At 42.2% G+C, this 57,671-nt stretch carries 57 protein-coding genes and 2 pseudogenes; 36 read left to right on the top strand and 23 right to left on the bottom strand.

What is annotated here, in order from left to right:
- The first annotated feature begins 118 nt into the window (after positions 1-118).
- The 4 genes from V7K97_RS10175 to V7K97_RS10160 all read left to right on the top strand — a co-directional run bounded on the left by V7K97_RS10175 (position 119) and on the right by V7K97_RS10160 (position 2,702).
- Positions 119-751 (top strand): hypothetical protein, encoded by a 633-nt coding sequence (locus V7K97_RS10175; RefSeq protein ID WP_334800788.1) that lies wholly within the window; start codon positions 119-121, stop codon positions 749-751.
- A gap of 241 nt (positions 752-992) precedes the next feature.
- Positions 993-1,472: a hypothetical protein gene (locus V7K97_RS10170; protein WP_334800787.1), complete on the top strand. Its 480-nt coding sequence runs from the start codon at positions 993-995 to the stop codon at positions 1,470-1,472.
- A 17-nt stretch (positions 1,473-1,489) separates the two neighbouring features.
- Complete coding sequence (locus V7K97_RS10165) at positions 1,490-2,365, top strand: tetratricopeptide repeat protein (protein ID WP_334800786.1); 876 nt, start codon at positions 1,490-1,492, stop codon at positions 2,363-2,365.
- Positions 2,346-2,702: a CHAT domain-containing protein gene (locus tag V7K97_RS10160; RefSeq protein WP_334800784.1), complete on the top strand. Its 357-nt coding sequence runs from the start codon at positions 2,346-2,348 to the stop codon at positions 2,700-2,702. Before V7K97_RS10165 ends, V7K97_RS10160 begins: the two co-directional genes overlap by 20 nt.
- A 704-nt stretch (positions 2,703-3,406) precedes the next feature.
- Here V7K97_RS10160 and V7K97_RS10155 read toward each other — a convergent pair.
- The gene (locus V7K97_RS10155; protein ID WP_334800783.1) at positions 3,407-4,003 is read right to left on the bottom strand and encodes a glyoxalase-like domain protein; all 597 of its coding nucleotides are present in this window, start codon (positions 4,001-4,003) and stop codon (positions 3,407-3,409) included.
- A 196-nt stretch (positions 4,004-4,199) separates the two neighbouring features.
- Here V7K97_RS10155 and V7K97_RS10150 point away from each other — a divergent pair, with 196 nt between their 5' ends.
- Both V7K97_RS10150 and V7K97_RS10145 read left to right on the top strand, forming a co-directional pair.
- The gene (locus V7K97_RS10150; protein WP_334800782.1) at positions 4,200-4,829 is read left to right on the top strand and encodes a sigma-70 family RNA polymerase sigma factor; all 630 of its coding nucleotides are present in this window, start codon (positions 4,200-4,202) and stop codon (positions 4,827-4,829) included.
- A gap of 98 nt (positions 4,830-4,927) precedes the next feature.
- The gene (locus V7K97_RS10145) at positions 4,928-6,055 is read left to right on the top strand and encodes a tetratricopeptide repeat protein (RefSeq protein ID WP_334800781.1); all 1,128 of its coding nucleotides are present in this window, start codon (positions 4,928-4,930) and stop codon (positions 6,053-6,055) included.
- Positions 6,056-6,094: 39 nt separating this feature from the next.
- Here V7K97_RS10145 and V7K97_RS10140 read toward each other — a convergent pair whose 3' ends face one another.
- A complete protein-coding gene (locus V7K97_RS10140) occupies positions 6,095-6,790 on the bottom strand; it encodes a hypothetical protein (protein WP_334800780.1) in 696 nt (231 codons plus the stop codon).
- A 345-nt stretch (positions 6,791-7,135) separates the two neighbouring features.
- On the opposite strand from V7K97_RS10140, the gene V7K97_RS10135 reads away from it, so the two are divergent.
- The 5 genes from V7K97_RS10135 (at position 7,136) to V7K97_RS10115 (ending at position 11,440) form a co-directional block, all read left to right on the top strand.
- Positions 7,136-8,704 (top strand): acyl-CoA synthetase, encoded by a 1,569-nt coding sequence (locus V7K97_RS10135; RefSeq protein ID WP_334800779.1) that lies wholly within the window; start codon positions 7,136-7,138, stop codon positions 8,702-8,704.
- Positions 8,704-9,177 carry a type II toxin-antitoxin system VapC family toxin gene (locus tag V7K97_RS10130; protein ID WP_334800778.1) on the top strand — a complete coding sequence of 158 codons (474 nt, stop codon included), beginning with the start codon at positions 8,704-8,706 and terminating at the stop codon, positions 9,175-9,177. The genes V7K97_RS10135 and V7K97_RS10130 overlap by 1 nt, the downstream gene beginning before the upstream one ends.
- Before the next feature lie 2 nt (positions 9,178-9,179).
- Positions 9,180-9,371, top strand: a complete 192-nt coding sequence (locus V7K97_RS10125) for a hypothetical protein (protein ID WP_334800776.1) — start codon at positions 9,180-9,182, stop codon at positions 9,369-9,371.
- A gap of 62 nt (positions 9,372-9,433) precedes the next feature.
- Complete coding sequence (locus V7K97_RS10120) at positions 9,434-10,267, top strand: hypothetical protein (RefSeq protein WP_334800775.1); 834 nt, start codon at positions 9,434-9,436, stop codon at positions 10,265-10,267.
- A 279-nt stretch (positions 10,268-10,546) separates the two neighbouring features.
- Positions 10,547-11,440, top strand: a complete 894-nt coding sequence (locus V7K97_RS10115; protein ID WP_334800774.1) for a hypothetical protein — start codon at positions 10,547-10,549, stop codon at positions 11,438-11,440.
- 299 nt (positions 11,441-11,739) lie between these two features.
- On the opposite strand, the gene V7K97_RS10110 is transcribed toward V7K97_RS10115, so the two are convergent.
- The 4 genes from V7K97_RS10110 to V7K97_RS10095 form a co-directional block, all read right to left on the bottom strand.
- Positions 11,740-12,426: a phosphate ABC transporter permease gene (locus V7K97_RS10110; protein WP_334800773.1), complete on the bottom strand. Its 687-nt coding sequence runs from the start codon at positions 12,424-12,426 to the stop codon at positions 11,740-11,742.
- Between the two features lie 18 nt (positions 12,427-12,444).
- Positions 12,445-13,281: a 4-hydroxy-tetrahydrodipicolinate reductase gene (dapB, locus tag V7K97_RS10105; protein WP_334800772.1), complete on the bottom strand. Its 837-nt coding sequence runs from the start codon at positions 13,279-13,281 to the stop codon at positions 12,445-12,447.
- A 197-nt stretch (positions 13,282-13,478) separates the two neighbouring features.
- Positions 13,479-14,249 (bottom strand): 3-methyl-2-oxobutanoate hydroxymethyltransferase, encoded by a 771-nt coding sequence (gene panB / locus V7K97_RS10100; RefSeq protein ID WP_334800770.1) that lies wholly within the window; start codon positions 14,247-14,249, stop codon positions 13,479-13,481.
- A gap of 92 nt (positions 14,250-14,341) precedes the next feature.
- A complete protein-coding gene (locus tag V7K97_RS10095) occupies positions 14,342-15,448 on the bottom strand; it encodes a ligand-binding sensor domain-containing protein (RefSeq protein WP_334800769.1) in 1,107 nt (368 codons plus the stop codon).
- A gap of 763 nt (positions 15,449-16,211) precedes the next feature.
- Here V7K97_RS10095 and V7K97_RS10090 point away from each other — a divergent pair.
- The 6 genes from V7K97_RS10090 to V7K97_RS10065 all read left to right on the top strand — a co-directional run bounded on the left by V7K97_RS10090 (position 16,212) and on the right by V7K97_RS10065 (position 20,816).
- Entirely contained in the window at positions 16,212-17,642 is a 1,431-nt protein-coding gene (locus tag V7K97_RS10090; protein ID WP_334800767.1) for a form I ribulose bisphosphate carboxylase large subunit, read from the top strand.
- Positions 17,643-17,737: 95 nt separating this feature from the next.
- On the top strand, positions 17,738-18,145 hold the full coding sequence (gene rcbX, locus V7K97_RS10085) for a RuBisCO chaperone RbcX (protein ID WP_334800765.1): 408 nt from the start codon (positions 17,738-17,740) through the stop codon (positions 18,143-18,145).
- 46 nt (positions 18,146-18,191) lie between these two features.
- Positions 18,192-18,521: a ribulose bisphosphate carboxylase small subunit gene (locus tag V7K97_RS10080; RefSeq protein ID WP_292714139.1), complete on the top strand. Its 330-nt coding sequence runs from the start codon at positions 18,192-18,194 to the stop codon at positions 18,519-18,521.
- 202 nt (positions 18,522-18,723) lie between these two features.
- A complete protein-coding gene (gene psbP, locus V7K97_RS10075) occupies positions 18,724-19,269 on the top strand; it encodes a photosystem II reaction center PsbP (protein ID WP_334800764.1) in 546 nt (181 codons plus the stop codon).
- 74 nt (positions 19,270-19,343) lie between these two features.
- Positions 19,344-19,937 (top strand): Maf family protein, encoded by a 594-nt coding sequence (locus tag V7K97_RS10070; protein ID WP_334800763.1) that lies wholly within the window; start codon positions 19,344-19,346, stop codon positions 19,935-19,937.
- A gap of 141 nt (positions 19,938-20,078) precedes the next feature.
- Entirely contained in the window at positions 20,079-20,816 is a 738-nt protein-coding gene (locus V7K97_RS10065) for a phycocyanobilin:ferredoxin oxidoreductase (protein ID WP_334800762.1), read from the top strand.
- A gap of 79 nt (positions 20,817-20,895) precedes the next feature.
- On the opposite strand, the pseudogene V7K97_RS10060 reads toward V7K97_RS10065, so the two are convergent.
- Positions 20,896-21,333 (bottom strand): annotated as a pseudogene (locus tag V7K97_RS10060) (hypothetical protein); the annotation flags it as partial.
- A 197-nt stretch (positions 21,334-21,530) separates the two neighbouring features.
- On the opposite strand from V7K97_RS10060, the gene aspS reads away from it, so the two are divergent.
- Positions 21,531-23,318, top strand: a complete 1,788-nt coding sequence (aspS, locus tag V7K97_RS10055) for an aspartate--tRNA ligase (RefSeq protein ID WP_334800761.1) — start codon at positions 21,531-21,533, stop codon at positions 23,316-23,318.
- A gap of 215 nt (positions 23,319-23,533) precedes the next feature.
- Here the strand turns inward: aspS and gor are convergent, their stop codons facing one another.
- Together gor and V7K97_RS10045 are read right to left on the bottom strand one after the other, a co-directional pair.
- Positions 23,534-24,910, bottom strand: coding sequence for a glutathione-disulfide reductase (gor, locus tag V7K97_RS10050; protein WP_334800759.1), 1,377 nt, complete (start codon positions 24,908-24,910; stop codon positions 23,534-23,536).
- A 276-nt stretch (positions 24,911-25,186) separates the two neighbouring features.
- Positions 25,187-26,320, bottom strand: a complete 1,134-nt coding sequence (locus V7K97_RS10045; RefSeq protein ID WP_334800758.1) for a FecR family protein — start codon at positions 26,318-26,320, stop codon at positions 25,187-25,189.
- Positions 26,321-26,869: 549 nt separating this feature from the next.
- Here V7K97_RS10045 and V7K97_RS10040 point away from each other — a divergent pair.
- The gene (locus tag V7K97_RS10040) at positions 26,870-28,369 is read left to right on the top strand and encodes a hypothetical protein (RefSeq protein WP_334800756.1); all 1,500 of its coding nucleotides are present in this window, start codon (positions 26,870-26,872) and stop codon (positions 28,367-28,369) included.
- 62 nt (positions 28,370-28,431) lie between these two features.
- Here the strand turns inward: V7K97_RS10040 and V7K97_RS10035 are convergent, their stop codons facing one another.
- Positions 28,432-29,250: a sulfurtransferase gene (locus V7K97_RS10035; protein WP_334800755.1), complete on the bottom strand. Its 819-nt coding sequence runs from the start codon at positions 29,248-29,250 to the stop codon at positions 28,432-28,434.
- 181 nt (positions 29,251-29,431) lie between these two features.
- Here V7K97_RS10035 and V7K97_RS10030 point away from each other — a divergent pair, with 181 nt between their 5' ends.
- The 4 genes from V7K97_RS10030 to V7K97_RS10015 all read left to right on the top strand — a co-directional run bounded on the left by V7K97_RS10030 (position 29,432) and on the right by V7K97_RS10015 (position 36,136).
- A complete protein-coding gene (locus V7K97_RS10030; protein ID WP_334800754.1) occupies positions 29,432-30,355 on the top strand; it encodes a tRNA (5-methylaminomethyl-2-thiouridine)(34)-methyltransferase MnmD in 924 nt (307 codons plus the stop codon).
- Positions 30,356-31,154: 799 nt separating this feature from the next.
- Positions 31,155-32,384: a response regulator gene (locus V7K97_RS10025; protein ID WP_334800811.1), complete on the top strand. Its 1,230-nt coding sequence runs from the start codon at positions 31,155-31,157 to the stop codon at positions 32,382-32,384.
- Between the two features lie 203 nt (positions 32,385-32,587).
- Positions 32,588-33,937 carry a bifunctional UDP-N-acetylglucosamine diphosphorylase/glucosamine-1-phosphate N-acetyltransferase GlmU gene (glmU, locus tag V7K97_RS10020; RefSeq protein ID WP_334800753.1) on the top strand — a complete coding sequence of 450 codons (1,350 nt, stop codon included), beginning with the start codon at positions 32,588-32,590 and terminating at the stop codon, positions 33,935-33,937.
- 801 nt (positions 33,938-34,738) lie between these two features.
- Positions 34,739-36,136, top strand: coding sequence for a peptidoglycan DD-metalloendopeptidase family protein (locus tag V7K97_RS10015; RefSeq protein ID WP_334800751.1), 1,398 nt, complete (start codon positions 34,739-34,741; stop codon positions 36,134-36,136).
- A 311-nt stretch (positions 36,137-36,447) separates the two neighbouring features.
- On the opposite strand, the gene V7K97_RS10010 is transcribed toward V7K97_RS10015, so the two are convergent.
- Both V7K97_RS10010 and V7K97_RS10005 read right to left on the bottom strand, forming a co-directional pair.
- Positions 36,448-37,401, bottom strand: coding sequence for an isoaspartyl peptidase/L-asparaginase (locus V7K97_RS10010; protein ID WP_334800750.1), 954 nt, complete (start codon positions 37,399-37,401; stop codon positions 36,448-36,450).
- Positions 37,401-37,595, bottom strand: coding sequence for a DUF2256 domain-containing protein (locus V7K97_RS10005; RefSeq protein WP_334800749.1), 195 nt, complete (start codon positions 37,593-37,595; stop codon positions 37,401-37,403). Before V7K97_RS10005 ends, V7K97_RS10010 begins: the two co-directional genes overlap by 1 nt.
- A 350-nt stretch (positions 37,596-37,945) precedes the next feature.
- On the opposite strand from V7K97_RS10005, the gene V7K97_RS10000 reads away from it, so the two are divergent.
- From V7K97_RS10000 to V7K97_RS09990, 3 genes are all read left to right on the top strand, one after another.
- Positions 37,946-38,152: a hypothetical protein gene (locus V7K97_RS10000; protein ID WP_334800748.1), complete on the top strand. Its 207-nt coding sequence runs from the start codon at positions 37,946-37,948 to the stop codon at positions 38,150-38,152.
- Positions 38,153-38,249: 97 nt separating this feature from the next.
- The gene (locus tag V7K97_RS09995; RefSeq protein WP_334800747.1) at positions 38,250-38,516 is read left to right on the top strand and encodes a hypothetical protein; all 267 of its coding nucleotides are present in this window, start codon (positions 38,250-38,252) and stop codon (positions 38,514-38,516) included.
- A gap of 138 nt (positions 38,517-38,654) precedes the next feature.
- Positions 38,655-38,840: a hypothetical protein gene (locus V7K97_RS09990; RefSeq protein ID WP_334800746.1), complete on the top strand. Its 186-nt coding sequence runs from the start codon at positions 38,655-38,657 to the stop codon at positions 38,838-38,840.
- Positions 38,841-39,721: 881 nt separating this feature from the next.
- Here the strand turns inward: V7K97_RS09990 and V7K97_RS09985 are convergent.
- Both V7K97_RS09985 and V7K97_RS09980 read right to left on the bottom strand, forming a co-directional pair.
- A complete protein-coding gene (locus tag V7K97_RS09985) occupies positions 39,722-40,579 on the bottom strand; it encodes a PEP-CTERM sorting domain-containing protein (protein WP_334800745.1) in 858 nt (285 codons plus the stop codon).
- Positions 40,580-41,276: 697 nt separating this feature from the next.
- Positions 41,277-44,201, bottom strand: a complete 2,925-nt coding sequence (locus tag V7K97_RS09980; protein ID WP_334800744.1) for a GAF domain-containing protein — start codon at positions 44,199-44,201, stop codon at positions 41,277-41,279.
- 441 nt (positions 44,202-44,642) lie between these two features.
- On the opposite strand from V7K97_RS09980, the gene V7K97_RS09975 reads away from it, so the two are divergent.
- A complete protein-coding gene (locus V7K97_RS09975) occupies positions 44,643-45,785 on the top strand; it encodes a quinone-dependent dihydroorotate dehydrogenase (RefSeq protein ID WP_334800743.1) in 1,143 nt (380 codons plus the stop codon).
- A gap of 19 nt (positions 45,786-45,804) precedes the next feature.
- Here the strand turns inward: V7K97_RS09975 and V7K97_RS09970 are convergent, their stop codons facing one another.
- The 6 genes from V7K97_RS09970 to purN form a co-directional block, all read right to left on the bottom strand.
- Positions 45,805-46,530, bottom strand: coding sequence for a hypothetical protein (locus tag V7K97_RS09970; protein WP_334800742.1), 726 nt, complete (start codon positions 46,528-46,530; stop codon positions 45,805-45,807).
- A 284-nt stretch (positions 46,531-46,814) separates the two neighbouring features.
- Positions 46,815-47,825, bottom strand: a complete 1,011-nt coding sequence (locus V7K97_RS09965; RefSeq protein ID WP_334800741.1) for a DnaJ C-terminal domain-containing protein — start codon at positions 47,823-47,825, stop codon at positions 46,815-46,817.
- 120 nt (positions 47,826-47,945) lie between these two features.
- Positions 47,946-48,500, bottom strand: a complete 555-nt coding sequence (locus V7K97_RS09960) for an AAA family ATPase (RefSeq protein ID WP_442936922.1) — start codon at positions 48,498-48,500, stop codon at positions 47,946-47,948.
- 31 nt (positions 48,501-48,531) lie between these two features.
- On the bottom strand, positions 48,532-49,821 hold the full coding sequence (locus V7K97_RS09955; protein ID WP_334800739.1) for a glucose-1-phosphate adenylyltransferase: 1,290 nt from the start codon (positions 49,819-49,821) through the stop codon (positions 48,532-48,534).
- Between the two features lie 166 nt (positions 49,822-49,987).
- Complete coding sequence (locus V7K97_RS09950; protein ID WP_334800738.1) at positions 49,988-50,287, bottom strand: hypothetical protein; 300 nt, start codon at positions 50,285-50,287, stop codon at positions 49,988-49,990.
- Between the two features lie 236 nt (positions 50,288-50,523).
- Positions 50,524-51,165 carry a phosphoribosylglycinamide formyltransferase gene (purN, locus tag V7K97_RS09945; protein ID WP_334800736.1) on the bottom strand — a complete coding sequence of 214 codons (642 nt, stop codon included), beginning with the start codon at positions 51,163-51,165 and terminating at the stop codon, positions 50,524-50,526.
- 582 nt (positions 51,166-51,747) lie between these two features.
- Between purN and V7K97_RS09940 the strand changes: the two genes are divergently transcribed.
- From V7K97_RS09940 to V7K97_RS09910, 7 genes are all read left to right on the top strand, one after another.
- Entirely contained in the window at positions 51,748-51,879 is a 132-nt protein-coding gene (locus tag V7K97_RS09940) for a hypothetical protein (RefSeq protein ID WP_334800735.1), read from the top strand.
- Positions 51,845-53,143, top strand: coding sequence for a caspase family protein (locus V7K97_RS09935; protein WP_334800734.1), 1,299 nt, complete (start codon positions 51,845-51,847; stop codon positions 53,141-53,143). The genes V7K97_RS09940 and V7K97_RS09935 overlap by 35 nt, the downstream gene beginning before the upstream one ends.
- Complete coding sequence (locus V7K97_RS09930; RefSeq protein WP_334800733.1) at positions 53,140-53,343, top strand: hypothetical protein; 204 nt, start codon at positions 53,140-53,142, stop codon at positions 53,341-53,343. Before V7K97_RS09935 ends, V7K97_RS09930 begins: the two co-directional genes overlap by 4 nt.
- 18 nt (positions 53,344-53,361) lie before the next feature.
- Positions 53,362-53,580 carry a PIN domain-containing protein gene (locus tag V7K97_RS09925; RefSeq protein WP_334800732.1) on the top strand — a complete coding sequence of 73 codons (219 nt, stop codon included), beginning with the start codon at positions 53,362-53,364 and terminating at the stop codon, positions 53,578-53,580.
- Complete coding sequence (locus V7K97_RS09920) at positions 53,570-53,779, top strand: hypothetical protein (protein ID WP_334800731.1); 210 nt, start codon at positions 53,570-53,572, stop codon at positions 53,777-53,779. The genes V7K97_RS09925 and V7K97_RS09920 overlap by 11 nt, the downstream gene beginning before the upstream one ends.
- 75 nt (positions 53,780-53,854) lie before the next feature.
- Complete coding sequence (locus V7K97_RS09915) at positions 53,855-54,091, top strand: hypothetical protein (protein ID WP_181931504.1); 237 nt, start codon at positions 53,855-53,857, stop codon at positions 54,089-54,091.
- A 4-nt stretch (positions 54,092-54,095) separates the two neighbouring features.
- On the top strand, positions 54,096-54,581 hold the full coding sequence (locus tag V7K97_RS09910; RefSeq protein WP_334800730.1) for a DUF3368 domain-containing protein: 486 nt from the start codon (positions 54,096-54,098) through the stop codon (positions 54,579-54,581).
- Between the two features lie 143 nt (positions 54,582-54,724).
- On the opposite strand, the gene V7K97_RS09905 is transcribed toward V7K97_RS09910, so the two are convergent.
- Entirely contained in the window at positions 54,725-55,054 is a 330-nt protein-coding gene (locus tag V7K97_RS09905) for a helix-turn-helix domain-containing protein (RefSeq protein WP_334800729.1), read from the bottom strand.
- 117 nt (positions 55,055-55,171) lie between these two features.
- Complete coding sequence (locus V7K97_RS09900; RefSeq protein WP_334800728.1) at positions 55,172-55,435, bottom strand: type II toxin-antitoxin system RelE/ParE family toxin; 264 nt, start codon at positions 55,433-55,435, stop codon at positions 55,172-55,174.
- Between the two features lie 208 nt (positions 55,436-55,643).
- Between V7K97_RS09900 and V7K97_RS09895 the strand changes: the two genes are divergently transcribed.
- A complete protein-coding gene (locus V7K97_RS09895) occupies positions 55,644-56,525 on the top strand; it encodes a carbohydrate ABC transporter permease (protein ID WP_334800727.1) in 882 nt (293 codons plus the stop codon).
- 15 nt (positions 56,526-56,540) lie between these two features.
- On the opposite strand, the gene V7K97_RS09890 is transcribed toward V7K97_RS09895, so the two are convergent.
- On the bottom strand, positions 56,541-57,107 hold the full coding sequence (locus V7K97_RS09890) for a thermonuclease family protein (RefSeq protein ID WP_334800726.1): 567 nt from the start codon (positions 57,105-57,107) through the stop codon (positions 56,541-56,543).
- A 114-nt stretch (positions 57,108-57,221) separates the two neighbouring features.
- Between V7K97_RS09890 and V7K97_RS09885 the strand changes: the two are divergent.
- A pseudogene (locus V7K97_RS09885) lies at positions 57,222-57,581 on the top strand (ferritin-like domain-containing protein); the annotation flags it as partial.
- Between the last annotated feature and the right edge of the window lie 90 nt (positions 57,582-57,671).

Here is a 57,671-nt window from a genome sequence, read left to right as displayed (position 1 = left end):
GTCTACCTTGGTACTACATATCTAATCTAAAGATAGAGAGTTTTCCACTTATTATTTAGACTGATAAAATAATTTTAAAATTTTAGCGATATACTACAGATTTGAGGTTTATCATTATTTGCAAGCCAAAGAAATTAAAACACAATTAAGATTACTCATAGATGAAGCATCTATTATAGATCCTGTTTTAGCGAAAAGGTTAGAAGAGATTAATCGCTGGGTGAAAGATGTCAAACCGGGTTCGCTGACTGCGAAAAGATTTGTCATCCTGTTTTTGCAACAAATGCTCCAAGATGCTGAAGTTTGGCTGAGACTTAAATCATTACCATCTGAAGAAGAGCAGCAATCAACGTTAAGAGTACTGAATCCAACTTTAAAATATTGGTATGGCTACTTGTTTCCTAAATGGTTGAGTGAAAACGACCCTAAATTTTATATTTGGAGACGAAAACTGATGGCAGGGGAGTTCAATCAGGAGGATGCCAAATTAATTGGCTCTATTGCTAATAATATTAAAAGTTCTGGCGGTACGACTGTATTACGCTATGTTGCAGACCTGTCTATGGCAACTGATATAATTGTTAGCAGTAGGCAAGAGAGTCCACTATGTATTCAACTCACTAGCGTCTCAGAAGAATTTTCTCAAGAAAAGTTTGATGATTGGGAAAATACACTAATTTTTTGGGCAATAGATAGAGGATTATTTTTAAGTTACAATCCCCGTGCAACTGATTTTGTAAATCAGATATAGCGGTTCCCATTCAGATGCAGTACAACGTTACATCACGAGGTGTAGGGGCACGGCAATGCCGTGCCCCTACGGGTGTACATCACGTAAACGATAACTGCTATAGTCAACATATTATTATCTAACAGCGATAATCTCAGTATAGGTAGTTATTTAAAACTTAATTTATAATTGTCGTTCAATTGCATTTACTGGATTTGTATAGCCACGTTATTACTGTTATTACTTAACAAAGTGAGTCCTTATGGTTCAGGAAAAACAATCTGACCGTCAACAGAGATTAGACAATCTTTTACAAGCTGTAGAAGCTGCTCAAAAAGTGCAGGATGACATCATAAAGTATGGGCTTGAAGCTGCTAATTTATATTGTGATGATGTTGATGGAGATTGGCTAAAAACATGGGGAGAAGACGAAGATGGGCAGCAAAGTTTTGTAGAATTAGTGACTAATTTACTGCAAAGTGATGACTTGGTAGCGGTGAGGCTAAGAAAGCAGCTAAAAGATAAATCGCTACAAAAAATTGCTGTTGAGTTGGAAAGATGTTTGAGTTTATCTGAAGAAGATGATCGGATTTTTGCTGTCAAAAATATGTTAGTGGGTGGCGTGGCGGTTGCAGAAAGTAATCGCGGAAGTAGTAATGATGAAGTTGATGAAATTGGGTTGTTGGATTTAGCTGAAGAATTGCTAGAGAAGTTGGCAGAAATATTTGATAACCATAAATAGAAAATAGCTGAATTAAGATGGCAAAAGGATTCGGTACTCAAAAACAAAAAAAAGGAATACAAAACCACAAATACTATCTCGATTTCTTGCTTGAGGTATTGCAGGTGACCCACGACAGCAACGGCAACTCCCAGGCAATCTCTTCATTACTGCAAACTAACCTGAACAAACTGGATGATAAGCTGATTCAAGTCTGGCGAAGTTGGGCATTAGATACACTGTTTAGAGTAGATGCAGAAAAAGCACATGCAATGGCAGTAGATATTGTCAACTTCAGCAATTTAATTCAGGATTTTTCCTTGGGGTTTCCAGCTATTAATTTGGAAATTGCGATCATCGGCTACCAAATGGTTGAAAGTGTTTTCAGCCACAAAATATATCAAGAAGAATGGGCTACCGCTCAAAACAGTCTGGGCAATGCATACTGTAAAAGGCTACGTGGAGAACGATCCAAAAATTTGGAGACAGCGATTATTTGCTATCAAAATGCCTTGCAAGTGTATAACCGTGAAAAATTTCCTGAAAGGTGGGCAGATACACAAAGTAATTTAGGAAATGCCTATCTTGACAGAATTCGTGGTGATCGATTCGATAATTTGGAAATTGCTATTATTTGCTATCAAAATACCTTGCAAGTTTACAACCATGAAAAATTTCATGAAAGGTGGGCAGATACACAAAATAATTTAGGAAATGCCTATCTTGACAAAATTTGTGGTGACCAATCGGAGAATTTGAAAATATCGATTGTATGCTATCAAAATGCTTTGCAAATATATAATCAGAAGACATTTCCTAAAAAATGGGCTGGAATTAAAATCAATCTGGGCAATGCCTACTGCAAGACAATTGGTATTGATAGATTGGATAATATTGAACAGGTCAGTCAATGATTTAGCCACAGCATTATTTTCCATTTTTTACTATCAGCAGCGACAAGAAGGTAAAAACCGTCCTGAAGCTTTACAGAAAGCGCAAACTCAGCTACGAGAATTTCCAAAAATAGACCTAAATAAAATATTCCAGGAAGTAGAACGAAGAGAAAAAGAACTTATAGTAAATAGAAAAAAATATCCTTCAGATTCTATCGAATATGAGCAATGGAAGCTTGAATATAATATGTATACCAAATTGAACAGACAAATTATAGAAATCGAAAACTCTACTCAGCAATTTCCCTTTTCAGATCCTCGTTACTGGGCTGCTTTTATTTGCCACGGTTTACGGTGAGAAAACAATATTGGAACGATTAAGTAAGTCGGCGTAAATAATTAAAGTAGGGCTTAGGCAGTGTACAAATGCATCGTGAGATGAATTAACGATGCATAGGTTGTTTCAGGCTTTTCTTAACTATCCTGCGATCGTAAATAGACCATGCTGTAGGGAACATTGCTGTGCCCTTACCAAATATCTGGTTTTCAACCTTATTCATATTTTGAATTTCTTGTCAATGCGTAAGTTGTATAAAGTAGCCCTTTCAAGGTGACTACTAAAATCTGTTTTTTCTCTCTGTGTTGCGCCAGTTGCTTCAAGTCGGGGAACCCGCCCAACGCACTGGCTTCTCTGTGCCTCTGCGGTTAAAAAGTAATTTATTTAACCACAGAGGCGCAGAGAACACAGAGTAAAGAGATTAAAGAGGAATTTTTTGACCAAAATTTTTACCCACCTTGAAAGGGCTAGTTGTATAAAGTTTTGTAGTGAGCGATTCATCGTTCATAGCAGAGTTTGTTTATTAGGACTAAAGTCCTCACTACAAACTTTGATTTATTTACACCTAGTACGACACGGCGTAAATAAAGCAACCATTTTAAATAGCCAGAAAGCCTACAAAATAAGCATTCTTTCTTTTTACTTTTGCCTTTTTACTTTTGCCTTCTTGTACTAGGTTGGCAAGTTACGCCCCACCAAACGTAAAATAATCTGATAACTAAGGATTAATTCGCTACCTCAGCCACCTCAATCACCCGCCCTTCATAGTCCTTGACTAAAAAATTCAGGGGTTTCTGGTTACGAATCTTCAATTTCAAACCACGCGTTTCGACTCGCATTAAAATCATTTCTAGGCAATCGTGGTCAAAACAAATGTGGCGTTGCTGATTTTTGATACCTAAACTCGCGCCAGTTATCACGTGTAGCTGGGTGTTTTTCTTCAATTGATACCACAGCCCATCGTTGCCATTATTCATCATTTTGCTAGACAAGCTCGGCCCAGTAGACATATATAGTGGATCAATGCCAGTTGCGCCTAGAGTTTGTTCGTAGTTGTAGTAGTAGTGCAATGGCACCTCGGCTGCTGGCAAATCTAGCAGCCCTTCATACAACTGTCGAGCAATCTCCAAATCTGACACCATTACAGTGTGTACTTTTGGGGCACTGGTGAGAAACATCCACATGGCACCAGCGTAAGCCGCTAGCAGCATCACCATAATGCCTTGGGTGGAGAATAGGCTATCCAAGGGCAAAGAAGGCAGAAAGGAGCCTAAAGTAAGGGGACTGAGCAGGAACGAGATCACACTAACTGCTATAACCATGAACAAATAAGGATTCTATAAGGGAGTTGATTTTATGACTGTCGATTAAGACTAGAATTAAGTCCTTGTTTCTAGTTTATCAATACTCAAGTAGTCTGAGTCTGGACTACAAACTGGTCAACACCAAGATATTATGCGATTAACTACGGGAGTTCAATTCCCAAAACTATTTTAACAACTATCAACTCAAAGGCTTGTGCAAATTCCTCATTTTCCCGAAGCTAATCACCCACTGGTGAAGTCGCTGTTTCATCACAGTGACCATGAACTACTGACTCTGTTTCAGCGCTATCCAGATGCTGGAAAGTATTTTACAGTGATTTTCTGCCGCTATAGTCCCATAGTGTATACCTTAATTCGGCATTCAGCGCGATCGCCTGTGCAGGCAGATTATCTGTTTGCCCTCACCTGGCGACATATCTATTACGAACTCGGTGGACTAAATTTAACTGACTCGGAATCAGGTGAGTCAACCTTAACCATGCAAAATTGGTTAATTAATATCACAGCTTTTTGTATTAACGACATTAAACTACCACCTACAGAAGCAATTCATTATTCCCTTCAAGCGACTTCGCCGCCGCTATGGTGCTATGTAGAAAAGGCTTTAGACCAACTACCACCAGTTTTACGATTAATCGTGTTAATGGCTCAAACTTTCCACTGGAGCGAAACTAGAATTGCTGCCTATCTGCAAGCTGAAGGAGAAGCGATCGCTCCTAGCGAGGTAGCCAATTTTCTCCAGGAAGGCTATCGTATACTAGAGGACAAATTACCCACAGATATCCGCGACATATACTTTGGGGAAGATTTAGCTCAATTCTAACTTAAGTATAAACGCGTATATTGACTGTCTTCCATTTAAAAACTTAAAACTTCTTCTTAGACCTTTTACTTAAACCCGCAACTTTACGGGTAATTTTTATGAAACAAAGGCTTGTATGTCCCAGGCAAAAGGTAGGCTTAATTTGTGTAGGTAAGTCGGCGCGTTGCTCTGGTTTCCAGAGTTGTAGCAACTGGCGTGCAATTTCTCGTCCGCAGATACTTTTACACAGCTTTTTACTGTTTAATTTTTTGCTGAGTCCCATAGCTGCGGGTGCGGTTGATATTACGCAACAACTCCATCGACCTTTAAATAGTTCCGTTGGGCGAGAATCAAGAGATGAAGCAGATAGTTTGCTGAGTATCGGTGAACAACAGTACACTTCAGGATCTGCCGACAAAACAATTGCGTCTTGCTTGCGGGCACTAGAACTATATCACTCAATTGGTGACCTGAAAGCACAAGGTCTGACTTATAATTTGCTTGCTGAGGCTTATATCCAGCTTGGTAGCTCAAAAGAGGCGGAAGATGCTTTAAGACGGGGATTAGCGATCGCTCGTGATACTAAAGACTTGCAAGCTCAGATTTTTGTGCTGAATAATATCGGTACGTTTTTTCTGCTACGAGGCGAATCTGCTGCTGCTGGTAAAACTGTTGAAGATGCACTCGCAATTGCTCACGGTGTCAAAAATATTGAAGGTGAAGGACTTTCTTTGAGTAATTTGGGTTTGGTAAGTGCCAGATTGGGAGATTACAACAAGGCGATTAAATTGTACGAAAATGCCTTAACTTTCCGCCGTCAGACTGGCGATGCCATCGGTGAAGCAAATACCTTGAATAATTTAGGTGATGCTTATTTAGCATCTGGAAATTATCAAGATACCATTGCTACTTATGGTGAAGCAATGCAGACAGCTAAAAATAACCGCGATCGCACCAATGAATTACGGGCAATTGATGGTTTAGTTACGGCTCACACGGCTGTCGGACGCTATGAACGCGCCTTTGACTTATTAGAGCAACGTTTAGCACTTGCTAAAGAGTTGCAAAATTTGCGAGAAGAATTGAAATCTTTTGAGTCTTACGCTCAAGTATACAAGCAACAAGGTAATTACGTAACTGCCCGCAATTTTTACGAACGGGCGATTATACTGGCGCGGACCTTGGAAGACAGCAAGCAAGAAGTGCAATTACAGGATCAGCTAACTAAAATGCTTCAGAAGAAGTAGGGGCAATTCATGAATTGCCCCTACTTTAGTGCTATTTGATTAATTCAAAAACACTGAACCATTTCGTTCAATTCTCATAGCACTTCTACCCTGTGCTGCATTGGTGGCTTCATTAAATGTAACTTCTAAGCTTCCCGGCTCTGAAGAAGCTTGTGGAGTCACTATCAACTGTCCGCCATCTTCTCGTTCAAATGTTACCGTTATCGGTGTCCTTAGACCTTGCAGTGTTACATCTGATTTACCTTGTAGCGATCGCGGTGCCGTATCGCCAATCACTTGGAAAGTTACCTTAGCCGCAGTGTCATTCACCAACCTGACATTAACCTTACCATCAGTGAGTGCGATCGTCGCGTTGGGGGCTTGCCGTGGTTGCAGCAGTGATGGTTGGTCAGTGGAAACCGCTTCTCCAGGGGCTGGGCGTGGTGGTCTAGCACTTGATTCGGGACTTTCACCGCCGACACCCAATCCTGTTTGCTCTTGTGATGGGGTAGCAGCCACGGGAAGAAGCCCTTGAGCAGCTAGTCTTTGTGTTAGCGCGTTGGGAGGACATCCTTGTGGTACCACAACCTGATTATTATGTGGTTCTTCGTAGAAAATTCTCGGACAAGGGTTGATTTTGGGAATAGATTCTTGTGCTAATACTTGAGGAATTGCTGGCAGACTAATCAGTAATCCCCCGCAAATAGCGCCAAGTAACTCAGCAGACTTGCGAAAATTTTGAAACTTCATATTCATTATTGACTCCTCGGAAAACATCAAATTATCTTCTTTTAAGAATTTAAAAGCAGCAATTTTAATTAAGCTGTAATTTATGTATTTAATATTAACTATTCATTCTTTACTTTTGTATCTAGCCAGAGACTTGAAAATTAGACATAACTATTTCATTCCTAAGGCTGAATAAACTAAATCATTAGTGATAAATTACAGAATTCACTAAAAAAACTGGGTTCTGTTATATTTATACAGAATTATATTGAGCGATCGCAATGCAGCTGCAAAAGTACCAGATTCAGCAACACCACATTGCTATATGCTTTCACTAAGTAGAGTGAATCAACCCGAAGTTGGTAAAGAAACGTGAATCTCCCATTGATTATTCGTGCTGAAGAATACAACGATAAAACAGCGATTATCGTTCCAAGTGGCTGCGCCAACGCTACAACAGATACAGTATTTACTTATGGAGATTTGCTGCACACTTCCAGTCAAATAGCAACAGGTCTTCTTGAGAATACAGAAGATTTACACGAGCAGCGAGTTGCCTTTCTCATCCCGCCTGGGTTTGAGTATGTAGCCACTCAATGGGGAATTTGGCGGGCTGGTGGTATAGCTGTACCTCTATGTATTTCCTACCCGCGACCCGAATTGGAGTATGTAATTACCAATTCTGGAGCATCGATTATTGTTGCTCATCCTAATTTTGAGGGTATACTGCGTAGTTTACCGCCGCAGGCATCGCTCGCCCAAGAACAAAATTTGCGATTTATCCTCACCTCAGAAACGCTTCCACATAATCTTCGTCGCCTCCCAGAGGTAGATATCACTAGACGCGCCTTAATTCTTTACACGAGCGGTACAACAGGTAAACCAAAGGGTGTAGTTACAACTCACCAAAATATTCAAGCGCAAGTGACTAGTTTGATCGCGGCTTGGGAATGGACATCTAGCGAACGCATTTTACATATCCTGCCCCTACATCATATTCATGGGATTGTCAATGTATTGACTTGTGCTTTATGGGCTGGAGCGGAGTGTTATATATTGAGCAAATTTGATGCCGAAACCGTTTGGAGGCGAATTTGTGAAGGTGACTTAACCCTATTTATGGCAGTACCGACGATTTATGTAAAGCTGATTGCTGCTTGGGAAAAGGCCTCTAGCGAACGCCAAAAAACTATGTCAGAAGGCTGTACTAAGATGCGCCTGATGGTTTCTGGCTCGGCAGCGTTACCAGTTCAAGTTTTAGATAAGTGGCAGACTATCAGCGGCCATTTTCTGCTTGAGCGCTATGGCATGACGGAAATTGGTATGGCGCTATCGAACCCTTTACACGGTGAACGGCAATCGGGTTATGTAGGGAAGCCTCTACCTCATGTTGAAGTGAGATTAGTGGATGGAAACGGAGAGTTAGTCCCAGCAGGAACACCAGGAGAGATCCAAGTTAAAGGCCCCGGAGTGTTTCTAGAATATTGGCAAAACCCCCAAGCAACGGCCAAAGCCTTCCAAGATGGCTGGTTTTGTACTGGAGATACCGCCGTCGTTGAGAACGGCAACTACCGGATTCTGGGACGGATGAGTGTAGATATCATCAAAACTGGAGGGTATAAAGTTTCTGCTCTGGAAATTGAAGAAGTACTGCGATCGCATCCAGATATTCAGGAATGTGCAGTGGTTGGGGTTGTAGATATAGAATGGGGTGAACGGGTTTGTGCCGCGTTAGTATTGCAAGGGTCACAAGCTTTAACATTAGAATCTTTCAGGAGTTGGGCAAAAGAGCGATTGGCTGTCTATAAAGTGCCAACCCAAATTTTGACGGTTGAAGAATTACCGCGCAATGCTATGGGGAAAGTGACTAAGCCAACGGTGGTTGAGCTATTTGCTATTCTGAAACATAATCAAGCAGACCAAGATGTGCGTCCAATGTGATGAGCGAAACTGTTTACATCGAAACCAGTATTGTTGGCTACTTGACTGCTAGACCCAGCAACAACTTGATCCTGATGGCTAATTTAGAAGCTACGCGGGAATGGTGGGACAGACGTCGCAATCAGTTTATGCTCTACATTTCTCAAGTGGTTTTGGATGAAGTAGCACAAGGCGATACAGAGATAGCAACGAAGCGACTTGAAATAGTGCGTGATTTTCCTTTGCTTGAAGTCAGTGAAGCCGTTCAAAATTTAGCAGCACAATTTCTCGCAAAAAGTAGCCTTCCACCGAAAGCCGCTGATGATGCGCTTCATATTGCGGCGGCTACAGTTTACGGATTGGACTATCTATTAACGTGGAACTGTAAGCATATTGCTAATGCTCAAATCCAGAAGAAGCTAGCCCAAATCAGTCTTGATGCTGGATACGAGTTACCAACCCTTTGTACACCCTACGAACTAATGGGAGAGTAGATATGTGGAAAGATGAAATTCTTGAAGAAATTTATAGAATTCGAGAAGAACATGCAAAGGCTTTCAACTACGACTTACAAGCAATTTGTGATGACTTGCGACAAAAGCAAGCCCTAAGTAGTCGGCAGATCATTTCACAGCCACTCAAACAACCCAGTAAACAGCATAGCAAGTCACTGCACCCGACTAGCTAAAAGTTAATAAGCGATGTGCAACTTTCTCTCAAACCTAACCCCCAACCCCTTCCCTACTAGCGTTGGGGAGTAAGATTCAAAGCCTCTCTCCTAAAAGGAGAGAGGTTTGGAGAGAGGTCAAAATATTAAGTCGCACATCGCGTTTTAATAAAAAGTGCAAAAATGAGCCTTTCAATGTTGACCCTCGCGCCGTTGCCATAGCTTTCAAAACCCTCGCTGAAAAACATCCAGAAGCCGAGTTAGAAATCGTGGCAATGGAGAAACGCGGCGATGATAAAATCTTGCTCAGAGCCAAAACCGCAGTAGGGAGCAATAAATCTCAACTGAGTGCCGAATATTTTGATGATTATAATCAAGTCAAAGCTTTATCGCAGAGTCAGCAATTATTGCTGGTAGAAAAAGATAGTTATATTAGTGATTTAAAAAATATGATCACAACTGCACTTGGGCATCCCAAATCTTATACACAAGGAAATACCATCATGTCTGATATCAGTGGCATCAGTATTCAAGGCAGCAGTAATGTTAGCGGTATCGCTGGCGGTGGTTCGGTTGCCAACCTGGGAACTATTAGCGGTAATGTGAGTATTGCCCTCAATGAGTTACCTGATTCACCGGATGCCGAGAAACCAGGAATTAAAGAATTGTTGACGCAGTTGCACGAGGCAATTTCACAGTCTTCAGATTTGCCGGAAACAGACAAAGCTGATGCATTGTTACAGGTAGAAGCTTTAGCAGAAGCAGGTAAAAATCCTCAAGAATCGACTAAGCAAAAGACGGCAAAAAATGCAATCATCATGTTGAAAGGGATATTTACAGGCTTACCTGCGATCGCAACGCTTGTTGAAGCGGGTAATAAATTATTGCCTGCAATTTCTAAATTGTTCGGTCTATAGGAATCATATTTGATTTCTGAAAAAATCTCGGTAGTCTTGTAGTAACCTGTCATGGCTTTAATGCTGCAAAAAAATTGTCGGTTGGGGAGCCGCTGCGTTGCGCGGGTTTCCCGCGTTGTAGCAAGTGGCGTTGGAGGCTTTGCCAAAGCCAACATCCTGATAATCAGTTGGGTTGCGCTCCGCTCCACCCAACAAAAGTCTAATGTACTGAGTCACCTTGAAAGGGCTAGTCCTAATTCAGTAGATAAACTATGTCTAAGGTCTTAATTTAAAATCTTCATGAGTGAATTCAGTGATAGTTATCACCTGTTAGCCTCAAACATAAAAGATGTTAAGTTTTTAATTCAGCAGTCAAACCGTTATGGAATGGTTATTTCCAGTTCAGGGAAATACATTCCCTTTATTGTAGAGGGACTAGAAGAAGCGGGTGGGCCGATTGATCAGCTTATTCAGCACAATACTCAACTTCTGATTCACTATGCCTTTGCTGCAGAACACGGTTGTTGGGTCAAGTTTTTTGACAAAGATATAGAATTAGCTTGCCTGAGCTATCAACCAGAAGATAATCAGTTGTTCAAAAAACTTGCAGCACCTTTAGATAATTTGCTCAGTCGAGCAATCATCAATGAATCTACTGCGTCTAGTTTGCAAAACCTAGCAACGGATTTAGTTGTTGAAGAAATCGGGTCTAAAATTGCGGGAGTCTTAGGTTTACAGCACGTTTCCTGGTTAAGCTGTACTGATTTAACCTACCAAAGCAAAAAAGACCTTCAGAAAAGATTTCCAGATAGTGAGTTCGTCAATGTTTCTAAACGAGGTCAGATTGAAATTCCTGCACAGTGTATCCCAAATGAATGGTGTTCAGAACCAGACCAGCCATCATTTATGTACCTTCCTGTACCAAGTGTGCTATTGACTGTGGAACAAGAAGCTATGGTCAATCGGCATTTTCAATATTGGACTCAATTTGGTGACTATGATAATGAGACCCAACAAGGGTTTTGGATGTACGAACTCTACCGGATGTATCTGCCATCACGATATCGATATCTCTGTAACCGACTGATGAACTTGTTGTATACACAGCCTACCAAACTTTTGGAGACCCTTCGGGCAATTATTCAGCTGGTAGGCACAGACGTAAACTGGGAAGAATATCTTCGTGGTTTCTAACAGGACTTACGCAAACAATAGCCGAAAAGAATGATTTTGTTCTTAGGCGCAATTCATGAATTACCCCTACCGCGTGTAGTTTTGCGTAAGTCCTATCTAACATTTTGTCAAAAAGAGAAGTAGTGTAACTTTTGCGGAAACAAGTCCAAGATCAGCGCGTGCTTGACTATTAGGCAAAACGTAGAACCTGCACCCAGACGTACAAGATAGTAAAAATTAGTTCCACAGTTGTTCTTAAGAAAGCGGAGGAACTTCGGCAATACTTTGAAGAACACAATCACCAATCCCCAATGCCCATTTCAATCCTCTACTCTCCGACGCCGACGACGCGGTTTTTGTTGTTGATCTTCACCCAAGCGACGACCGACTTCATTAAAGAAATCCCGCCGCAGATAAGGATAATCGCTAACCCACAAGTTGCGACTGGGAAAGTATATATCGCTGAATTCTTCAATACTGCTCAAATCTGGGCGATTTGACATCACTACCATTTCGGCAATTTGGCCGCGACTAATAATTTTGTGGGCAGCACGTAATGGTGCTACAAATTCAATAGTAAATCCTGTATCATCACCCACCTCTAAGTTTATCTGTTTTTCTCGGTTTTCTACAATCACCAATTCGCCTTTGTTGTTGACTGTTTCGGTTTTACCCATTAACTGATCTGTAATCCACCAATCTAGGACTCGACCACGGAAAAAGCCGCCGTACTTATAACGGCGGCATTGCAAATTCCGCATACTTGCTTGAAACACCGGATACCACAGCCAAAAAAAAGCGCTAACTATCCCTAGCACAAATACTATTGAAGCAAACTCAAGCTTGAAAAGGAATGTTACAAGCAAAATAGCGACTACGGCAACTACAGAAATTAACAGCCGTTGCAAAAAATTTGAGAACTTCCCCCAGTAGTACTTGTACTGCAAACCAGTGGCAATTAGGGGGACAACTTGTTCAAATTTCTGGCGAGTCAGTGGTACTAACATGAGTGCCCAATTGTATGTTTAAAGTATCTTTTCTAATCCATATACTAACGACTTTAGCGCTAAGACTTTGCGAATCGCTAGTAGCACTCCTGGCATGTAACAAGCGCGATCGCTCGTATCATGTCGTAAAGTATAAATCTGTCCGGCTGCGCCAAAAATCACTTCCTGATGGGCAATTAATCCCGGCAAGCGGACGCTATGAATTCTAATCCCTTCATCTGCTATACTACCTCTAGCTCCTGGCAATTTCTCCGTTTCTTCTACAAGAGCAGGATTAAAAGTTTTACCCAATTCTCCTAATAACTGCGCTGTTTGAATAGCAGTACCACTGGGAGCATCGGCTTTTTGGTTGTGATGTAGTTCAATAATTTCCACATGGTCAAAATATTTTGAGGCGGCGATCGCAGCTTGTTGCAATAGCACCATCCCAATGGAAAAATTAGGAATAATTAGACAACCAGTGCTAGCTTTGTCAGCAAAGTCTGCCAAGTCTTGAATTTGTTCTGGACTTAACCCAGTGGTACCAACTACAGGACGAATACCATAGGCGATCGCACTACGAATATTGTCATAAACTGAATCTGGATGGGTAAAGTCTACAATCACCCCTGGAGGAGATTTTCTGTCGCCAGCCACATACCCCAACATCGGTTCTAATTGATTGGTAATCGGCACTTCCAGGGGTTCGCTTAAACCGGCCAACTCTCCAGCGTCTTTATCTTGATGTTCAGGACTGTGGTCAATTGCACCCACTAAGTTTAAGTCAGGCGCTTGTGCCACTGCTTTGATCACCTCACGGCCCATTTTACCAGCAGCACCGTTGACAATAACCGGGATAGGAGCTTGATTCGTCATAAGTCGAGAAATACTTTTTGAGTCAACAACGAAATTGTAAAGACTTTGGTCGGCGTGGGGCTGCTGTCGGAAATAGCTCAAATCTCTGGCTTAATTCCAACTACCCGGATTTTTGTCACTAATCGCTCAGTTTTTCCACTCCCCAAAAGATCGGCTCTCATTTTCATCCTATTATCTTAGCCAGTAACCTGTTTCAATTAAGGAAACTTCCGCTCTCGCACTTCTGCGGCATAATCTTGTACAGCTTTGGTAATCGTCTCGCGTAAATTTGTATAAACTTTGGCGAATGGTGGGTGCTTCTCTACAAGTCCGAGGACATCTGAAGTAACTAAAACTTGTCCATCGCAGTGAATTCCTGCACCGATGCCAATTGTGGGAATACTTAATTTTTGGGAAATCTGCATTGCCAAATCTGCGGGTATATGCTCTAACACCAGAGAAAATACACCGGCTTGTTCAAGAGCGATCGCTTCTTGTAAAATTCTCTCACTGGCTTCTTGGGTCTTACCTTGTTGGCGCAAACCCAATTGATGTACCGATTGCGGTGTCAAACCCACATGACCCATAACCGGAATTCCGGCTTCTACTAAACGAGCCACAGTTTGGGCGATCGCTGGATAGCCACCTTCCAATTTTACCGCTTGAGCGCCCGTTTCCTTCAGCACCCGCCCAGCAGAGTGCATCGCTTGTTGGAGACTTTCTTGATACGTCAAAAATGGTAAATCTACAACTACTAATGCCCGTTTCACCCCACGGCGCACGGATTTGGCGTGATAGATAATATCATCCAAAGTGATTGGCAGTGTTGTTTCATACCCTAGAACTACTGCCATAGAGTCACCCACAAGGATTAAGTCTACACCAGCTGCATCGAGGAGTTGAGCGATCGCATAATCCCAGGCGGTCAACGCCACAATTGAACGTCCTTGTTGTTTCCATTGAATTAATTGCTGGGTAGTGATTGCCATTTTTCTCGGTGGTGAGTAGGGAGTAGGGAGTAGGGATTAGGGATTAGGGATTAGGGAATTTCACCACTCCCTACTCACCACTCCCCATTCCCTCATTTAACAGCGTGACTAAAAGCAAGATGGGGTTTTGCACTGTTGGTTTTGGGCATTAACCAAGCTAAACCTTCACTAGTGCCAATCCATAATTTATTGCTGATGTCAGGTGCAAGGGTAAGAACCCGACTAGAAGGAAGTCCAGCAACTTCTGCGTCTAACACAGCTCCTGTATTTGGATTTAATCGTAACAAACCATTACTAGTACCAACCCAGACACTACCATCTTTAGCAAAACGTATCGCTGTTACGTCACGCCCACGCAGGTGAGTTACAGACCGTAACACTGCACCAGTTTTTGGGTTAATAACTAGTAAATTATTTGGCATTCCCGCCCAAATTAACCCTTCTGGACTAATAGCCAAAGCTTGTACAGTCGTCCCTGGTAAATCGGTTATCCGCTTCATAATCGCAGCACTAGCAGTATTTACCCGCACCAATCCATCAAGAGTGCCAACCCACAATTGACCTTCAGCATCTAAAGTCAGGGTGTTAGCGCTGACACCAGGCAGATTTTTTAATGTTGTCATAATCAAGCCTTGGTCAGGACTAATGAGAGCTAAACCGCTATCGGTTCCAGTCCACAAATAACCCCGTTTGTCAAGTAACAGCGACAACACCCGTTTAGAAGGCAAAAATAAATTCTGTGCGGTGATTTCGCTAGTGCGGGGGTCAACTCGAATTAGTCCCTCATAAGTTCCCACCCACAAGCGTCCTACTTTGTCTTGGGCTAAAGCACCAATGGCAACATTCGGTAAACTAACACGAGAAATAATCTTGCCAGTTTTAGGATCAATCCGCGATAGTCCGCGCCAAGAACCTACCCAAAGATTGCCTGTAACATCTTCTAGTAAGTTACCGACACGATAATCAGTTTCCGGCGAATGTTCTTGCACTCCCCGTTCATCCGGCAAAGGTTCTACTCGCGGTGGCGGTGCAGAAGGTGGGTAACTGGGCGTTAAATCAGATGAATTGATGTCAGGAGTTTTTTGTGCCCATCCCATACTTGGCACAGCTATCAACCCCAGCAAAATAGAAGTAATCAATAAACTAGTACGCTTGCAAAACAATACCACGGTAACATTTCCTTTGGAGACAGTACCCATAGCCTTTACCTAAGCTAGCTTTGGGTTAATTCCAGTGTTCCCCTAGCTGGGATTTTTTAAACATTGGGTATTGAGATTTCCCTCATCTTCCTGATCTCCCTACTCCCCAGATACCACTGATGACACTTTGTAAAGCTTTTGTAACAAAATGTTTAAATCTTTATGTAATAACAAAATTAAATAGATAAGTTAAAAACTTTCAAAGAATAACTTATCGAATTCTTGATATATTGTGAAATAAGTTACAAATCGCGTGGTGTGCAATTCTTTTATCGTTCACTCACCACTCTCCTAAATCTCTGTCAAGTAAATTCTTTTCTGGTATCTTTTCCATGAACGGGGAAGATATGAGAAGTGTAAACGCGGGAATGTGTGCCAACCAGCCCAATCCCCTGAATATCCTAATTTATGGGGGAATTATCCATCTAAATGCTAGCCGCCAAGTGCGGAAGTTTTAGTGAAATTGAGAAGGTTTAGTCGGGTGCGAAGAAGAGATAAAAAAGAATTTTGATTTTTAGCAAGAGGGAATAGTAGAAGCGCTAGGTCGTGTACCCCTAGAAGGGGAAAACACTGGTGAGGAGGGCTACCACCGCTACCAAAGTGTCCACCGCAAAAAAACTGCTAACCTCTGCCAAAGGCAACTCCTAACAAAAGTTTTTCCTAATCTTCCCCTCGCTCAAGGGGGCAAGAGCGGGGTGAGGGAAAGTTGCACAAAACGTGGTTTGATAATTAAGAAAGAGTGATTTCAGGGAAGGATAAAATTATGTCTTACGCTCAAACGAAGACTCAGAGCAAATCTGGGTATAAAGCCGGGGTTCAAGATTACAGATTAACTTATTACACACCCGATTACACACCAAAAGATACCGATCTTCTAGCTGCGTTCCGTATGACACCTCAGCCTGGTGTTCCTCCCGAAGAAGCAGGTGCGGCTGTCGCGGCTGAATCTTCCACAGGTACCTGGACAACTGTGTGGACAGATTTGCTCACCGACCTCGATCGCTACAAAGGTCGTTGCTATGACATCGAACCAGTTCCCGGCGAAGACAACCAGTACATTTGCTACGTTGCTTATCCTTTGGACTTGTTTGAAGAAGGCTCTGTAACCAACGTTTTAACCTCAATTGTTGGTAACGTGTTTGGTTTCAAAGCTCTGCGGGCATTGCGTCTAGAAGATATTCGCTTTCCAGTAGCTTACATCAAGACTTTCCAAGGACCTCCTCACGGTATCCAAGTTGAGCGCGACAAGTTAAACAAATACGGTCGTCCTTTGTTGGGTTGTACCATTAAGCCCAAATTGGGTCTTTCTGCTAAGAACTATGGACGTGCTGTATACGAGTGCTTACGAGGTGGTTTGGACTTCACCAAAGACGACGAAAACATCAACTCCGCACCATTCCAAAGATGGCGCGATCGCTTCTTGTTCGTTTCTGAAGCTATTGCCAAAGCTCAAGCTGAAACCGGTGAAATCAAAGGTCACTACCTCAACGTCACCGCCCCCACCTGTGAAGAAATGCTGAAACGGGCTGAGTACGCTAAAGAACTCAAACAGCCCATCATCATGCACGACTACCTCACCGCAGGTTTCACCGCCAATACTACCTTGGCTCGTTGGTGCCGCGACAACGGTATCTTGCTGCACATCCACCGGGCGATGCACGCTGTAATCGACCGTCAAAAGAACCACGGTATCCACTTCCGTGTATTGGCTAAAGCCCTACGTTTGTCTGGTGGCGATCACATCCACACTGGCACCGTAGTTGGTAAGTTGGAAGGTGAGCGTGGCATCACAATGGGCTTCGTTGACCTGTTGCGTGAAAACTACATTGAGCAAGACAAGTCTCGTGGTATTTACTTTACCCAAGACTGGGCTTCTCTACCTGGAGTATTTGCTGTTGCTTCCGGTGGTATCCACGTATGGCACATGCCCGCGCTGGTAGAAATCTTTGGTGATGACTCCGTACTACAATTCGGTGGTGGTACACTGGGACATCCTTGGGGTAACGCTCCTGGTGCAACCGCTAACCGCGTCGCCTTGGAAGCCGTTGTTCAAGCTCGTAACGAAGGCCGTAACTTGGCTCGTGAAGGTAACGATATCATCCGCGAAGCTGCCAAGTGGTCTCCTGAACTGGCTGTTGCTTGCGAACTGTGGAAAGAAATCAAGTTCGAGTTTGAAGCAATGGATACCGTCTGATCTTGAAGTTAAAAGTTAAAAGGTAAAAGGTAAAAGAAAATATCCATTCCTTGTTTTTACTTTTTACTTTTTACTTTTTTAGGCTGGGGTCAAGCATGAATCTTAAGCAAATTGCGAAGGACACAGCCAAAACTCTCCAAAGCTATCTGACTTATCAGGCTCTAAGGACAGTATTGGCACAGCTAGGCGAAACGAATCCTCCATTAGAACTTTGGTTGCATAACTTTTCGTCTGGCAAAATTCAGAATGGTGAGTCATACATTGATCAACTGTTGCGAGAAAAACCGGATTTGGCATTGCGAATCATGACTGTCAGAGAACACATTGCCGAAGAAATTGCCGAATTTTTACCGGAAATGGTTCGCACTGGCATTCAGCAAGCCAACATGGAACAGCGTCGCCAGCATTTAGAACGCATCACACGAATAGACACATCTAACCCCAGCCTGCAACCAGAACAGCAAGCAACTTCAGATCCGAATTTGGATAACTTATCCAATTAGTTCGGTCAACCTAGTAGTAAAAAATCGCAACCCATTCTCAAAAACTATGCAAACTTTACCAAAAGAACGTCGTTACGAAACCCTTTCTTATCTTCCCCCCCTTTCTGACGCTCAAATTGCCAAGCAGATTCAGTACATTTTGAATCAAGGTTATATTCCAGCGATCGAGTTTAACGAAACTTCTGTGCCAACAGAATTATATTGGACAATGTGGAAGCTGCCTTTGTTCGGTGCTAAATCCACTCAAGAAGTATTGAGCGAAGTTCAAGCTTGCCGTTCTCAATTCAACACCAGCTATATCCGGGTTGTGGGTTTTGACAACATCAAGCAGTGCCAAATTCTCAGTTTTCTTGTTCACAAACCCAACAAATACTAAAAGCTCCCTAGCTTTTAGTAATTAGTTTATCCCCATAGGAGAGGTAGAATTATCTGCCTCTCCTATTTACTAGATTTTTTTTGAAACGCAGAGGTTTACGCAAAGGGCACGGAGTTATCCGAAGCGTCCCGCTTGGTGGGACAATAAAGACGAGAAATGATGCAAGCCTAGTGTTGTCTCCAGCCCAAAGGAATCTGTATAAATGTGGAAACGAATTGTATTAATTTTGTTATTGGCGTTGAGCTTCAGTCTGAGTAATTCCGATGTAGCGGCTGCGGCTGGACTCAAAAGCTTTGTAGACACTAGTGACGGCTATCAGTTTTTATATCCTAACGGCTGGCTGCAAGTGAAAGTTGCCAATGGGCCAGATGTGGTTTTCCATGATTTGATTGAAGTTTCTGAAAATGTTTCGGTTGTCATTAGCCCAGTTCCAGAAGGCAAAACTTTGTCAGAATTGGGAACCCCAACAGAAGTAGGATATAAATTGGGAAAAGCGGCTCTCGCGCCTCCTGACTCTGGTCGTTCGGCGGAATTAGTCAATGCCGTACAGCGAGAAGTAGACGGTAAAATATATTACCTTTTAGAGTATGAGGTTAATCTCCCCAATCAACAGCAACGACACAACATCGCCAGTGTTGCTGTAAGTCGTGGTAAACTTTTTACCCTCAACGCGTCAATTCCTGAAAAACGCTGGCAAAGAGTTAAACGAATGATTGATGAGGTTGTTAATTCTTTTTCTGTATATTAATTGGGGAATGGGGAGTGGGGATAGAGAATATATTTAATCACCAATGCCCAATTAATAAGTTTTTCTAAAATCTCATGAAAATTCCACCTTTTGTACTTGCCTCAGCTTCCCCAGCCCGACGACGCTTGCTGCAAACTGTTGGTATTGAACCGATAGTTAGACCTAGTGACTTTGATGAGTCGCAAATTGAACTAAGTGATCCAGCAGAATTGGTCAAAACTCTTGCCGACTACAAGGCAAAAACTGTAGCCCCGCAGTTTGAATCGGCTTTGATTATGGGTTGTGATTCAGTTTTGTCGATGAATGGTGAAATTTATGGCAAACCAGCAGACACTTCTGAAGCGATCGCTCGGTGGCAGATAATGCAAGGTAACTTTGGCGACTTATACACAGGTCACACCTTAATTGACTTACAGGAAAACCGTACTTTAGTCAAGTCACAAGTTACAAGAGTTTACTTTGCTCAAATGAGCGACAAGGCCATTGAAGCTTATGTTGCCACAGGTGAACCCCTCAAGTGTGCGGGTGCCTTTGCCATTGAGGGTTTTGGTAGTTTATTCGTTGAAAAAATCGCAGGTTGTCACAGCAATGTAATTGGACTAAGTTTACCCCTGCTGCGGCAGATGCTAGGAGAATTGGGATACGATGTCACTGATTTCTGGCAATAGTCCTTTGCTCAAAGTTAATGACTAATGACCAATGACCAATGACTAATGACTAATGTCAAGTGTTTGCTTATATTGCAAACCACAACAGGTATGGCACGACTGGTTGTAGACTGACTACTAGATCGCATTCCCAACTAGCTTATGTCATTTACTTCTATGCCCTCGCTGCGTGAGCAACAACATCCCCTAATTCGTCAGCTAGCTGATTGTATTGAGGCAGCTTGGCATCAGCACCTGGATTTATCCCCCTACCATTTGCCTGATGAGTTGGGGTATGTGGAAGGTAGACTAGAAGGCGAAAAACTGACGATTGAAAATCGCTGCTATCAAACGCCCCAGTTTCGGAAAATGCACTTGGAATTGGCGAAAATCGGCAATATGCTGGATATTTTGCACTGCGTCATGTTTCCCCGTCCAGAATACAACCTGCCGATGTTTGGTTGCGATTTAGTTGGGGGTAGAGGTCAAATTAGTGCAGCGATCGCAGACCTTTCGCCGATTCAATTAGAACGCACCTTACCAGAATCTTATACTTCTGCACTGACACAGCTCACAGTGCTTAACTTTTCCCAACCCCGTGAATTACCTGAATGGGGAAATATTTTTTCAGATTTTTGCATCTTTGTCCGCCCCAGTTCTCCAGAAGAAGAAACAATGTTTCTCTCGCGGGTGCGAGAATTTTTAGACATTCATTGCACCCAAGCGATCGCCTCACATCCCGTTTCAGTTGAACAAGTCACACAAAATATCGCCGGACAACACAACTACTGCACCAAACAGCAGCAAAACGATAAAACCCGCCGCGTATTAGAAAAAGCCTTTGGCCCAGTTTGGGCAGAAAATTACATGACCACAGTTTTATTCGATCTCCCCAATTAAACTGCCATATCCTGTGAATTGCCTTGGGGAGGTGCCGCAGGCGGTGGAGTTCTTTTTATGCGTCTTCATAAAGAAACGGTATAACACCAACCCATAACTGATTTTGCAGCACCAAAACGTCAATCCGTCCATGCTGTATCTCCTCTCCATCATCCAGCACTAACTCTGCTGATGACTCTGCGACAATTTCAAAAAGAGGATCGTAAAATCTTGCGATCGCTAGTAAGGTAGACACCACCAACAATATCACCGTCCCCTCTAACAAATCAGCTTCAGCACGATGATATAGATATCTGCGCCACAGTACATCCAGGGAGGTTTTTTCAGCTTCGGTAATTTTAGATTTAACTTGCATAATTAGGGTGCTCATGTTGCCCACCCCACAATACTTATGTTTAATTCAGTTATGCAAATTAGATGTTTTTTAGCTTAATCCTTCAGATCACTCTGAGAAAAACTGCTCGTCTTCAATTCGGACTAAACCAAATCGTGTCTGGGCATCTATTAAACTGGTAATTGCTGCTGTCTATGTGATAGTTTTCTACCTTCCTGTGTATGTAAAACCCAGCCTTCGGGTGTTATGGCTTTCCTTATATATGAGATTATTTCATTTTTTATTTCACCAGAACTACTACAATTACTATTGATGCTAGATAATGGGAAGGCTTTGACATTTTCTTGCCAATCTAGCCCAGACAAACAGAACTAACACTTATGCGAACTCATTATTGCGGCGAACTCCGAAAAGAACATATTGGAGAAACAGTTACCTTTTACGGATGGGTAGACCGTCGCCGCGATCACGGTGGGGTGATATTTTTAGATTTACGCGATCGCTCTGGAATTGTCCAAATTGTCAGCGATCCGCAACGCACCCCAGATTCATACCAGCAGGCGAACGCCCTGCGAAATGAATATGTTGTCAAAATAACTGGTAGGGTAACACAACGTCCCGAAGAATCGTTGAATATCCGCATCCCAACAGGCGAGGTAGAAATCTACGCCGATAAAATTGAACTCCTCAATGCTGTCCGCAAACAGTTACCTTTCCAAGTTTCTGTAGCTGATACTGAAACAGTGCGGGAAGATTTGCGGCTAAAATATCGTTATTTAGATTTACGACGCGATCGCATGGCACAAAATTTGCAACTGCGTCATCAAATTGTCAAAGCGATGCGTCGTTATCTAGAAGATTTGGAAGGTTTTATCGAAGTCGAAACCCCAATACTTACCCGTTCTACCCCAGAAGGGGCGCGGGATTATGTTCTACCCAGTCGCGTCAATCCTGGCGAGTGGTATGCTTTGCCGCAATCACCCCAGTTATTTAAACAATTGCTGATGGTATCTGGCTTGGATAGATATTATCAGATTGCCCGTTGCTTTCGTGACGAAGATTTACGCGCCGACAGACAACCAGAATTTACCCAATTGGACATGGAAATGAGCTTCATGTCCCAAGAAGAAATTATCGAATTAAACGAGAACTTAGTTTGCCATATCTTCAAAACCGTTAAAGGCATTGAGTTACAGCGCCCTTTCCCTCGTCTCACTTACGCGGAGGGGATGGAACGTTACGGGAGTGATAAACCAGATACACGCTATGATTTGGAATTAGTTGATGTCTCAGATATCGTCAAAGACTCTGGTTTCAAAGTCTTTCGAGACACTGTTATCAATGGTGGTATCGTCAAAATTCTCCCCATTCCCAACGGTAACGATGTAATTTCTAATGTCCGTATTAAACCAGGCGGTGACTTATTTAAAGAAGCCAGCGAAGCCGGTGCTAGAGGTTTAGCTTTTATCCGCGTCAGAGATGATGGCGAAATTGACACCATTGGCGCGATAAAAGACAACCTAAGCGTTGAGCAAAAACAAGAAATTTTACGCCGCACAGGTGCAAAAGCTGGACATTTGCTGTTGTTTGGGGCAGGGGAAGCTGCTACAGTTAATAAAACTTTAGATAGACTACGGCAAGCGATCGCTAAAGAATTTGGTTTAATTGATCCAGAAAAAATCAACTTACTCTGGATTACAGACTTCCCAATGTTCGAGTGGAATGCTGACGAAAAGCGTCTAGAAGCACTGCACCACCCATTTACAGCACCACATCCTGATGATTTGAGCGATTTAAAGACTGCACGCGCCCAAGCTTATGACTTGATACTCAACGGCGTAGAAGTTGGCGGCGGAAGTCTACGGATTTATCAGCGAGAAATTCAACAGCAAGTGTTTGAAGCAATTGGGTTATCTCCTGAAGAAGCGCAAAGTAAATTTGGCTTTCTCTTAGAAGCATTTGAATATGGTACACCCCCGCATGGTGGCATCGCCTACGGTTTAGATCGTTTGGTGATGTTGCTAGCTGGAGAAGAATCTATTCGTGATGTAATTGCTTTTCCGAAAACACAACAAGCACGTTGTTTATTAACAGATGCACCTTCGAGTGTAGATGCTAAACAGTTGAAAGAATTACACGTTGCTTCAACTTATAAACCAAAGGCTTAGTGAACTAGGGAATTGTCTAAGTAAGATTTGGTTGGGTTTTGAATCCCCATTCAAATCTTCTCAGTCCCCAGTCCCCAATTCAATGGAAACATAACTCATATAGCGGTTCCCACTCAGATGCGGTGGAAAATTAGATCGCAAGGTCTAGGGGCAATTCATGAATTGCCCCTACGGGTGTACCTCACGTGAACGAGAACCGCTATAACTCTTATTTATTACCTCATTGTGACAAATTCTTCTGCGGCTGAGGGATGGATACCCACAGTAGCGTCAAAGTCTTTTTTGGTTGCGCCCATCTTGAGTGCGATCGCTACACCTTGGATAATTTCAGCTGCATTTTCACCTACCATGTGAGCGCCTAGGACTTTATCAGTGTTGGTATCAACCACTAACTTCATCATTGTCTTCTCTTGCTTACCAGTCAAACTATGATACATGGGGCGAAAGCGACTGCGATATATGGTAACAGCATCACCGAGTTTTTCCCGTGCTTCGGCTTCTGTCCAGCCGACTGTTGCGGCTTCAGGGTGAGAAAATATGGCTGTGGGTACAGTTTGGTGACTGAATTCGCGGCGGTTATTGCCGAATTCACTATCGGCAAAGGCACGACCTTCACCAATGGCCACGGGAGTTAAATTGATTCGGTCTGTGACATCGCCAACAGCAAAGATATTCGGTTGACTAGTTTGACTATATTCATTGACTGCGATGGCATTTGTGTTCAGGTATCCAGGTCCTTCGATAGAACTAGCAACAACATTGACCACAGCATTTTCTAAACCTAGTCCATCGACATTGGGAGTTCGACCAGTCGCTACTAAAAACACATCGGCAATTACTGGTTCTTGGTCTTTCCCTGATAAAGTTAGTTTAAACCCTTCTGGCATCCGTTCAATTGTTTTTACCACATTATTCTTAATCAACCGAATTCCGTGGTTTGTCATACCCTCTTCAATTTCTGTGCGAATGTCATCATCAAACCCCTTCAAAATCTTTTCACCTCTGGTAATTTGCGTCACCTCAGAACCCAAACCGCGCATGATACAAGCAAATTCCGTGCCAATATAACCAGCGCCAAGAATGACAATGTGTTTTGGTTGTTCTTTTAGATGAAATATTTCGTTAGAGGTAATGCCATATTCCATTCCTGGTAAATCTGGCTTGATAGGACGCCCACCAACAGCAATTAAAATTTTGTCTGCTGTAACTTTGCGTCCATCAACTTCTACGGTGTGGGGATCTAGCAACGTGGCGCGACCGGAAATTAGCTTTACTCCGGCTTTTTCTAAAAAGCTTATATGTAGTTGTGACAGTCGCCGAACTTCCTTATCTATAGATGTAATGAAATATTCCCAGTCCAATTCCGCATTACCCACTTTCCAGCCATAGCCTGAAGCTTCACTGAATATTGCAGGAAAGTGAGAGCCATAGACCATGAGTTTTTTGGGAATGCAACCGCGAATTACACAAGTGCCACCAACTAAATCATATTCAGCGATCGCCACTTTTGCGCCGTAGCTAGCCGCTCGTTTGGAAGCCGCCAAACCTCCAGAACCCGCACCAATTACAAATAGGTCGTAATCAAAAGTCATAAATTTATGTATCTCTTTAGCAACAAGTTACTTCTTGGGAACTTACACAGAGTGCGATTGAACTATATAAGGATATCCGGTGAACCCTACATAAATCCTATCCTTGATTTCTGCAAGCCGCACACTCGTAACTTCCAGTCATCAGTTAAGCGCTCCATATTTGAGTGAATTTGTCTTAGAAGTTAATATAACCTCCGTCGGTACGCCGGAGGCTATAAAACGCCTGTGGAGAAACTTATTATAGTTCTGCCCCTAGCGCTGGGTATAAATTTACGTTTATGTGGTTTTCAGTGGAGGTTTAGTTTCTACAGGAGGCGTTGGTGGAGTTACTACAGGAGGCGTTGGTGGAGTTACTACAGGAGGCGTTGGTGGAGTTACTACAGGAGGCGTTGGTGCAGATTCTACAGGAGTTATTGGTGTAGAGATTACAGGAGTTATTGGTGCAGATTCTACAGGAGTTATTGGTGTAGAGACTCCGTTATTATTCGGATTAACTATATTGTTATTATTACCATTTCTGCCAAATCGTTGCTCAGTATTTGACAGGAATTGTCCTATGTCCTCAAAGGAATTTAATGGGGAATCATTTCCAATGGGTTCTACTGGGGAATTGTCTGTGAGCGTGTCTTTGGTGGAAGAACTTGAAGGACTAGTAGTTAGCTCTGTAAAAGCTGGGTTTTCAACTACTCCCTCACCTGTTATGGGCGACTGTGTCCTCAAAGCCGCAGCAGTTTCAGCTTGAACGCTAGCGATCGCTGGGTCGGCTGTAGGTGTAACATTTTGCTTGGTTAAATCAAGCCCCCGGACCATATCGCTCGTTTGATAAAAATTTCTAAGATCAAAATCGTATAAGCCCTGAAATTTGCCTTTAACTATAACCATCATCTGTCCTGCTTGCAGCACCTGAGTTTGAGAAGTTTCCTTATTAGAAACTTCAATACCACTATTTGTCAGCGCACCGACAATCGTGGTATCTGTTTGTTGGTTGTAGCGTACAAATAAAGCCGAACCACGAATTGCTGCTGCTGCACTTGGCGTTTGTATAAATGTTTGTCCCCTTCCAGGTGGAATAAGCAGCAATGCGGTTCCATTTGACAATCTAAAGCTGCGAGTTTTTGGTAAAAATTGAAACATAGCCTCTTCCCCAACTCGTGCCAAAGAGCCGTCGTTAAAGCGCAACTCTGCTAGGGAAGCCCGACCAGTTGACAACCCATCCCCAGGAATCATTGCATCTAATTTGCGTGCCGGACGCTTCTTTTGTCTATCTTTGGGTATCAGTTGTACCAAGTTGCGGAGGTTCTGAATCTCTGCTCGCGTCAGAGGAGTTATGGCACTTACCCGATTTGGCAAAGGCAGTACTATAAATCCCCATAAACCAATTACTAATAGTGGAAACGATTTATGAAACATAGTTTGAGAATTTCTAAACTTCAAATAATACCAAACAAGTTAAAGGTTTCAGCTGCTGCTAATTGTGAGATTAAGTTTTGTTAGGTAAACTTATCTGGAATTTAATGTACATTTAATACACAGAATAGATAATAACCTATGTGTTTAGTTTATTTAAGTTTTTCTTGTGAAACTGACATTTTATGCAATAAAATCTGTGGCATATTTAAAAGTTAGTACTTGATACAAAGAATTAAACAAGGACTATCTTACAGATAATTCTTTCTAATCAGATCAGCCACAGGGTCATGAGTTATGCGGGGAAAGGAGTTGTTAGGGATCTGTTGTGAAATGACTCACTGGCTGTATTTCACTAGGGTTCAGCAAAATTCTTATCGGAGCATCTCAGTTTTGCAAAAAAATCTGGTAAAAATCCGAAAAATAGCAATTTTAGTTTGTAGTTTCAGTATATACCTACAAAGCTCAGATAGATGTACTCAATTGTATATTTTGAGTCGGAACTTCCGATACAGGCTGTCGGGCTATGTTCGGCAAACGCGATCTAACCAGATGCGACTCAATAACTGGAAGAATTTGTTTTTTTGTATTTTGTTAGCGTCCACTGGTGGAAGTTGGTGTTGCATTAGAGTAGATGCGGCAGAATCTGCAAATACAGATATTTGGCATCCTAAAAATTTACCAAGCACACAGATGAAGAGTGCTGAGTTGAAAGATCGTACAGAAGAGGCGGGGTATCAAGCTTCTAGCGATGAAAATATTCCGCCCATCAGGGGCTTTGGTTCTACCAAGTACATAAGCACTGAGTATTTATTGATTTTCTCAGCACTGGCTCAAGGCTCCGCTACCACTAATAGGAATCAGCACTCAGCACTGGGTCTGGTAAATTACCAGCAGTTATGTCAGAAGTTGGAACAAGAGGCAATTAACCCTTTGTGCAAGCAGTCCAGTGAGTCGCATCCTTTAGACTTCCAGATGCCGTTAAATCTGGCACAGCAAACACGAGAAACACCTAAACCGCCAGAGAAAACCCAACAACCTCAAGATACTCAAAATCAAAATGACCCGCCACAGCTAGAATCGCCGCCCAATAATTTGCCCACATCTCCTTTAGATTTAGACTCAAAAGACCGACTATTAAATGCGCCTGAGATGAATCAGTCCCAAAAAAGGCTAGAGAGGCTAATGGAGCTGATACGATCGCGAAAACAGCCACCTAAGTCTGATAGCGATCGCGAATTGGGGTTGCGGGTGCGGTTAAAACCCTTAGAACAGCAGCCACTACCACCGACAAAACAACCCGTAGTTAAGTTTAAACCCATAGGCTATCTACAGGCCAATGTGGGCTACTTCCAAACAAATAACATTTTTTCCTCAAAAGATAGTCCAACAGAAGATGGTTTAATTATTTCTGGACTGACGTTAGCCTCTGCATATTTCCCTTTGGGATCTAAGACTTATTTAAACGGCTCAATTGATGGCAATCTCATTCGTTATATAAATCAGTCACAATATGATTACAACCAGGTCAGATTAAATCTCAATATTTACCAGCAGCTATCCCCGCGAATGTACGGAGAAATCAGTTGGAGCAATCAACAGTTATTTTATGCCAACAACAGCGATCGCACCGATAGCTTCAAAGCAGGCGATCGCTTTTTAAATGAGACTTCCTTCCAACTGTCTCTGGGACGGCGAGATCCCTTAAGTTCAAGATTAACGCTAGATAGCTTCTACGAATTGAGTGTAAATTTTGCTGACCCCTCAAGTCGTAATCGGATAATCAATTCCTTTTGGGTGTCTCTCAACTACTACTTGCAAAAACCTCTCCAGGTTGGTATTGACTACCAGGTGAACTTGTCGGAATTTACAGACGGCGATCGAGAAGACCAACTTCATCGGCTATTTGGGCACTTAAATTACCGAATATCCGATACCATTAATATGAATGTGCAGGCTGGAGTGAGTTTAGGTAGTTCAACCGCCGAAAATATTGATTTTGATGGCTGGTTCTTCAGTGTTAATTACAATTTGCAATTAGGTCGGTTTTGAAATTTGTCCTTTGTCATTAGTCATTTGTCCTTTGCCAAAAACCAATAACTAATGACCAATGACTAATGACTAATCCAATCACTCCAACTTCCAGCATAAAGTTTACCCTTGTTAATGCCAGCTAATTCTAAAGAAAGTAAATTCACACAAGCGGTAACACCAGAACCGCAATAAACCAAGATTTCTTCGGCTGTTTCTAGCTTTTCCCACCGGCGGCGTTGCTCATCTTGAGGGAGTAAGTACCCGGAAGAGTCTGTAACTTCTTGCCAGGGATAGTTGACTGCACCGGGAATATGTCCGGCAATTTTATCAATTGGTTCTCGTTCACCTCGGTAGCGATCGCTTTCTCTTGAATCTACCAATACTACCTCTTGGCTATCTTTCCGGCTTTTAACCTCTGTAATATTTACCACATTTTGTGATTGTACTTGAGCGACAAAAGTACCCACGCGGGGGTGAGGAATAACATCTGTAACAGAATACCCAGCTTTTTGCCATTCTGCAAAGCCTCCATCCAGTACTGCGACTTGCTCATGTCCTAGATAGCGCAATAGCCACCACAGACGAGCAGCAAAGGCAAGGCGCGAATCATCATAAGCTACAACTAAAGTTTTTTGGTAATTTACCCCAATCGCTGCAAATTTGTTAGCGATATCATTGGGGTTAGGTAAAGGGTGTCTCCCGCCATGCTTACCCACTGGACTGGAAAGATCCTGATTCAAATCTAGGTAATATGACCCTTTGATATGATTTGTTTGATACTGTTGTTGTCCTAATTGTGCATCCGCTAAAGAAAAGCGACAATCCACAATAACGACTTGCGGATCTTCTAGATGTTCAAACAACCAAGCTGGTGAAACAACAAATTGATGATTGGGCATAGGGTAGTTGTACTGAGTGCAGTCGTTGGCGCAGTCTCTCGTAGAGAAGTATGGGGCATTGGGCATTGGGTAAAACAGTTCCGCTTTCACGAATTCTGAGTAAATAAGTTAGATTTCCTACTCAGCACTCAGGATTCCTGAAGGGTATGGGGCATTGGCATTATTTAGTTTTATTTATAAAATGTCAGACTTAGAGAATTTTACACCGAAACTAACAGCAGATGGTTCTTTCACCTTTGTCTCTCAAGAGTTTGGTGAATCCTTTCACAGCCATTATGGAGCTAGGCAGGAGAGTTTTTTCAAGTTTGTGAAACCGACTCAACTGGCTATAGCTGCTCAAAAACCAATATTGCGACTATTGGATATTTGTTATGGTCTAGGATATAACACAGCTGCCGCTTTGCAGACAATTTGGGCAGTGAATCCCAGTTGTTGTGTTGAAGTAATCGGTTTAGAACTGAATCCATCTGTGCCACAAGCTGCGATCGCTCATCACTTGTTCGACAATTGGAACTGTAACTATATTGGAATTTTGAAAGAGTTAGCTTTTGAGCATCAGGTGCAAACACCTTACCTGAAAGGGAAGCTACTAATTGGCGATGCTAGAACTACAATTAGCTTAGTATCTCACTCGGGTTTCTGGGCAGACGCAATTTTCCTCGATCCTTTTTCACCAACTCAATGTCCTCAACTATGGACTATTGAATTTATTAAACAGCTGGCATTGTGTTTACATCCAGATGGTTTATTAGCCACCTATTCTTGTTCTGCTGCTGTACGCACAGCACTTTTGTCTGCTGACTTGGTGATTGGTTCTACCCCACCAGTGGGAAGGCGATCGCCTGGTACCGTGGCAAGACATTTTAGGAGTGCTGAGTTTAAAGATGACTCAGCACTCACCACCCTCTCACAAGCTGAAAAAGAACACTTGCTAACTCGTGCTGCTATTCCCTATCGCGATCCTCAATTGAGAGATCAAACTGAAGTCATAGAAATGCGGCGACAACAAGAGCAACAAACGTCTTCCCTAGAACCTACCTCCCATTGGCGAAAAAGGTGGCTCTTGGGAACACAAGGCAGGGATTTTATCGGAACTAGTTTGTAGTTGCCATGTCTACAATGGGCGTGTTCCTCAGTCGTTCTGACAATTCAGCAGCATCTGGAAAACCTCACTTCTATTTCTCTCTTCCTTTAAGGAGAGAGACTTTGAATTTTCCCCCTTCCCTCGTAGGGAAGGGGGTTAGGGGGTTAGGTTTTTGGTGGACTTTTCCACATAACGTGAAAAGTCAGCTCAGTCGTTAAGGGACTGACAAATAAAAAAATACTCAACTATTTCTTGTGGGGCGGGTGAGACACCCACCCCACAAGATTGGATAATTTATTTGTTGGAAGTCCCTAATTCCAGAAAAATTAAACATTTTTTGCCAAAAATTCTCATTTATTTTCCAGATACTCAGGCAACGAGTTTTTACGAGCCAAATAGATTGTTTCTATGGTAATATTTAATACTAGCTACTACTTCACAGTACTTGAGTATTACCATAACTTAGTAAGTAAAAACATATATACTTAATGATTAACATAAAAATGTGAAAACCAAAACTCGATATATCGAGTAAAGCGGGCAATTGTAAGACTTTCTGACATCCTTAGCTGAAGAAATCTCCGTAAAAAACCTGATTTAACATTTGTGCCAATTCATCATACTGGAATTACAAGCAAAGAATTTGCCGACAACATACCGCTTGTTCGTAACATAAAAAATACATACTGCCAAAAACTTAGAGAGGCAGATTGGTATCATGCATAATCTCTATGGAAACTCTGGCTAAGAGACAGTCGAATATTAAATTTATTGTTGAAATATGACACTGTTAACTTGTTCAAAAACTTGGAGTGCCTTTGTGATTGAATGGAAGTCTAACCATACAGGCTTTACAGAACAAATTGCTAGTGGATCAAACCCAATTAGCGCAGTGAACAATATTGGGTCAAATCACGCCGTAGGATCGCCAAATGCGGAGAGTTCCTTAGGCTTATCTCAAGAAGACCTTATGCTTGAAGATAGACCAGCAGTGTCTTCCTGGATAAAAACTGATTTTAATTATGGTAATAATTCATTGGTGTCTAGAACACTACAAGCCAAAGGTTCTAAAGTGAATGGATTTGATTTAGATCCGCCAAGGGTTTTAGTAGTTGACGATCATGCCGCCAGTCGGATGACTGCTGTTGCCCTCTTGGGGATGGAAGGATACGAAGTGATTGAGGCAGACAGAGGTTCCATTGTTGTGGGATTGGTAACTCAAAAACAACCAGATTTGATTTTGCTGGATGTGATGATGCCAGGAATGGATGGATTTGAAGTGTGCCAATTGCTCAAACAGGATGAGCAGACTAGGCTAATCCCAGTGATTTTTATTACAGCGTTAAATGACAGGCGATCGCGCATTCGGGGAATTGAAGTTGGGGCAGATGATTTTCTCACCAAACCCTTTGATCGTGTAGAGCTGTCGGCGCGTGTAAAGTCCTTGGTGCGGCAGAAGCGTCTAAACGAAGATTTAGACCATGCCGAACAAGTACTATTTTCCATTGCCATATCCATTGAAAGTCGCGATCCCAATACAGGCAACCATTGTGAACGCCTGGTAAAACTGGGACAAGTTTTTGGTGAATACCTCAAGCTTTCACGCTACCAAATTCGAGATTTGATATGGGGTGCTTATCTTCACGATATCGGTAAGGTGGGTATTCCCGATGCAGTGCTGCTAAAAAAAGGCGAACTCACCCCCGAAGATTGGCAGATCATGCAGCAACATGTTTTGATTGGAGAAAAAATCTGCCAACCACTACGCAGTATGCGGGGTGTTATTCCGATTATTCGCCATCACCACGAACGCTGGGATGGCTCAGGCTACCCTGATAGACTCAAGGGGCATGATATTCCCTACCTGGCGCAAGTATTTCAGTTAATTGATATTTACGATGCCCTAACCAGCGAACGACCTTATAAAGAAGCTTTTCCTTCAGCAGAAGCACTTTCAATGATGCAAAAAGAAACTGATTCTGGTTGGCGTAATCCCAAGCTAATGAAGCAGTTTGCAGAGTTTATTTGCTCCTGTCAAGAAAAAGAGTAATTAGCGAGTGGGGAGTGGGGCATAATGATTTGTAGCTGCTGTAATGAGCGCAAATTTGTATTATCATCTCCGCCTTTTACGAAAGCAGTTCTCCTGAATCCTTTTATATTTTACTCTTCTATGATTAGCTGGTATGATTTGAGGCTACATTTTAAAGTACCAACAGCATTAATCATAATGTCACTGATAGCTGATAGCTAATTATGGTAGTTGTAGCAATTCTAGCGGCGGGACGCGGTACACGGATGAAATCAAGCTTACCCAAGATTTTACATTCTTTGGGTGGGCGATCGCTATTAGAGAGAGTTCTCGAAAGTGTAGAACCACTTTCACCCTCACGGCAAATCGTGATTGTAGGATATCAGTCTGAGGAAGTGCAAGCCGCCATGCATTCAATTCCCGGCTTGGAGTTTGTCGAACAGACTGTGCAATTGGGAACAGGTCATGCTATCCAGCAATTACTTCCTCACTTGGAAGATTACACTGGGGATTTGCTGGTACTTAACGGCGATTTACCGTTGATACGCAGCGAAACTCTGAAGCAGATGTTGCAAACTCACGCCCAAAATCAGAATGCCGCCACTATTCTCACCTCGCACCTACCCGACCCCACAGGCTACGGGCGGGTTTTTTGTAACGATGAAAATATTGTGCAGCAAATGGTCGAACATAAGGATTGTACTGCTGCTCAAAGACAAAATCAACGGATTAACGCTGGAGTTTACTGCTTCCGTTGGCCAGATTTAGCAAAGGTGCTTCCCCACCTCCAGCCAAATAATGTCCAAAAAGAATACTATCTGACTGATGCTGTGACTCAGGTGGGACAAGTGATGGCAGTGGATGTGGAAGACTATCAAGAAATTCTCGGCATTAACGATCGCCTGCAACTGGCAACAGCCTACGAGATTTTGCAAAAACGAGTCAAGGAAAAATGGATGCTGGCGGGTGTCACCCTTATCGACCCCACAAGCATCACCATTGATGAAACTGTCAAATTAGAGCCGGATGTAATTATTGAACCCCAAACTCACCTGCGGGGAAATACGGTGATTCAAACCGGAAGTCACATTGGGCCGGGGAGTTTAATTGAAAATAGCCAGTTGGCTGAAAATGTCATGGTGCAGTATTCAGTAGTAATAAATAGCACCGTGCAGGCAGGAAGCCGAATTGGCCCTTATGCTCATTTGCGCGGTCAGGTACAGGTGGGTGCTGGTTGCCGTGTGGGAAATTTTGTGGAATTGAAAAATACGCAATTAGGCGATCGCACCAATGCGGCACATTTGTCGTATATAGGTGATAGCGTTGTCGGCAATCATGTAAATATTGGTGCCGGTACAATTACTGCCAATTATGACGGCGTGAAGAAACATCGTACCAAAATAGGCGATCGCACGAAAACTGGTGCCAATAGCGTTTTAGTGGCTCCAATTACCTTGGGTGATGATGTCTACATCGCAGCTGGTTCGACGATCACAGAAGATGTTCCTGATGATTCTCTAGCGATCGCCCGTAGTCGTCAGGTGGTGAAACCAGCTTGGCGGAGGAAAAGTTAGAAATGTAATTCTCATTCTTCTTTATGTTTCTGCTTCAAGGGAATACCACCTTCTTTGACAGGCGAGAATACTTAGAGGCAGCCGTCGGCTGCCTCTAGCTTTTCCCACATCATGATTCTCATTACTGCGACAGGGAATACTTAATTTCCTAAAAGTAATGTCTGAAAAGGGTCTTGGTGAATTCCACTTTTATCCAGGCTCGTCAATATTTAGATGCGTTTGCCCTAGTGATTCAAGTTAAGCGTACAAATGTTGGTAACTATAATTTTGACTATTGTACTTACACTTACGGAGAAAATCAATTATTTTACTCTTAGTGAGTGTTTTTAATAACTCTAGCCTAAGTATTTAAACTATTAGATAGTATGTAATTTTTTGTACTATCAATTCAAGTATTCAGTGTTTATTCTCTTAAGTACAAGATATCAATTTCGGTATAATAAACAGCTAACTGGCTCTGCACAGAGTCTTTGCACTCGTTAATTGAGGTTATTAGTGAGTCTACACTCAGAAGATTTGTGTTTTAGCAGTAGTTCGAGATGCTTTGCGGAGTCTTAAAGCACTCAGGGGGCGAGTGGTGAGTAGAAGAGGTTAAGTCGTTGGAAGCAATTAGTGGCGCTATCCAGCTAATATATCATGGCAACGGACGGTCGAAAGCCTTTGGTGTTTAGTTCGAGGTTACTACCGCTACATTTTGCTGTTAACCTACAAAGTTTTCTGGGTCTTCTCTGCTTTGATTGAAGGCGTTTATCCTTGTGCATTTCCACTGTTTAGAATTTTTTGTAATATGGAGAAACAAAAATGTTAGCAATTAGTAAGACTTCCAAAAGGATATTGGCTGTAATTGTAGTGTTTTTATCTACTTTTACTATTATTTTGATGACAGCATCTCTAGTTAAAGCAGCCGATCTTGGAGGAGTAGACTTAAACGGTTTTTGTCGCTATAGATATATGAATTCAAATGCTATTGCAACTCGGCCAGATCCTAATAATCAGGGTGCGGCTGGATGGAAGTGTAAGGTTCCTAATAATACAGGTGGGGTCGATTTTAAAGAATTTTCTGATGCTAATTCCTCTAGCATTGTCGAAGTATGCAATTGGCAATACAACAGAGCTAATGCAACTGCTCAAGCTCTAAACTTTGGTGACCCTTACTCTTGGCGATGCTATGGCGATGTTATACCCACTAATCAACTGATTCGAGCAACTAATATAAACAAAAACTATTACCCAGGAAGAAAATGGATTAATGACACAGGTTATAAACTTGAATTTCAAACTGATAGAAATTTAGTTCTCTATAATCCATCAGGAAAAGCTATTTGGGCGACTGGAACTAATGGTGCTGCTGATATGCTTTCGGTTCAGACTGATGGCAATGTAGTTCTTTATGGAGGGGGCAAGGCTTTGTGGGCAACGAATACATCTGGAAGTAATGGAGTATATTTTGCAATTCAGTCCGATGGAAATCTTGTTGTTTACAACACTAATAACAGACCTATTTTTTCGACTGGTACAGCAGGAGGCAGCATTGGAAGATTTTCAGCTGCTGCTGATTGGAGTAGACCGAAATATTTAGAAACCCTTGCTAGTTGGACTGATTTTCAATGGGAAGATGCAATTAATAGTGCGGCAGACATCAATGCAATCAATAAGGATAATTTTAATTTTGGCTCGTTTGGTAACATAACCTCATTCCGTACTCCAGTGACTGATATGGGTATAATTTACCGAGACTTATCAACTGATCTATTTGGTAACGAAAAGCGCTTTCAATTTACTGGTGCTTATATTTCGGATGATTACTATAAAGTAACAGGTGGTGTGTATGGCTATCATGGAGGAATAGACATAGCGGCACCAATAGGAACCGAAGTTAAGACTCTTGTTTCAGGCAAAGTAGTTTTAGTCGAGATGAAGCCTTGGGGAATGTTAACAATTCAAGATGCTAATGGTGAAAACCATATCTATAAACACTTAAGTCAGGTTCTAGTTAGTCAAGGGGGTTCTGTAACTGCTGGTCAAAAAGTTGCAAAAACAGGCATTACAGGAACAGCTGTAGCTCATTTACACTATGAGATTACTCGTAAGGAGTATATTTATGGTGATCTACAAACTCCAACTAAAAAAACAAAAGAGGAAGCAAGGCAACGTACCTATAATCCCTTTAAAAATTACTGGGTAATGAGACACATTTAACTCAATGCTCCACAGCAAGGCTTACTAGTTTTGCTGTGGAGTTATTACAGGGAAAACGCATCTTATATCAAGTTCCGTTAAACACTTATAATATCTGTAGGTTGGGTTGAGGAACGAAACCCAACATTTAATCCTTGTTCATGTTGGGTTTCACTACCGTTCAACCCAACCTACATTAATAAATTTTATTACAAGTAATCACCCAAACTTGGTATTATTTCCTAATAAAAATTTGGTAGACACCAAAACCTGCCAATGGTGCGTTATCCAGAGGCATAACGCACCATATGTGTATTTCAAAAATCAAATATTCAACAATAGCCAATCAATTCACTATCATTCCATTCCAAAGTGTCACCAATTTTTTCGCCGTCGTGGTAGGCGGCGAGTAAGATTTCGCTAGTTTTCCCCCAAGCGATCGCTCCACTAGCATCTAGGGCGATCGCTCCCAAATCTCGTTTGTTCTGGTGGGCTTCCCCAAGCGATCGCTGCATGGCATCCTTCAACGACATCCCATCAGTGACACGCACTACAATTCGTGCTGCTAAACATTCATCAATAATATCTTCCCCAATACCAGTGCAACTCACACCAGCATTACTAGTAGCATAATTACCTGCTGGCATCGCCGAATCACTTACCCTTCCAATGCGCTCAAATCCTTTACCACCAGTGGAAGTGCCAACAGCTAACCTAGCGTAGGCATCTAAAGCTACTACGCCGATAGTGCCGCGTCCAGCATTACTGGTTTCTAAAAGTTCGGGTTCTGCTACCACCCCAGCCATTGCGCTTTTAAAATTATCTTGGCGCTCTTGTATCCACTCTTGTAAGCGCAAATCAGTTAAAGCGTTATAGCTGGGAAGTTGCATTTCTCGCGCCAACTCAGCCGATCCGAAATCTGATAGCACTCGGTCTGGCGAACTTTGCAAAAATTGCGCCAACTCAATGGGATTTTTCACCCGCGAGATATTAATCACACCACTAAATCGCCCTGATGCACCATCCATGAGGGAAGCACTCATGCGGATTTGACCATCAGATTGCAGTACTGAACCAGTACCAGCATTAAAGCGGGGGTCATCTTCGAGCATTTGGCAACCCTGCACCACCGCCTCAGAAGCAGCGGTTCCTGATAATAGCAAAGAATAGACTTGTTCTACTACTGTATGGAGCGATCGGCGCACCGCCTCCAATCCTCCTTTCCCGTGGAGAGAACTACCAGCCCCGCCATGAATAATTAATTTAGGTTGCACCTGTAACTCCATTAATCTCTTGCGCTATTTGCGTCTGTATTGTGGTTGGTTTCATTTTGAGCTTCAGAACGGCGATGACGACAACGTTCTGAGCAATATTTCACATCGTCCCAACAATCTTGCCACTTTTTACGCCATGTGAAAGGACGTTGACATACCGGACAGATTTTTGTAGGTAGGTCAGATTTAGAACGAACACGTCCCATATAAGTACTGTGTAGGTGAGAATTTCATTTCTGAGGGAGATGGAAGATAATTATAACCAGTTTGCTAAGAAGGCAGGATAAATTCGACGAATAAATATATTGTCAATCTATCCTTAGACATGTTTGCAATATCTATCCTAAATAGCAAAGTAATTTTCAAGCATTTTCTGAATACTAGACAGTGTAAATAACCGGATAACAGAATGTTTTTTGCTTTTTAAATAAAGTTTACGTAAAACTACTATTAATCGAATTCTAATAGTGCTATTCTTTGTGTGCCACTAAAAAACAAGTTGTAGTGGCACGACAACAAACAAGTTGACCTTACTAATTCTTAGGAAAGTAAAATCATGATTATCAACGATCTTTCTCATGTAGAAACCGTTCTTGAAAATGAGAATGTTCAAGGCGGAATAGCTTTTGCAGATGCTAATTCACAAGCATACGCTTTTGGTAAAAACATCGCTATCACCAGCATTGCCACTAGCACCATTGCTGTCTCCAAGCAATACAGCGTATCTGCTAGTGTCGGTTCATCTAGTTCTTCTGCCGGCTAAATATATTTTGTACTACATTATAGTATATTGTAGTACAATGCATTTTAGATAGAAAATTGCTGAAAGTTTTTGATAACTTTCAGCAATACATTTGTTTTTGAAAGAGAGCTTTTTTATGGAACGATTAAGAATTTCCGATCTCAGTTTTTGTGAAGATGAAGTTTCCGATCTTAGTCAAGTACAAGGGGGATTTGCATCTGCTTACGCAGGTAGTTATTCTACTGCTAAGAAGAGCACTTATAAAGTAGGCAACGGCACTATTGAAGGTACTGTTGAAGGTTCTCTTGCTGGCGCTCTTGCTGGCGCTATTACTGATGGCGATAAGGTTATTGTATCTGCCACTACATCGGCAACAGTTTCCTAAAGATGGCATAACCAAATTCTAGGAAGCTTTTATGGGCTATATCCATAAAAGCTTGTTAGGAATATTTCTATAGCTCTATCTTATACCACATATAGCAGTATAAGACAGTAGGTAAAAGCGACACTTCGGCGTTGCTCAATGACTATGCTTGTTTTTGAGTTCAAAGCTTATGAAAAGTCAGACCAGATAACAGCAGTAGATAATGCAATTCTGACTGTAAAATTCATTCAAAATAGCTGTATTCGGCTATGGATGAATGTTAAAAATACAGCCAAAAAAGATTTGCATAAATTATTGAATTTATTGTGCTGTATTTGCACCTAACTTTCCTTTTGCTAATGAACTTAACTCAATGGCAAGACTTACCAGTGGAAAACAAGCATGGTCTTCTATCTCTTGGTTTTATGACAACTGTAAAAGGGGTACTCCGGGTTTCAAACCATTCATTTTTATAGCTATTTATTTGCATTTCTTTTATGCTTTTATGTCAGGGTGCAAAATCACAAAATTATTTGCATACCTAATGACTTAAAGCTTCCATAAATGCCATTTCTCCTTAATTTTTATTTTTTCAGGGAAGACGCTTTTTATAGCGCTTCTCGTTTATGTGAGTTACACCCGTAGGGGCATGGCTTGCCATGCCCCTACACTTTGTGATATGAAGTTGTGTACCGCATCTGAATGGGAACCGCTATACAGCAGATTTCAGGTAAATGAAGTACACCTTTCCATTACTTGGGGCTACGGTGAATTACCCCCCTTAATCCCCCCGATATATTGGGGGGAAACAGCAAATCTAGTTCCCTCACGCCACATGCTTCAAGTCGGGCGTTGCCCGCCCAACGCAGTGGCTCCCCAATATATCGGGGAGGGTTAGGGTGGAGTATTTTTGTACCTCACCAACTCGCAATCTGCTGTATTCTGGTTTCTAGATCGTATAGAGCGACATTAGCCAAAAGTAGAAAGAATAGAGTAAGGACGGAGCGCAGTTCGATATATTCTCTGTCTCAGTTTCCTAACAGTTTTGCTGACCTGACAGAAGTTTGCTACCTTTTGGTAGAGAGCAGGGCATAATAGCAACCCCGGATAACCATTGCCATTTTGGTCTGGCTTATCAGTCTCTTTTAGCCAGTTCGCTTTTAAAATGGATTAATGTGACTTTGCTTTCGCTATCCATGACCTGAACTTCTCTTAGTGCAAACATACTAAACAGACCTTAAATCCTTATTAACCAACAATGCAGCCGAAGAAGCTCTTTTACGCTTGCGTATCGAGACAACACCAAACATAGTGCAACTAAACAGCGAACCTAGAATTGTTGAGGGTTCTGGGACAGTATATACGCTCACCTGATTAATTTTAGATTCTATTAAAGTTAAATGAGTTGACTTATCGAAAGTACGGGAATATTTACCCATAAAGCTAGTCAAAGCATATTCCTGTGTTCCGCCAAAAGATTTATCAATAGAAGTCTGACTAGAATCAAGAGTTATGCTACTACTCGGTTCAAATACAAAAGCATCATTGTTACCTATAGTTGATAAATTTCCAGAAATCTTGAAAGAGTCCAAAAGATTACCAGTATCGGTGTCGTATAACTGATATAAGAACTCTCCACTAGCATTTGCACGTTCAGTGGATGCATCATCAATAGATGTTTCAAGGTTAAATAAGCCACTGAAATCAAAAGAAAACTCTTTGTCTACTATAAAATCATAACCGATAATCGCAGCAAAGCTTTCCGCCGACCCTGTATAGCCATCACCCTGACCTTGAGCTTGGCTGAAGGACGAATTAGAGGCAGAGTTGTTTGCATCGACATTAAATTTAGCCTCAGCGTTAGCATCAGCAGTTACTTGACCACCTGTGCTAATTGTGTTAGTCACAGTATTAGTCAAAGTCCTAACATCTAAAGGGTTGCTACTAAAGTTGTTGATGTTGAATTCTGACTCAGAAGATGCAATGGTAGCAGCTTGGCTCGGTAAGGTTGCCAATATCGAAATAGCGATCGCTGGAGTAGCTAGTGCCAAAAAACGGGTTACAAATTTGGTGTATTTTGTCATACAATTTCTCGCTTTTTCTTTTAGGATGCTAATATTGCAAATTTGTCATGCTTACTTACTGCCTTACTAATAAGCAAGAGCAAAGTATAGGCAAGCAGGATGGACAGCTTGGGAAAATATCAAGCCATGTTTGTCTTATGTAGAAGAAATCTTCTATTTAAGTGCGAATTCTTATTTACTGTTTCTACACTCTAATATAAGTAATAACCGTATCAGTAATTTAGTCATGAAATCTGGAGCGCAGATAATTAGTTACATGCTTATACTAATCGTGCATCCACCAGTTTCTTGTAAAGTTTGAGTAAAAATAAGCGTTTATTAATTGGGATTTACGTAAGGATTCGGTAGGGAGAAGTTCACATATTCAGTAGAGATTGCATGAAGTCTTTGGGATAAAAGGTTCAGAGTCAACATTCTAGGCGCAAGGACTTGCATCCCTACGTTCGCGGAGCGTCCCGCAGGGATGGGATATTTTTTTAATGCCTTAGCACTTACGTAAAAGTACATGCGGTAGGGGCAATTCATGAATTGCCCCTACATAAAAATCAGGGTTTCGGCTATTGTTTGGTAAGTCCTGTGCCTAATTTAGAGGGTTATAGTCTGAGAGTAGATGATCCAAAAGCTTACGTTCGTAAGGATTGAAGACTGCGACCCCCTCACCGCCTGCGCGGACTAACGTCAAAATAGGGTTTCAAAACTAAGAATCATGAACAGCTAACGGTAACAGCAAACGGCTAACTACCCGATTGTCTGGTAATTGATAGAAATTCAACTCTCCTCCTAGTTCTTGCATGAGGTTTTGGCAGATCAGCAGATGTAAAGCTGGTGGTTGATCGAGGTTGGAGGGAGCAAGCACATCCTTGGGTGTATTATCATGTAGTTCCGTGAGTAGCTGTGCTTCGATCGCACCGTTATATGTAATCGACAGTTCTAGGGATTTCTGATGTTCATCTCCAGTGCTTGCAGAAGAATACTTTGCATCTACGTTTTTAGACGCATCTAAACGGCGACACCAAATATCAATTCTGCCGCCGATTTGAGAACGGTTACAGGCAGTAACCAATAATTCATGGATAACTAATTCAATTTTGACAATATCACCAGCGATCGCCATTGCGGATTGAGCGCTGGTGGTAGGGACACCTCTAACTAATGAAGAATTCTTGGGCGATTCTTGCTCGTCAATCGATTGTCCCAAGCCATGTACACCAATCCACAGCTTTTGTTGTTTAAGTAAATTTTCGATGCGTTCGAGCGATCGCTTCAGTAAACTAGCTATGGGCATAGTTTCCCAACTAATATGTAGCTGCCACTGCTCAACTTTCAACATTCCACTCATAGAGGTGGCTGTATGGTCTAACTGTCGCAGCAATAGCTGGTAGCGCATCTGAGTTAGTTCATTAGCCGGAATGCCCAAATCATGTATTTGTTTCAGGGAGTGCGCCGTTATTCTTTGAATTTCCTCTAGGCGACGATGTTTGTACCAGTTGAGTTGTCGTAATTCTTCTGTTGTGGATTCTAGAAATCGGGTAATTTGCTTTTGACGACGCCACCAGGCTAATTGAGAAATCAGAGTTGCTGTTGCACTGAGGTTTTGTTCTGACCAGCGACGCTGTTGATAGTCTACTAGCAACACTACACCTGTGGTTTCATAATCAGCAGTTGTACGTAATGCCATGACCAAAATTTGACTTTTGTCTGGAACATTCAACCATTTTCGGGTTTCTGGAGGTAAATTATCCACCTTCAAAGTCAGGTAACTCTCCGTAGCAAGTGCCCACTGAATTAAGGCTTCAGATTGGATGGAAATAAATGCATCAGAAAAAATTCCAAATTGGCTATTGTCAATCACTCCAGGGATAATTTCTGCCCAATTTTCACCAGGTGCCCAAGATAGCAGTACCGCTAGGGGACAACCCAGAATTGATGCTATTTGTTCGAGTGCTGTACGTTCTAAATGCTTTTTTTCGACCTCGATTTTGCTGTTCTGGGATTGTGTCAGGATGTTTAGGCATTGCTCAAATGCCTGGGAAGTTTTTTGCTGCTGGGTGGTGCGGTTGTGTAATTGCCACTGACGAACAATTACACCAATCTGTTGACTGACAGCCCACAGCAATTCCTTTTCCAGAGTTGTCCAAGAACGATGGGTTTCATGAGTGATGACTAAAAGTGGTGCTGGGATCTGACCGTGAGTGCATTTACAAATAAGTAGCGATCGCACACCATTCTCTAACAACAAGGGTCGCCAGTTAAAAAAGCGTAAATCTTCATCTAAGTTTTCAATTTCCACCGCTTGAGTTGAACGTTGCAAAAGCTGCCCATCCAATTCTTTGAGTGTATTGAGGGTAAATGTCAACGGTCGGCGATTATGGGGCTGACTTTGGTAAATAAATTGATAATTATTCTGCTCAGGGTCATACTGCAATAGCAAAAATCGCGTAGCAGCTAGTCGAGCTAAAACTCTTTTAGCACAGCTATGTAGAGTTTCGTGGAGGTCATGTTCGCTATAGATACCTTGGGCAACTTGACTAGTTAGTTGGGCATCCTCTTGAATCTGTTTGATAGTACTTTCCATACTTTCGTTAGGTGCAATCAGGGAGATTAAACCACCAACACCCTGAACGAAATTTTTGTCCGCCTCCGTCCAGATTCGAGGTTCATTGCTTTCCACCGCCAGAAAACCGAGCAAGTTCTTTTGCCAGATGATCGGAGCTGCCAGGAGCGATCGCACCTTCAGCCGTTGCAGCAATTTTGCTGTAGAATGGCTCTTTAAAGAACTGCGGGCATCACCAATGGAGACAATTTGGTTGACTGCCAAAGCATAATAAAAGTCGCTCAAATCCTGTACAGTCATTCCGGCTGCTTGCTGACTGCTGGAATTGCGATCGATTTTTACTAGCTGATTGCTCATCCGACACCAAAAGTAGCGCCCTTCCCGCTCAAACCAGTAAATATTTGTCCGGTTGGGGGAGACAAATTTATGAGTTGCTTGCACTGCTGCTTCAAGTCTTTGATTTAGGTTATTGAGGTTGCGTAAATTTTCGAGCAATTCTAATAATGGCTCGTCGGTTCGCCTGTTTTGTTTTTGCTGCTGATGGATCTCATTTTGATGAAGCACTGCCCCCAGTTCACCTAAAACCATCATCAAACGTGCTTTTGTTTCTCCTGTCAGTAGGTAGCCCCAGCGTTCTGAACCCAGTAACACCAAGCCTAAGCAACGGTCTTTATAGCGAATTGGTAAAATAATTGTTCCTTGGATGTGGAATTTTTCCGCAACTTTGTGCCATTCGGTGGCCCGGATTTCAGTTTGCAAATCAGCTATACCCAAGGGATGCTGTTCAATTACTACTTGCTCTAATAAATCTCCAGGACTAAGAACAACTCGTTGCCGTAAAAAGACCTGATCTTGATCGGGTGTAATGCCTCCTTTGCCAAATAATATGTGATTTAGGCGATCGTAAAGAGCAATCCAAATCAGTCTGTAGTCAAACTGTTCTTTGAGATAAGAAATAGTAGTTTCAATCAGAACGTCAACATTATCTTCTTCTCTAAGGCTCTGGAGGACGCGCCCCAAAGAGAGGATCTGCTGTTCGGCGGCTATAGGTTTTTGCGGCTGCCCCATCTGATTTATTGGTTAACATAACTTGTAATATATAAGATGCCCAGAAAAGCACCCTGAGTAATATTGCCACAAGTGTTTAATATTGAACCTGAACAGCTTAATAGAGGGTTATGTACCCAGAAGTACCTACAGCAAAACAAACCTTTGAATTTTTCTTAGTTTGCGTCAGATTAAGTAAGTGGGCGTGAATAATTAAAGGATCTCTGACTTTTCACGGAATCTGGAAAACCTCACTTCTATTTCTCTCTCCTAAAAGGAGGAGCCACTTTGGGCGGTTTACCCAAGCTACGCGCAGCGTCTCCTTTTGGGAGAAGCACGTGGTGTCAGAGACTTTGAATTTTCCTCTTTACCGCGTCGGTAAGGGAGTTGGGTTTTTGATGGACTTTTCACGTTATGTGGAAAAGTCAGAATAATCTGCGCTAGATCCAAAAATAAAAGCTAATGGATATTTATCAACTTGCCATTCGTCCGCTTTTGTTCAATGTGATAAAAACCGATTCGGAGTGGTTACACCAGCAGACGATTCGCAGTTTTAGTTGGCTATCGCAAAGGAATATTAGCCCCGCCGCTAATTGGGCAAACCAACGCCTACAAAAATCCCTGTGCCTGTACGATTCACGTCTAGAACAAAATTTGTTTGGGCTAAACTTTCCAAATCCCGTAGGGTTAGCGGCTGGCTTCGACAAGGATGGAGTCGCTGCTGGCATTTGGTCTAACCTGGGTTTTGGCTTTGCAGAACTAGGAACTGTAACTTTTCACCCACAGCCGGGAAATCCACGTCCCCGTTTGTTTCGCTTACCGTTGGATAAAGCTGCTCTCAATCGGATGGGCTTTAATAATCTCGGTGCAGCAGCAATGGCGGCACGATTGGCACAAGAAAAACAGAAGTTAACCCAGTCAATACCCATAGGGATAAATTTGGGTAAATCTAAGGTAACTCCCCTAGAAGCCGCCGCACAGGATTATCTCGATAGTTTTCGCTTACTCAAGGATTTGGGAGATTATTTTGTTGTTAATGTCTCTTCTCCCAATACGCCAGGGTTGCGATCGCTCCAAGATGCTTCGATGCTCGGTGCCATCTTGAATTTATTACAACAAGAAAATACTACACAGAAACCACTTTTTGTCAAGATAGCGCCCGATTTGTCATGGTCAGCGATCGCTGATATTATAACTCTTGCTAAAACCTACCAATTGGCAGGAATTATCGCCACTAACACCACCATCAGCCGTGATGGACTGAAAACCCAAGTAATTGACCAAACTGGCAAATCACCCCAGGATGAAGCAGGCGGAATTAGTGGTGAACCATTGCGCGATCGCTCCACTGAGGTAATTCGTTTTATTTGGCAGCAAACTCAAGGACAAATCCCGATTATTGGCGTTGGTGGCATCTTTTCTGCTGAAGATGCTTGGGAAAAAATTACTGCTGGTGCTAGCTTGATCCAGGTTTATACAGGTTGGATTTATGAAGGGCCACTGATGGTACGCCGAATTCTAGCAGGTTTACTTTCCCAGCTAGAACAAAGCGGATTAAATTCCATCAACGAAGCTGTGGGTTTGGAATTCAAAAATCAAAAGTAATTAAAGAAGAATTCAGAATCTAACCTTCTTCTTCCAGTGGGAAAAACTCTTTAGTTTTTTCCGAGTATGACCAGGCAATGCCATCAGGGTCTTTGCTGCGACTCCACTCAGGAAACTCTGGATCATTTCGCCGTTTATAAACGGTACTAGAATAGACACTTAGCCGTTTGGCAAGTTCAGATTGAATGAGAGAGCCAAAAATTAACTGTTTTTCCAGCGATCGTTTAGCTTCTTCGTGTGTTTGCTGTGGGAGTGATTCGGTTTCTGGTTCTTCCTCCGGTATGGTTGTTGGTGGTGCTAGGAGCGATCGCGCAGTTTTAGTAACTGGTTGAGCATTAAGCTCTTTAACCGGCTCACTACTATCAAGAATATTTCCCAGAATGCTGGCAGTTATAAAGTAATAAGACTGCCCCGCCTCTTCGGAGTTAACTATACTGGCACCAAATTCTGAGGCTTTGCCATCCAAGTAGCGTTTTGCCGTTGTTCCAGGAAAATTGCCCTTGATTGCCAAGTCCATTGGCGTAAGTCTGCCCTGATTTTCTCGAACCAACTGATGAAAAATTGGGTTAACTCGTACAGTCCACTGTTGCCATTGATATTCCTGCCAAACCTTGAAGCCAATTACCAGCACAATTAGTGCCAGTAAAATTCTCCAAGTGGCAACTAGGAAAATAATCAAAAACGAGATGGGCAAAAGTAGAACGAGAAAAGCCTTGCCGTCACCTTCTATGGGTTTCTCACTCATGCCGATTTTTGCCAAGTGAATTTTAATAAATAATATTATCTATCTTGGCAAAAATTGGGACACTTTTTTGTATATTTTGGCAAAGTTCTGGCAAATTTGCCGGCAAAACCTTTCTTTAGTAGGTGTTATCGGCTTATCTTGTTCTACTGATCTAACATTGGTCTGCGATTGCGTAAAAGTTTTTGACCAGAGAAAATAAGAGGGTTTTCATAACCCGTAACTTGAGTTACCTAATTAATTTAGAGACGCGAAGTGCCGCTTCACGTCTCTAAAATCCCAAATATTCACAGCCTGACTTGGTTCAAATGACTGCGGGGATTATAAGTACGTATAGCGCGGATTTTTTCATAATATTCCCGCTCTTGTTGGCTGAGGTCTTTTGGTGGCACGATGGCCACCTTCACCAACTGATCGCCGCGTCCACCCTTGGCGAGGGGCCAACCTTTCCCACGTAAACGTAGAGATTGGCCAGAACGCACTCCTGCTGGTAGCTTGACGTTAACTGATCCATCGGGTGTGGGTACATCAATAGATGCTCCCAAGGCAGCTTCATCTGGTGTGATTGGCACTTCGCAAACCAGATTATCGCCTTCCATTTGGAAGAACGAGTGCGGCTGGAGTTCGACTTTTAAGTATAAATCGCCACGTTGTTGAGTCATAGGGTTGATTTGACCTTTGCCCCGCACACGTAGTCGAGTACCAGTTTTAGCCCCAGATGGGATGATCACATCTATTGTTTCGTTACCTAAACTGAAGCGCTTTTTCACACCATTAAATGCTTCAGCAAAACTTAGAGCGATCGCAGCTTCACTATCCTGGTTAGTACCCGTACTTGCATCTTGAAACCCAAAATCGTTAAAGCCGCTAAAACCACTTCCCGAACTTGTAGGAGTGCGGTAAGAGTAACTTTGTGAGTAACTTTGTCGCCCCCCACCACGAGGGGTAGCACCACCAAAGCGTCCTAGCAACTCATTAATGAACTCATCAAAATTGCCATATTGACTGAAGTCAAAGTTACCCGTATCCACACCAACACCGCCGGATGGGAAACCTTCACCAGCTTGTTTCCAATATTGACCGAATTGGTCGTACTTTTTGCGTTTATCTGCGTCTGACAGAACTTCGTAGGCTTCGCTAACTTCTTTGAAGCGTGCCTCTGCCTGTTTGTTATCTGGGTTGACATCTGGGTGATATTTGCGGGCTAGTTTCCGAAAAGCCTGTTTAATTTCCTCTGGAGTGGCAGTCTTAGTGACTCCCAAAATAGCGTAATAGTCTTTGAAGTGGGTTGCAGCCATCTACCAGCCTCCTATAGAAATTCCCGTTATGTTTTTTTTTAAGATGAGAGATGTCTAATTTGCTTGGTATAGTGCCAAGCAAAAAGGATCTGATTTTAAATTAACAAAAAATATAGAAAATCAAGTGTGGTTCTCGCTCACTGAGCAATCGCAATTTCCGTACTCCGATTTTTCTGATAAGCGGATCAGGCTGTCTAGTCCTTCTTCCAGGCTTGGGGGAGCATCCCGGAGTTGACGGTGCATCCGCAAAATAATTTCTTCTGGAACCTGGCGCGATCGCCTTTTATTCCGTGCCAAACACAGCCAAACTGGTGTATCCACCCAAATTCCCCTAATGTGGGTAAAGCCCAAGTTACGGGCTAAGGCAATAACCTCACGACGATTACGGCGCTGGGCATTAGTGGCGTCGAAAATAGCTATATTTTCGGTGGAAATAGCTTGCTGAAATTGCCGCTCAATTTCTTGCCAAATCACCAGCCACGATCCCTGAACCGATTGGGAACCGAACAAATGCCCCCGAATAGCATCTGTAGAAATCAGCTGCATTTGGGGGCATTCTGCCAGTAATTGTTTTGCCAAAGTTGACTTACCGCTACCTGGAAGACCAATCAGTAATATGAGTTTAGTCATTTGTCCTTTGTCTTTTGTCCTTTGTTGCTTATAGCTATTAACCAATGACTAATGACTAATGACTAATGACTAATGACTAAATGATGGTTCCATCGGGAATTTCAGCATTTTTCAAGACGACAACGATGCCACTGCGGATGTAGAAACCTTGACCTTCGCGGTCAGCTTCTTGCACATTATCTTTATTAATAATTTTGACATCATGACCGATGCGGGCATTTTTATCAATGATGGCACCGCGAATCAGCGTGTCAGTACCAATGCCTACGGGGATGTCACCTTTTACTAAGCTACATTGGCGTTCCACAGAAGCTTGGTAAAAATCTGCACCCATCAGCAAAGATTCTTCGATGATGCAGCCAGATTCAATCCGCGATCGCACTCCTAATACTGAATGTTGAATGCGGCAATTTTTCAGAATACAACCCTCGCCGATAATTGATTCTGTGATGTGGCAATCTAAAAGTTTAGTCGGAGGTAAGTAGCGAGGACGGGTGTAAATTGGCGCTTCTTCATCGTAGAAGCTAAAGGGTGGCTGGGGTTGCTGAGTGAGTGCTAAGTTTGCTTGATAAAATGCTTCAATTGTTCCAATATCTTCCCAGTAGTCATCAAATAGATAAGCTTGAACGTTGTAATCCTTAGAAGCATCAGGAATAATTTCTTTACCAAAATCCGTCCGTTCTAAAGATTCCCTCAACAACTTGAACAATACCTCTTTTTTAAAGACATAAATCCCCATTGAGGCAATGTAAGGCTGTAATTTAGCTTGTTCTTTTGTTAATCCCAGTACGCTTGTATCAACTTGCATTTTGATTAATGCTTCGCCTTTGGGTTTTTCGCTAAAGTCAATTACCCTACCGGAATTGTCAATTTTCATTAAACCAAAATCTGAGGCGCGGCGCTCATCAATGGGAATTACTGAGAGAGTAATATCAGCATTGGTTTCTCTATGGCGCTGGATAAACAGGCGGTAATCCATGCGGTAGAGGTGATCTCCTGAGAGGATCAGATATTCATCTGCATCCCATTCTTCCAACAACCACAGATATTGACGCACAGCATCGGCTGTACCTTGGAACCAGTTAGGGTTTTCTGGCGTTTGCTGTGCTGCTAAAACTTCCACAAAGCCTTCGCTGAAGCCACTAAAGTTATAGGTACGGGCGATGTGACGATTCAGAGAAGCTGAGTTGAATTGTGTCAGGACGTAGATTTTGAATATTTCGGAATTTATGCAGTTACTAACAGGGATGTCGATTAAGCGGTACTTTCCCGCCACTGGTACTGCTGGTTTAGCGCGGAGTTTGGTTAGTGGGTAAAGTCGAGTACCCGCGCCACCACCAAGAATGATTGATAAAACTTTTTTCACAAAATTTCTCCCGACTGCCTTTCAACTCTCATCTTCAGTTTAGGACTGTCTGCCACCAGAGGTAAGGGGGATCATCTGATTCTTTAGGATGAATTTTACAGAATGCTGGTATTATATAGATGGTGCGGCTGATAAGTAGAAAGATAAAACATTTTTATAAATCATCTCAAACACTGAACCCACCTAAATTTTTACTCTGATTTACCAAACGCAATTGCTGCGATCGCTTCAAAGATTTCACCCAAGGTTGCTCTGACAACTGGGAAATGGCATTTGGTGACAGTGTTGCCGTAAATATATCTTTGCCACTGGTAACATCACTGATGCCCAAACTTTCTAAAATAGCAATTGCAGCAGGGCTTAAGAATGGTTCGGTATGGACAAAAACCGTCAAACTAGGTTCCTCTAAGCTTTGAAGAGCATTTAGTGCTGTAGCAAGGGCAGCATCTAGCTTTTGATAATTCATCAGTAATTCCTTGGTAAAAAGGCTAGGCAATTTTTAGTCTATCCTACAACCAATGTCGAAAATTTCTCCATTTACGCCTATGCAACTGATCAGTTCAAGATGCCTGAGCGCTTTTTTTCAGACTTTTTTCACTCCTGAATTTGATCATTTCATTTTTTGAAACCTTTCAGAGCAGTCTTTTAACTCAGTACTCTTCATGGGATTGGCGATCGCACCATATTCAATCTCTTCTAAGTTTATGAGGAAGAAGCTGCTAGAGCGATCGCTAGTGGTAAAATCCGATGTTCCTGAATTTGAATCCTGGCGTGGAGTGTTTCTGCTGTATCATCTGGTAGTACTGGTACTGCGGCTTGCATCAAGATTGGGCCACTGTCCATTTCTAAACAAGCTATATGCGCTGTACAACCAGTGATTTTCACCCCAGATGCTAAAGCCTGTTCTACAGCATGGATTCCTTTGAAACTAGGTAACAAACTAGGATGGATATTAATAATCCTCTCAGGAAAGGCATCGATGAAAACTGATGTCAACAATCGCATCCAACCTGCCAAAATTACCCATTCCACATCGTAGTGCTGCAATGTCTGCACAATTTTCTCATCAAACTCTTTTCGACTTTGATAGTTGCGGTGATTTAATAAAACTGCTTCTACACCTCTATTAGCTGCTCTTACGGCTGCTTTCGCCGAGGGGTTATTGTAAATTAAAACTTGAATTTGGGCATTTAGCTGTCCATCTTGGATAGCTTGGGCAACTACATCAAAATTGCTGCCATTCCCAGAAGCCATAATTCCCAGTTTTAAAGGGGCGATTTGTTGACAAATATCGCTAATGTTGGGAGAAACCAAGCTCAGGTTAGAATCAGGGCGGAGGGTCATAAACAGCTAAAAGGGTTAATTATAGATAGATGCCAAGAATATATACTAAGTCGTGGTTGGATAATGATACAGCAGCAGCCTGGATTTTGGGAGTATCCCAAATGTGCAAAAACCTTGATAGCCCTCATCCCCTAACCCCTTCTCCCATCTTTGGGAGAAGGGGAACTAGAATTATGTCTCCCCTCTCCCATCTTTGGGAGAGGGGCTGGGGGTGAGGGAAAAGATTTAAGCAACATTGGGATGCTCCCTAGATTTTTCTGACATAAATAGGTAAAACTTGATCCTTTGATTTAGCAATGTCTTCTTAGATGTTGCGATGTCTACGACGTGCTACGCCTACGCTTGATTAAATTTTGCTGTAAATATTTAGCTCATAACTACTCCAATTTAGGACTTACGCACAGGTAACGGAAAACGAACCACAGAGGACACAGAGGTCACGGAGGAATGAGAGTTTAAGAGGGTTTTTGCGTAAGTCCTACAATTGATATATAGCGGTTCTCGTTTACGTGAGGTACACCCGTAGGGGCACGGCAGTGCCGTGCCCCTACACCTTGTGATGTAATGTTGTACCGCATCTGAATGGAAACCGCTATAAGTGATATTCTAAAACTTGGTATGAACGAAACAGCACAGAGATTAAAGCCGCATCGGATTCGATCGCAGCAAGGTGAGTTAAATGGCAAAGGTAGCATTGCTGATTGGGGTCAGTGAGTATGAGCCAGGGCTGAACCCTTTGCCCAGTGCAGTTAAAGATGTAGAAGCAGTGTGCGAAGTGCTGCTGCATCCAGAGATGGGCGGGTTTGCTACGTCAGATATTACCCTGCTGAAAAATCCTGAGCGACAAGTTGTAGAAATGGCCATCGAAATGCTGTTCTCCAGTCGGCACAGGGATGATTTACTGTTGCTGTATTTTTCGGGACACGGCATCAAAGACGATCGCGGTAGGCTGTATCTGGCGACTCGCAACACCAGTAAGACACAGCAGGGCGAATTGATGCGCTCAACGTCGGTGTCTGCCAATTTCATTCACGATCGCATGAGCGAAAGCCGTTCCCGGCGGCAGGTGGTGATCCTCGATAGCTGCTTTAGTGGTGCGTTTGCTGAGGGGATGTTTGCCAAAGATGATGGCACGATTGACATCCGGGAGCAGTTGGGCGGTGAAGGACGAGCCGTATTGACTTCATCGAGTTCGACTCAATATTCCTTTGAGGAACAAGGGCAAGATTTATCGATTTACACTCGTTTTTTGGTTGAAGGTATCAAGTCGGGAGAAGCCGATCGCGATCGCGATGAGTTTATCTCTATCGATGAACTCCATGAATACGCCAGTCAGAAGGTGCGAGAACTTCAGCCGGCGATGAAGCCAGAAATCTATGCAATTCGAGAAGGCTTTAAAATTCGACTGGCAAGGGTGGCTCCGGGTGATCCCAGACAGCGATACCGTAAAGAGGTAGCGCAATTTATTCATCGAGGCGAAATTTCCCTTGTTGGTCGTCGCACATTAGATTATCAGAGGACTCGCTTAGGATTGGAGACAACTGAGGCGAAGGCGATCGAAGATCAGGTGTTAGAACCGTACCGCAACGAGTTCCGCGAAAAACTCCAGCAGTATCAGCAGGTGTTTACTGAACTACTGGAGCGAGATGAGACAATTACAGATAGCGATCGCCACGATCTGCAAAATCTCCAGCAAATTTTGGGGCTGCGAAATGAGGACACAATGCCGATTGAGGCACTAGTGACTGCACGGTTTAAGACGCATCAGCAAAACTTGCAAACTTATCAGCAGGCCTTTACAACAGCACTGCGGCAGGAGTTTCCTCTGAGTAAGGCAAGCCGCGATCGCTTACGGCAAACCCAGCAGCAATTAGAACTCGCGAATGGAGATATTGCGGCGATAGAATCCCAGATTACGGGTGAGGTAGAGGCATATCACCAGAAACTCCAGGACTACCAACGGCAGGCAGTGACATGACCAGAGTTTATTTAGACACAAGTATTTATAATCGACCTTTTGATGACCAAACACAGCCAAAAGTATTTCTAGAAACACAAGCTGTCATCTTAATTTTACAAATGGTAGAAGCAAAATTAATAGAATTAGTTAGTTCTTCAGTTCTAGAATATGAAAATAGCCGTAACCCGTTTATTGTAAACCAACAGTCAATGGAGTGATACTTACAAATAGCTACATTGAGAGTATTACTAGATGAAAACATTAGAGGGAGAGCAAAACAACTAGAACAACAAGGAATTAAAGCCATTGATGCTCTCCACGTTGCTTGTGCCGAAACTTCTCAAAGTGATTATTTTATCACTTGCGATAAGAGATTAATCAATCGCTGTCAAGGTTTAACACTCAAAGCAATCAACCCGACTGATTTTATTTTGGAGATAGAAGATGACAATTAAAGTTATTAACGAACAGCAAAATTTACAAGAAGTCATACAGGTACTTTTCACACATTTAGAGCCATCAAAAGTGATGAAATTTTGGGCAGCTTGTAAATTAGGCGAAGGTGATTATTTACAACTAAAAGAAAAACTGTTTGCTCAAGAGAATGTTGATAGTTTGTATGAAAAAATTCAAGCCTATCAAGACATAGAATGAAACTTGAAGAAGAATTCAGAAGCAAAGCCGGAGATGTTCCACCTACGGTCAGAATTAAGCCAACTAGAGATAATTATGAACCAAAAGCTTACCCAAGCGATCGCCTTAGAAGTTCAACTATTCCACAGCATCGAGCAGAAAGAAAATTTTCTCTTTTTACTTGGTGCTTTACTTGCTAAAGTAATCAGCCTTCAAAAAGCCGCAGAAGTTATGCAACTGGAACCAGCAGAATTCCTCAAAATTCTAGACCTGATGGGGATTGAATTTTCTTACCTTTCTGAAGAAGATGTTGCTTTAGAAAAAAACTGGTAAATGAATGCAAATTGTTCTCAATTCATCACCACTGATTTTTCTCGCTAAACTGAGCTACCTGAATCAATTTATCGAATATCCTGATGATTTCTACATTCCTGAATCTGTTGCTGAGGAAATTAGCGCCAAGTTAGATCCAGCTAGCCAAACCATTCAAACGCTAATCAACGCTGGTAAACTTCAAGTTCGCACATCCAGCCTGATAACCCTCGTCAAGAGCTTAAATCAACGATTGGGTAAAGGAGAATCGGAAGCGATCGCTTTAGGGATTGAGTTGAATGCAGATTATGTTTTGTTAGACGACTCGACAGCTAGAAGAGAAGCTAAAAGACTTGGTTTGAGTATCAAAGGAACGTTAGCTGTTATCAAAAAGATAAACAAAGACGGTAAAATTAGCATTGAAAGTCTGGATAGTCTTTACCAAAAGATTATTGAAATTGAGTTTAGGGTTAAGCGGTCATTATTTGATCAAATCTTTTCTGAAGATTGAGTGTGATAAATAGCTCATCTATGAACAAAGAATTTACGCAAGCGATCGCCTTAAAATAGATTTGTTGCTCATATTTGGTTGCCTTTCTTGCAGAAATAATGCGCGTTAAATCATCACTATCTGTATGCCTTTTAGGTTAATAATTATTCACAAACTACAGTCGTGCAAGCAATTGAACGGCTTTCTGGTTTAGGCTTAATTGTAATTTCTACATCATTACCTAAAATATTTATAAATCTGATCAATCTATCTATTGAAAAATCTTTTAGTTTCCCTCTAGTTAAAGCAGATATTTTTGGTTGATCTATTCCAAGAACCTCGGCTGCTTGGACTTGATTTAATTGGCGATTAACAATAATTTCACTAATTTTGCGTGCAAGTTCTGCTTTAATTAAGCGCTCTTCAGGATTAGATAATCCTAGATCAGCAAAGACATTTCCGTTACTAATATAAACATCATTTTCGTTGCTCATTTTTTACTCCATTGTTTTTGCTATTTCTTGTAAATAATCTTCCTGAGCAACCTTGAGTCTCTTCTTAACTAAATCTATATCTTGTTTTGGTGTAGCAATACCGTGTTTTGATTTCTTTTAAAATGAATGTAATAGGTAAACAAATCCTGCAAATTTAACAGTGTAAATTGCCCTGTATGTATCTCCTTCAAAATCATCTACAATTTCTAAAACCCCAGTGCCTGTAAATCCATGCAAAGGTTTTGCGTCAGGATGCTTTTCACCATGTTGTGCTAAATCCAGAGCATAACCCATTACATCTTGCACATCTTCAGGGAAATCTTTTAAATCATCAAGAGCGCTTGCAATCCATTTGAGGGGTTTTTCTTGTTTTTTACTCATGTAATGCTAATTATGCTAATAATAGCATATTAAAGTATAAGCGATGCCTACGGCTGTAAACTACGCTCCTGCTGGGCTTTGATGCAAAACTTAGTTTAAAGGAAATCATTATGAACCAAGAGCTTACCCAAGCGATCGCTAATCCTGAGAGAAACCAAGCTAAGGGTAGAATCAGGGCGGAGGGTCATAACAAGAGGGTTAATTATAGATGCAAAAAAAATATACTAAGTCGTGGTTGGATAATGATACAGTAGCCGCGTGGATTTTTCTCACACCAGCACTAGTTTTGCTGGGCGTTTTTATCATTTGGCCGATCGCCTATTTGTTTTACCTCAGTTTCACTGCTGGTAGTTTCACCTTAAAAGGTACTTATTGGATAGGCTTAAAAAACTATTGGCGCTTGCTACTCAACCCCGACTTCTGGCAAGTTCTGGGTAACACCTTTTATTTTACTGTTGCTACCATCATTCCCAGTTTAGTTATCTCCTTGGGATTGGCAGTACTATTAAACCGCTCCATTCCCTTACGAGGCATTCTGCGAAGTGCCTATTTTCTCCCTTCAATCATCTCACTGGTGGCAGCCGGTTTGGGATTTCGCTGGCTGTTTCAAACGTTAGGGCCAGTTAATGGACTTTTAGATTTTTTTGGCATTGCGCCCATACCCTGGCTAGGAGATACATTTTGGGCAATGCCGGTAATTATTTTAATGAGCATTTGGAAACAACTGGGTTTTAATATGGTGGTTTTTTTAGCAGGGTTGCAAGCAATTCCTCCCAGTCGTTATGAAGCAGCAGATTTGGATGGAGCAAATGCTTGGCAACAATTTTGGTATATTACTCTGCCTGGATTGCGTCCGACTGTCATATTTGCAATCATCACTACGGCGATTTTTACATTGCGGAGTTTTGAGCAAACTTATGTGATGACTGGCGGTGGCCCACTGAATTCGACTAATTTGCTAGTTTACTACATTTACCAAGAGGCTTTTGCTCAATTTGATTTTGGTTATGCAGCAGCAGCAGCGACAGTGTTACTAGCGGTGACGCTGGTACTAGTTTATTTGCAACTGCAAACTTGGGGAGAGGAGTAGGGGTTTTTCAAGTTTCTACTTCTTATATAGGCTGCGATATTCCCAAGGATTCACAAATTTAGTATCACTCCAAACGCCGAGTCGTTGTTCCTTCGCTTCAGTTTCGGCTTTTTGAACTAAGTCTTTACTAGGACACTTGTTTAAATAGGGACGATACACTTTTGCTAAACCTTCTTGCAACAATACTTGTTGTACAAAAGTGCCATTTTTTAAACGGACTTCGGCGATTTTACGCCCATAGCGATCGCTATCGGTGATATTCAAAGTCACGCGATCGCCTCCTTGTTGTACCAGTTCTTGCACCCGTTCTTGGGCTTTCACACCCCAATTAAATTGGTTGCGATCGCTAGTGCGTTTACTCTGCTTTTCTTTGTTAGTATGAGCTATTTCTGGCGCATCTACACAAGCAAAGCGCACGGTAAAATTTTTGCCGTTGGCATCTTTAACTACTATGGTATCACCATCACTCACTCGCTCAACCGCGTCTCCAGAAGTACTAATAAAGCGATTGCAGCCGATCAAACCTAAAATTATGATAGTTGCAGAAAGCCAAAATCGCACTGGTTTAGTTAATTTCTCCATCCAAACTCACCTGCATTACCTCTGTGGGATGATACTAGCAAAATGACAAGATATATTTGTTAACTGTTGACATAATAAGAATTGTCACCTTCCAATTGTCAGGGGGAATTTCTGATGAACTTCTTGACTCACGTTCTGCATCTAGCTGGTTCAGGTGCTTTTGCCTATTACTCTGCTGCTCAAATTCGTGATTCTAAAACCCGCCCCAACATCCTTGCAGGGTTTTATTTTGCCGAATCTGGCTCTGTGCCATTTTTATCTGCACTTAGCGATCGCGCATCTGCCGAAGGTGATACATGGCTAGCCGAAAAACTAGCAAAACACGCATCAGATGAAACTAGGCATGGTCAAATTTTTGCCCACGCCTTACAACAATTGAATAAACAAGTTATAGATTTTAAGCGTCAACCGCAAACTACATCCACAAAAAAATCACAACAGCGTAGTCCCTTTTTCGCAGCCTTCTTTGAGGGAAGAATTTAATTGCAAAATACTCATCTAAACCTAATCAATCTTGTTTAGCTTGAGTAGGTTTTTCGTTCGCAGCAATCATTTGATCAATGA

The sequence above is a fragment of the Nostoc sp. genome, assembly GCF_036917815.1.
GTDB lineage: Bacteria > Cyanobacteriota > Cyanobacteriia > Cyanobacteriales > Nostocaceae > Nostoc.
The sequence above is the reverse complement of the archived record's forward strand: the minus strand, read 5'-3'. Positions and strand labels throughout refer to the sequence as shown.

What these genes read in the sequence shown, in the direction of transcription:
- V7K97_RS10040 (WP_334800756.1), top strand. Translation starts at nt 26,870, where the DNA reads ATGCGACTCAATAACTGGAAGAATTTGTTTTTTTGTATTTTGTTAGCG.
- V7K97_RS09970 (WP_334800742.1), bottom strand. Translation starts at nt 46,530, where the DNA reads ATGAGTGAGAAACCCATAGAAGGTGACGGCAAGGCTTTTCTCGTTCTA.
- V7K97_RS09915 (WP_181931504.1), top strand. Translation starts at nt 53,855, where the DNA reads ATGAACCAAAAGCTTACCCAAGCGATCGCCTTAGAAGTTCAACTATTC.
- V7K97_RS10065 (WP_334800762.1), top strand. Translation starts at nt 20,079, where the DNA reads ATGTCATTTACTTCTATGCCCTCGCTGCGTGAGCAACAACATCCCCTA.
- V7K97_RS09895 (WP_334800727.1), top strand. Translation starts at nt 55,644, where the DNA reads ATGCAAAAAAAATATACTAAGTCGTGGTTGGATAATGATACAGTAGCC.
- V7K97_RS09985 (WP_334800745.1), bottom strand. Translation starts at nt 40,579, where the DNA reads ATGACAAAATACACCAAATTTGTAACCCGTTTTTTGGCACTAGCTACT.
- V7K97_RS10165 (WP_334800786.1), top strand. Translation starts at nt 1,490, where the DNA reads ATGGCAAAAGGATTCGGTACTCAAAAACAAAAAAAAGGAATACAAAAC.
- V7K97_RS09890 (WP_334800726.1), bottom strand. Translation starts at nt 57,107, where the DNA reads ATGGAGAAATTAACTAAACCAGTGCGATTTTGGCTTTCTGCAACTATC.
- purN (WP_334800736.1), bottom strand. Translation starts at nt 51,165, where the DNA reads ATGACCCTCCGCCCTGATTCTAACCTGAGCTTGGTTTCTCCCAACATT.
- V7K97_RS10090 (WP_334800767.1), top strand. Translation starts at nt 16,212, where the DNA reads ATGTCTTACGCTCAAACGAAGACTCAGAGCAAATCTGGGTATAAAGCC.
- V7K97_RS10080 (WP_292714139.1), top strand. Translation starts at nt 18,192, where the DNA reads ATGCAAACTTTACCAAAAGAACGTCGTTACGAAACCCTTTCTTATCTT.
- psbP (WP_334800764.1), top strand. Translation starts at nt 18,724, where the DNA reads ATGTGGAAACGAATTGTATTAATTTTGTTATTGGCGTTGAGCTTCAGT.
- V7K97_RS10170 (WP_334800787.1), top strand. Translation starts at nt 993, where the DNA reads ATGGTTCAGGAAAAACAATCTGACCGTCAACAGAGATTAGACAATCTT.
- V7K97_RS09975 (WP_334800743.1), top strand. Translation starts at nt 44,643, where the DNA reads ATGGATATTTATCAACTTGCCATTCGTCCGCTTTTGTTCAATGTGATA.
- V7K97_RS10155 (WP_334800783.1), bottom strand. Translation starts at nt 4,003, where the DNA reads ATGGTTATAGCAGTTAGTGTGATCTCGTTCCTGCTCAGTCCCCTTACT.
- V7K97_RS10130 (WP_334800778.1), top strand. Translation starts at nt 8,704, where the DNA reads ATGAGCGAAACTGTTTACATCGAAACCAGTATTGTTGGCTACTTGACT.
- V7K97_RS09990 (WP_334800746.1), top strand. Translation starts at nt 38,655, where the DNA reads ATGACTATGCTTGTTTTTGAGTTCAAAGCTTATGAAAAGTCAGACCAG.
- V7K97_RS09980 (WP_334800744.1), bottom strand. Translation starts at nt 44,201, where the DNA reads ATGGGGCAGCCGCAAAAACCTATAGCCGCCGAACAGCAGATCCTCTCT.
- aspS (WP_334800761.1), top strand. Translation starts at nt 21,531, where the DNA reads ATGCGAACTCATTATTGCGGCGAACTCCGAAAAGAACATATTGGAGAA.
- rcbX (WP_334800765.1), top strand. Translation starts at nt 17,738, where the DNA reads ATGAATCTTAAGCAAATTGCGAAGGACACAGCCAAAACTCTCCAAAGC.
- V7K97_RS10045 (WP_334800758.1), bottom strand. Translation starts at nt 26,320, where the DNA reads ATGTTTCATAAATCGTTTCCACTATTAGTAATTGGTTTATGGGGATTT.
- V7K97_RS09900 (WP_334800728.1), bottom strand. Translation starts at nt 55,435, where the DNA reads ATGAGTAAAAAACAAGAAAAACCCCTCAAATGGATTGCAAGCGCTCTT.
- V7K97_RS09940 (WP_334800735.1), top strand. Translation starts at nt 51,748, where the DNA reads ATGGAAACCGCTATAAGTGATATTCTAAAACTTGGTATGAACGAAACA.
- V7K97_RS09950 (WP_334800738.1), bottom strand. Translation starts at nt 50,287, where the DNA reads ATGAATTATCAAAAGCTAGATGCTGCCCTTGCTACAGCACTAAATGCT.
- V7K97_RS10030 (WP_334800754.1), top strand. Translation starts at nt 29,432, where the DNA reads ATGTCAGACTTAGAGAATTTTACACCGAAACTAACAGCAGATGGTTCT.
- V7K97_RS10015 (WP_334800751.1), top strand. Translation starts at nt 34,739, where the DNA reads ATGTTAGCAATTAGTAAGACTTCCAAAAGGATATTGGCTGTAATTGTA.
- V7K97_RS10140 (WP_334800780.1), bottom strand. Translation starts at nt 6,790, where the DNA reads ATGAATATGAAGTTTCAAAATTTTCGCAAGTCTGCTGAGTTACTTGGC.
- gor (WP_334800759.1), bottom strand. Translation starts at nt 24,910, where the DNA reads ATGACTTTTGATTACGACCTATTTGTAATTGGTGCGGGTTCTGGAGGT.
- V7K97_RS09920 (WP_334800731.1), top strand. Translation starts at nt 53,570, where the DNA reads ATGACAATTAAAGTTATTAACGAACAGCAAAATTTACAAGAAGTCATA.
- V7K97_RS09910 (WP_334800730.1), top strand. Translation starts at nt 54,096, where the DNA reads ATGCAAATTGTTCTCAATTCATCACCACTGATTTTTCTCGCTAAACTG.
- V7K97_RS09930 (WP_334800733.1), top strand. Translation starts at nt 53,140, where the DNA reads ATGACCAGAGTTTATTTAGACACAAGTATTTATAATCGACCTTTTGAT.
- V7K97_RS09905 (WP_334800729.1), bottom strand. Translation starts at nt 55,054, where the DNA reads ATGAGCAACGAAAATGATGTTTATATTAGTAACGGAAATGTCTTTGCT.
- panB (WP_334800770.1), bottom strand. Translation starts at nt 14,249, where the DNA reads ATGGCAATCACTACCCAGCAATTAATTCAATGGAAACAACAAGGACGT.
- V7K97_RS10000 (WP_334800748.1), top strand. Translation starts at nt 37,946, where the DNA reads ATGATTATCAACGATCTTTCTCATGTAGAAACCGTTCTTGAAAATGAG.
- dapB (WP_334800772.1), bottom strand. Translation starts at nt 13,281, where the DNA reads ATGACGAATCAAGCTCCTATCCCGGTTATTGTCAACGGTGCTGCTGGT.
- V7K97_RS10095 (WP_334800769.1), bottom strand. Translation starts at nt 15,448, where the DNA reads ATGGGTACTGTCTCCAAAGGAAATGTTACCGTGGTATTGTTTTGCAAG.
- V7K97_RS10005 (WP_334800749.1), bottom strand. Translation starts at nt 37,595, where the DNA reads ATGGGACGTGTTCGTTCTAAATCTGACCTACCTACAAAAATCTGTCCG.
- V7K97_RS09935 (WP_334800734.1), top strand. Translation starts at nt 51,845, where the DNA reads ATGGCAAAGGTAGCATTGCTGATTGGGGTCAGTGAGTATGAGCCAGGG.
- V7K97_RS10070 (WP_334800763.1), top strand. Translation starts at nt 19,344, where the DNA reads ATGAAAATTCCACCTTTTGTACTTGCCTCAGCTTCCCCAGCCCGACGA.
- V7K97_RS10115 (WP_334800774.1), top strand. Translation starts at nt 10,547, where the DNA reads ATGAGTGAATTCAGTGATAGTTATCACCTGTTAGCCTCAAACATAAAA.
- V7K97_RS10035 (WP_334800755.1), bottom strand. Translation starts at nt 29,250, where the DNA reads ATGCCCAATCATCAATTTGTTGTTTCACCAGCTTGGTTGTTTGAACAT.
- glmU (WP_334800753.1), top strand. Translation starts at nt 32,588, where the DNA reads ATGGTAGTTGTAGCAATTCTAGCGGCGGGACGCGGTACACGGATGAAA.
- V7K97_RS10125 (WP_334800776.1), top strand. Translation starts at nt 9,180, where the DNA reads ATGTGGAAAGATGAAATTCTTGAAGAAATTTATAGAATTCGAGAAGAA.
- V7K97_RS10010 (WP_334800750.1), bottom strand. Translation starts at nt 37,401, where the DNA reads ATGGAGTTACAGGTGCAACCTAAATTAATTATTCATGGCGGGGCTGGT.
- V7K97_RS10145 (WP_334800781.1), top strand. Translation starts at nt 4,928, where the DNA reads ATGAAACAAAGGCTTGTATGTCCCAGGCAAAAGGTAGGCTTAATTTGT.
- V7K97_RS09965 (WP_334800741.1), bottom strand. Translation starts at nt 47,825, where the DNA reads ATGGCTGCAACCCACTTCAAAGACTATTACGCTATTTTGGGAGTCACT.
- V7K97_RS10110 (WP_334800773.1), bottom strand. Translation starts at nt 12,426, where the DNA reads ATGTTAGTACCACTGACTCGCCAGAAATTTGAACAAGTTGTCCCCCTA.